This is a genomic window from Streptomyces sp. NPDC056296 (genome assembly GCF_042268605.1).
Lineage (GTDB): Bacteria > Actinomycetota > Actinomycetes > Streptomycetales > Streptomycetaceae > Streptomyces.
Window position 1 is genome coordinate 111322 of the sequence record NZ_JBHJRX010000011.1, and the last position, 54854, is coordinate 166175.

At 71.7% G+C, this 54854-nt stretch carries 53 protein-coding genes and 4 pseudogenes (1 of these 57 running past the window's edge); 31 read left to right on the plus strand and 26 right to left on the minus strand.

The features are described 5' to 3' along the window. Positions 1-3: 3 nt before the first annotated feature. Together ACFCZF_RS10730 and ACFCZF_RS10735 are read right to left on the minus strand one after the other, a co-directional pair. Positions 4-351, minus strand: coding sequence for a MazG-like family protein (locus ACFCZF_RS10730; RefSeq protein WP_375918955.1), 348 nt, complete (start codon positions 349-351; stop codon positions 4-6). A gap of 45 nt (positions 352-396) precedes the next feature. Then, complete coding sequence (locus tag ACFCZF_RS10735; RefSeq protein WP_376671359.1) at positions 397-939, minus strand: DoxX family protein; 543 nt, start codon at positions 937-939, stop codon at positions 397-399. Positions 940-1059: 120 nt separating this feature from the next. On the opposite strand from ACFCZF_RS10735, the gene ACFCZF_RS10740 reads away from it, so the two are divergent. Continuing rightward, positions 1060-1386: a nuclear transport factor 2 family protein gene (locus ACFCZF_RS10740; RefSeq protein ID WP_375918950.1), complete on the plus strand. Its 327-nt coding sequence runs from the start codon at positions 1060-1062 to the stop codon at positions 1384-1386. A gap of 134 nt (positions 1387-1520) precedes the next feature. Here ACFCZF_RS10740 and ACFCZF_RS10745 read toward each other — a convergent pair whose 3' ends face one another. Next, on the minus strand, positions 1521-2312 hold the full coding sequence (locus tag ACFCZF_RS10745) for an SDR family oxidoreductase (protein WP_376671360.1): 792 nt from the start codon (positions 2310-2312) through the stop codon (positions 1521-1523). A gap of 132 nt (positions 2313-2444) precedes the next feature. On the opposite strand from ACFCZF_RS10745, the gene ACFCZF_RS10750 reads away from it, so the two are divergent. Beyond that, a complete protein-coding gene (locus tag ACFCZF_RS10750) occupies positions 2445-4097 on the plus strand; it encodes an alkaline phosphatase D family protein (RefSeq protein ID WP_376671361.1) in 1653 nt (550 codons plus the stop codon). On the opposite strand, the gene ACFCZF_RS10755 is transcribed toward ACFCZF_RS10750, so the two are convergent. Next, positions 4084-5115, minus strand: a complete 1032-nt coding sequence (locus ACFCZF_RS10755) for a Gfo/Idh/MocA family protein (RefSeq protein WP_376671362.1) — start codon at positions 5113-5115, stop codon at positions 4084-4086. The two genes, ACFCZF_RS10750 and ACFCZF_RS10755, sit on opposite strands and share 14 nt — an antisense overlap. Before the next feature lie 105 nt (positions 5116-5220). Here ACFCZF_RS10755 and ACFCZF_RS10760 point away from each other — a divergent pair, with 105 nt between their 5' ends. From ACFCZF_RS10760 to ACFCZF_RS10770, 3 genes are all read left to right on the plus strand, one after another. Continuing rightward, positions 5221-6558 carry a multidrug effflux MFS transporter gene (locus ACFCZF_RS10760; RefSeq protein WP_376671363.1) on the plus strand — a complete coding sequence of 446 codons (1338 nt, stop codon included), beginning with the start codon at positions 5221-5223 and terminating at the stop codon, positions 6556-6558. Beyond that, positions 6510-7685, plus strand: coding sequence for a serine hydrolase domain-containing protein (locus ACFCZF_RS10765; RefSeq protein WP_376671364.1), 1176 nt, complete (start codon positions 6510-6512; stop codon positions 7683-7685). Before ACFCZF_RS10760 ends, ACFCZF_RS10765 begins: the two co-directional genes overlap by 49 nt. 632 nt (positions 7686-8317) lie before the next feature. Further along, a complete protein-coding gene (locus tag ACFCZF_RS10770; protein ID WP_376671365.1) occupies positions 8318-9328 on the plus strand; it encodes a small ribosomal subunit Rsm22 family protein in 1011 nt (336 codons plus the stop codon). Positions 9329-9364: 36 nt separating this feature from the next. Here ACFCZF_RS10770 and ACFCZF_RS10775 read toward each other — a convergent pair whose 3' ends face one another. After that, positions 9365-9574 (minus strand): DUF6243 family protein, encoded by a 210-nt coding sequence (locus ACFCZF_RS10775; protein ID WP_376671366.1) that lies wholly within the window; start codon positions 9572-9574, stop codon positions 9365-9367. A gap of 99 nt (positions 9575-9673) precedes the next feature. On the opposite strand from ACFCZF_RS10775, the gene ACFCZF_RS10780 reads away from it, so the two are divergent. Together ACFCZF_RS10780 and ACFCZF_RS10785 are read left to right on the plus strand one after the other, a co-directional pair. Continuing rightward, positions 9674-10324, plus strand: a complete 651-nt coding sequence (locus ACFCZF_RS10780; protein WP_376671367.1) for a TetR/AcrR family transcriptional regulator — start codon at positions 9674-9676, stop codon at positions 10322-10324. A gap of 161 nt (positions 10325-10485) precedes the next feature. Beyond that, positions 10486-11217 carry a bifunctional DNA primase/polymerase gene (locus ACFCZF_RS10785; RefSeq protein WP_376671368.1) on the plus strand — a complete coding sequence of 244 codons (732 nt, stop codon included), beginning with the start codon at positions 10486-10488 and terminating at the stop codon, positions 11215-11217. Between the two features lie 22 nt (positions 11218-11239). Here ACFCZF_RS10785 and ACFCZF_RS10790 read toward each other — a convergent pair whose 3' ends face one another. From ACFCZF_RS10790 to ACFCZF_RS10800, 3 genes and pseudogenes are all read right to left on the minus strand, one after another. After that, entirely contained in the window at positions 11240-12241 is a 1002-nt protein-coding gene (locus tag ACFCZF_RS10790) for a hypothetical protein (RefSeq protein WP_376671369.1), read from the minus strand. After that, positions 12201-12338 (minus strand): annotated as a pseudogene (locus ACFCZF_RS10795) (iron transporter); the annotation flags it as partial. The gene ACFCZF_RS10790 and the pseudogene ACFCZF_RS10795, both read right to left, overlap by 41 nt. A 3-nt stretch (positions 12339-12341) precedes the next feature. After that, the gene (locus ACFCZF_RS10800) at positions 12342-13118 is read right to left on the minus strand and encodes an ATP-binding cassette domain-containing protein (protein ID WP_376671370.1); all 777 of its coding nucleotides are present in this window, start codon (positions 13116-13118) and stop codon (positions 12342-12344) included. Between the two features lie 184 nt (positions 13119-13302). Between ACFCZF_RS10800 and ACFCZF_RS10805 the strand changes: the two genes are divergently transcribed. After that, on the plus strand, positions 13303-13986 hold the full coding sequence (locus ACFCZF_RS10805; protein WP_376671371.1) for a PhzF family phenazine biosynthesis protein: 684 nt from the start codon (positions 13303-13305) through the stop codon (positions 13984-13986). A 90-nt stretch (positions 13987-14076) separates the two neighbouring features. Next, entirely contained in the window at positions 14077-14289 is a 213-nt protein-coding gene (locus ACFCZF_RS10810; protein WP_210958736.1) for a hypothetical protein, read from the plus strand. 78 nt (positions 14290-14367) lie between these two features. On the opposite strand, the pseudogene ACFCZF_RS10815 reads toward ACFCZF_RS10810, so the two are convergent. Beyond that, a pseudogene (locus ACFCZF_RS10815) lies at positions 14368-15014 on the minus strand (heme oxygenase (biliverdin-producing)). A 138-nt stretch (positions 15015-15152) separates the two neighbouring features. Then, entirely contained in the window at positions 15153-16010 is an 858-nt protein-coding gene (map, locus tag ACFCZF_RS10820; RefSeq protein ID WP_376671372.1) for a type I methionyl aminopeptidase, read from the minus strand. 58 nt (positions 16011-16068) lie between these two features. Between map and ACFCZF_RS10825 the strand changes: the two genes are divergently transcribed. Beyond that, positions 16069-16302: a hypothetical protein gene (locus ACFCZF_RS10825; RefSeq protein WP_375918896.1), complete on the plus strand. Its 234-nt coding sequence runs from the start codon at positions 16069-16071 to the stop codon at positions 16300-16302. Between the two features lie 74 nt (positions 16303-16376). Here ACFCZF_RS10825 and ACFCZF_RS10830 read toward each other — a convergent pair whose 3' ends face one another. Then, a complete protein-coding gene (locus tag ACFCZF_RS10830) occupies positions 16377-16979 on the minus strand; it encodes a hypothetical protein (RefSeq protein ID WP_375918894.1) in 603 nt (200 codons plus the stop codon). 142 nt (positions 16980-17121) lie between these two features. On the opposite strand from ACFCZF_RS10830, the gene npdG reads away from it, so the two are divergent. Together npdG and ACFCZF_RS10840 are read left to right on the plus strand one after the other, a co-directional pair. Then, positions 17122-17841 carry an NADPH-dependent F420 reductase gene (npdG, locus tag ACFCZF_RS10835; protein ID WP_376671373.1) on the plus strand — a complete coding sequence of 240 codons (720 nt, stop codon included), beginning with the start codon at positions 17122-17124 and terminating at the stop codon, positions 17839-17841. 94 nt (positions 17842-17935) lie between these two features. Next, positions 17936-18127 (plus strand): hypothetical protein, encoded by a 192-nt coding sequence (locus ACFCZF_RS10840; RefSeq protein WP_375918888.1) that lies wholly within the window; start codon positions 17936-17938, stop codon positions 18125-18127. Here ACFCZF_RS10840 and ACFCZF_RS10845 read toward each other — a convergent pair. Further along, positions 18117-18914 (minus strand): site-2 protease family protein, encoded by a 798-nt coding sequence (locus ACFCZF_RS10845; protein ID WP_375918885.1) that lies wholly within the window; start codon positions 18912-18914, stop codon positions 18117-18119. The genes ACFCZF_RS10840 and ACFCZF_RS10845 overlap by 11 nt on opposite strands. Before the next feature lie 173 nt (positions 18915-19087). Here ACFCZF_RS10845 and ACFCZF_RS10850 point away from each other — a divergent pair. Continuing rightward, positions 19088-20284 (plus strand): annotated as a pseudogene (locus ACFCZF_RS10850) (BTAD domain-containing putative transcriptional regulator); the annotation flags it as partial. Beyond that, a complete protein-coding gene (locus ACFCZF_RS10855; RefSeq protein ID WP_376671374.1) occupies positions 20190-20930 on the plus strand; it encodes a hypothetical protein in 741 nt (246 codons plus the stop codon). The pseudogene ACFCZF_RS10850 and the gene ACFCZF_RS10855, both read left to right, overlap by 95 nt. 11 nt (positions 20931-20941) lie before the next feature. On the opposite strand, the gene ACFCZF_RS10860 is transcribed toward ACFCZF_RS10855, so the two are convergent. The 3 genes from ACFCZF_RS10860 to panB all read right to left on the minus strand — a co-directional run bounded on the left by ACFCZF_RS10860 (position 20942) and on the right by panB (position 23801). Next, positions 20942-21748, minus strand: coding sequence for an ABC transporter permease (locus tag ACFCZF_RS10860; RefSeq protein WP_375918879.1), 807 nt, complete (start codon positions 21746-21748; stop codon positions 20942-20944). After that, positions 21745-22770, minus strand: a complete 1026-nt coding sequence (locus ACFCZF_RS10865; protein WP_375918876.1) for an ATP-binding cassette domain-containing protein — start codon at positions 22768-22770, stop codon at positions 21745-21747. The genes ACFCZF_RS10860 and ACFCZF_RS10865 overlap by 4 nt, the downstream gene beginning before the upstream one ends. Positions 22771-22928: 158 nt before the next feature. Further along, entirely contained in the window at positions 22929-23801 is an 873-nt protein-coding gene (panB, locus tag ACFCZF_RS10870; protein WP_376671375.1) for a 3-methyl-2-oxobutanoate hydroxymethyltransferase, read from the minus strand. Between the two features lie 313 nt (positions 23802-24114). Between panB and ACFCZF_RS10875 the strand changes: the two genes are divergently transcribed. The 4 genes from ACFCZF_RS10875 to ACFCZF_RS10890 all read left to right on the plus strand — a co-directional run bounded on the left by ACFCZF_RS10875 (position 24115) and on the right by ACFCZF_RS10890 (position 27711). Beyond that, a complete protein-coding gene (locus tag ACFCZF_RS10875) occupies positions 24115-25167 on the plus strand; it encodes an endonuclease/exonuclease/phosphatase family protein (RefSeq protein WP_376671376.1) in 1053 nt (350 codons plus the stop codon). Between the two features lie 145 nt (positions 25168-25312). Then, a complete protein-coding gene (locus ACFCZF_RS10880) occupies positions 25313-26539 on the plus strand; it encodes an MFS transporter (RefSeq protein ID WP_376671377.1) in 1227 nt (408 codons plus the stop codon). 111 nt (positions 26540-26650) lie between these two features. After that, the gene (locus ACFCZF_RS10885) at positions 26651-27505 is read left to right on the plus strand and encodes a helix-turn-helix domain-containing protein (RefSeq protein ID WP_376671378.1); all 855 of its coding nucleotides are present in this window, start codon (positions 26651-26653) and stop codon (positions 27503-27505) included. Then, positions 27502-27711, plus strand: a complete 210-nt coding sequence (locus ACFCZF_RS10890; RefSeq protein WP_376671379.1) for a DUF397 domain-containing protein — start codon at positions 27502-27504, stop codon at positions 27709-27711. The genes ACFCZF_RS10885 and ACFCZF_RS10890 overlap by 4 nt, the downstream gene beginning before the upstream one ends. 37 nt (positions 27712-27748) lie before the next feature. On the opposite strand, the gene ACFCZF_RS10895 is transcribed toward ACFCZF_RS10890, so the two are convergent. Both ACFCZF_RS10895 and ACFCZF_RS10900 read right to left on the minus strand, forming a co-directional pair. Then, a complete protein-coding gene (locus tag ACFCZF_RS10895) occupies positions 27749-27982 on the minus strand; it encodes a hypothetical protein (protein WP_375918859.1) in 234 nt (77 codons plus the stop codon). A 485-nt stretch (positions 27983-28467) separates the two neighbouring features. After that, a complete protein-coding gene (locus tag ACFCZF_RS10900; protein ID WP_376671380.1) occupies positions 28468-29472 on the minus strand; it encodes an AraC family transcriptional regulator in 1005 nt (334 codons plus the stop codon). 104 nt (positions 29473-29576) lie between these two features. Between ACFCZF_RS10900 and ACFCZF_RS10905 the strand changes: the two genes are divergently transcribed. Then, positions 29577-30410 carry an NmrA family transcriptional regulator gene (locus ACFCZF_RS10905; protein WP_375925164.1) on the plus strand — a complete coding sequence of 278 codons (834 nt, stop codon included), beginning with the start codon at positions 29577-29579 and terminating at the stop codon, positions 30408-30410. A 112-nt stretch (positions 30411-30522) separates the two neighbouring features. After that, positions 30523-31038, plus strand: coding sequence for a DUF1772 domain-containing protein (locus ACFCZF_RS10910; RefSeq protein WP_376671381.1), 516 nt, complete (start codon positions 30523-30525; stop codon positions 31036-31038). A gap of 76 nt (positions 31039-31114) precedes the next feature. On the opposite strand, the gene glnA is transcribed toward ACFCZF_RS10910, so the two are convergent. Then, complete coding sequence (gene glnA / locus ACFCZF_RS10915) at positions 31115-32476, minus strand: type I glutamate--ammonia ligase (RefSeq protein ID WP_310873682.1); 1362 nt, start codon at positions 32474-32476, stop codon at positions 31115-31117. Between the two features lie 276 nt (positions 32477-32752). Here glnA and ACFCZF_RS10920 point away from each other — a divergent pair, with 276 nt between their 5' ends. From ACFCZF_RS10920 to ACFCZF_RS10930, 3 genes and pseudogenes are all read left to right on the plus strand, one after another. Further along, positions 32753-33421, plus strand: coding sequence for a DUF3105 domain-containing protein (locus tag ACFCZF_RS10920; protein ID WP_376671382.1), 669 nt, complete (start codon positions 32753-32755; stop codon positions 33419-33421). After that, entirely contained in the window at positions 33418-34044 is a 627-nt protein-coding gene (locus ACFCZF_RS10925; protein ID WP_376671383.1) for a DUF305 domain-containing protein, read from the plus strand. The genes ACFCZF_RS10920 and ACFCZF_RS10925 overlap by 4 nt, the downstream gene beginning before the upstream one ends. Positions 34045-34076: 32 nt before the next feature. Beyond that, a pseudogene (locus tag ACFCZF_RS10930) lies at positions 34077-34364 on the plus strand (NAD+ synthase); the annotation flags it as partial. 14 nt (positions 34365-34378) lie between these two features. Here ACFCZF_RS10930 and ACFCZF_RS10935 read toward each other — a convergent pair. The 3 genes from ACFCZF_RS10935 to ACFCZF_RS10945 all read right to left on the minus strand — a co-directional run bounded on the left by ACFCZF_RS10935 (position 34379) and on the right by ACFCZF_RS10945 (position 35411). Then, a complete protein-coding gene (locus ACFCZF_RS10935; protein ID WP_375910933.1) occupies positions 34379-34825 on the minus strand; it encodes a VOC family protein in 447 nt (148 codons plus the stop codon). Between the two features lie 71 nt (positions 34826-34896). Then, positions 34897-35151 carry a Txe/YoeB family addiction module toxin gene (locus ACFCZF_RS10940; RefSeq protein ID WP_310873687.1) on the minus strand — a complete coding sequence of 85 codons (255 nt, stop codon included), beginning with the start codon at positions 35149-35151 and terminating at the stop codon, positions 34897-34899. Then, positions 35148-35411 carry a type II toxin-antitoxin system Phd/YefM family antitoxin gene (locus ACFCZF_RS10945; RefSeq protein ID WP_376671384.1) on the minus strand — a complete coding sequence of 88 codons (264 nt, stop codon included), beginning with the start codon at positions 35409-35411 and terminating at the stop codon, positions 35148-35150. The genes ACFCZF_RS10940 and ACFCZF_RS10945 overlap by 4 nt, the downstream gene beginning before the upstream one ends. Before the next feature lie 195 nt (positions 35412-35606). On the opposite strand from ACFCZF_RS10945, the gene ACFCZF_RS10950 reads away from it, so the two are divergent. Continuing rightward, complete coding sequence (locus tag ACFCZF_RS10950; protein ID WP_376671418.1) at positions 35607-38603, plus strand: bifunctional [glutamine synthetase] adenylyltransferase/[glutamine synthetase]-adenylyl-L-tyrosine phosphorylase; 2997 nt, start codon at positions 35607-35609, stop codon at positions 38601-38603. Positions 38604-38625: 22 nt separating this feature from the next. Here ACFCZF_RS10950 and ACFCZF_RS10955 read toward each other — a convergent pair whose 3' ends face one another. Beyond that, positions 38626-39519 (minus strand): NADP-dependent oxidoreductase, encoded by an 894-nt coding sequence (locus ACFCZF_RS10955; protein ID WP_376671385.1) that lies wholly within the window; start codon positions 39517-39519, stop codon positions 38626-38628. An 82-nt stretch (positions 39520-39601) separates the two neighbouring features. Between ACFCZF_RS10955 and ACFCZF_RS10960 the strand changes: the two genes are divergently transcribed. Then, the gene (locus tag ACFCZF_RS10960; RefSeq protein WP_376671386.1) at positions 39602-40189 is read left to right on the plus strand and encodes a TetR/AcrR family transcriptional regulator; all 588 of its coding nucleotides are present in this window, start codon (positions 39602-39604) and stop codon (positions 40187-40189) included. Positions 40190-40270: 81 nt separating this feature from the next. Here ACFCZF_RS10960 and ACFCZF_RS10965 read toward each other — a convergent pair whose 3' ends face one another. Then, positions 40271-41125 (minus strand): phosphatase PAP2 family protein, encoded by an 855-nt coding sequence (locus ACFCZF_RS10965; RefSeq protein ID WP_376671387.1) that lies wholly within the window; start codon positions 41123-41125, stop codon positions 40271-40273. Between the two features lie 86 nt (positions 41126-41211). After that, positions 41212-42246 (minus strand): LacI family DNA-binding transcriptional regulator, encoded by a 1035-nt coding sequence (locus tag ACFCZF_RS10970; RefSeq protein ID WP_375910911.1) that lies wholly within the window; start codon positions 42244-42246, stop codon positions 41212-41214. A 378-nt stretch (positions 42247-42624) separates the two neighbouring features. Between ACFCZF_RS10970 and ACFCZF_RS10975 the strand changes: the two genes are divergently transcribed. The 6 genes from ACFCZF_RS10975 (at position 42625) to ACFCZF_RS11000 (ending at position 53805) form a co-directional block, all read left to right on the plus strand. After that, positions 42625-43896 carry an extracellular solute-binding protein gene (locus tag ACFCZF_RS10975; protein WP_376671388.1) on the plus strand — a complete coding sequence of 424 codons (1272 nt, stop codon included), beginning with the start codon at positions 42625-42627 and terminating at the stop codon, positions 43894-43896. A 113-nt stretch (positions 43897-44009) separates the two neighbouring features. After that, entirely contained in the window at positions 44010-45014 is a 1005-nt protein-coding gene (locus tag ACFCZF_RS10980; protein ID WP_376671389.1) for a carbohydrate ABC transporter permease, read from the plus strand. Positions 45015-45027: 13 nt separating this feature from the next. Continuing rightward, the gene (locus ACFCZF_RS10985) at positions 45028-45939 is read left to right on the plus strand and encodes a sugar ABC transporter permease (RefSeq protein WP_376671390.1); all 912 of its coding nucleotides are present in this window, start codon (positions 45028-45030) and stop codon (positions 45937-45939) included. Between the two features lie 121 nt (positions 45940-46060). Next, positions 46061-47743, plus strand: a complete 1683-nt coding sequence (locus ACFCZF_RS10990) for a glycoside hydrolase family 13 protein (protein WP_376671391.1) — start codon at positions 46061-46063, stop codon at positions 47741-47743. A gap of 211 nt (positions 47744-47954) precedes the next feature. After that, positions 47955-53372, plus strand: coding sequence for a pullulanase-type alpha-1,6-glucosidase (pulA, locus tag ACFCZF_RS10995; RefSeq protein ID WP_376671392.1), 5418 nt, complete (start codon positions 47955-47957; stop codon positions 53370-53372). A 76-nt stretch (positions 53373-53448) separates the two neighbouring features. Beyond that, a complete protein-coding gene (locus tag ACFCZF_RS11000; RefSeq protein ID WP_376671393.1) occupies positions 53449-53805 on the plus strand; it encodes a 5-carboxymethyl-2-hydroxymuconate Delta-isomerase in 357 nt (118 codons plus the stop codon). Positions 53806-54019: 214 nt separating this feature from the next. On the opposite strand, the gene ACFCZF_RS11005 is transcribed toward ACFCZF_RS11000, so the two are convergent. Then, complete coding sequence (locus ACFCZF_RS11005) at positions 54020-54685, minus strand: TetR/AcrR family transcriptional regulator (protein ID WP_376671419.1); 666 nt, start codon at positions 54683-54685, stop codon at positions 54020-54022. Positions 54686-54766: 81 nt separating this feature from the next. Further along, positions 54767-54854: the end of a PDR/VanB family oxidoreductase gene (locus ACFCZF_RS11010; RefSeq protein WP_376671394.1), read on the minus strand. It continues 974 nt past the right edge of the window; 88 of the gene's 1062 nt are visible here — the last part of the coding sequence; its start codon lies off the right edge, out of view — the gene reads right to left on this strand; it ends in the stop codon at positions 54767-54769.

A 54854-nucleotide genomic window follows, 5' to 3' on the forward strand; every position in this document is an offset into this window, starting at 1 on the left:
CCGTCACGTCTCCGACGGCAGCGACCGCCCCGCCACCCGCGCCAGATGCCGCGCGAACACCTCCCGCGCCTGGGGCGTCAGCGTCCGCAGTACCACCAGCGCCGTGATCACGACGTCGCACAGCTCCGCCTCGACGTCGTCCCACGTGTGGGTGACGCCCTTGCGGGGGTTCTGGCCGGTCGCGCCGATCACCGCCTCGGACACCTCGCCGACCTCCTCGGACAGCTTCAGCATGCGCAGCAGGAGGCCCTCCCTGCCGCTGACGGCCTCGTCGGCCTCCAGCCACTTCCACAGGTCGTCGACGGTGTTCCAGAGGTCGGGGGGCGTGCCGTCGCGGTCGTCGTCGCTCATGCGGGGCAGCCTGCCACGGTGGGCGGGGCGGTCGGGACCGGTTCGTCAGTCGAACAGGGGTTCCTGCTCTCCCTCCGCCGCCTTCCGTACCCGCTTGTTCCGTGCCCCCACGACGACCGCCGTGGCCGCCGCCGTCGCCGCCAGGGCGGCCGGGACCATCCAGTTCCGGTTGACCGCGTGGCCCAGCGCGTGGTCCAGCGAGAGTCGGCCGGGGCCCGTGACCGCGAGGCCGGTGGCGGTCAGGCCGAGGGACACCGCGTACTCGTAGCCGCCGGCCTGGGCGAAGAAGCCGTTCGGGGCGTGCACCGCCGCGGCGCCCACCATCGCGCCGGCCGCCGCCGCGCCCGCGGCCGGAGTGGCCAGGCCCAGCGCCAGCAGCGTTCCGCCGCCCGCCTCCGCGAGGCCGGCCGCGGTGGCGCTGGCCCGGCCCGGCGAGTAGCCCATGGCCTCCATGGCCTGGCCGGTGCCCTCGATGCCGCCGCCGCCGAACCAGCCGAGCAGCTTCTGCGCGCCGTGCGCGGCCAGGACGCCGCCGGCACCCAGGCGGAGCAGCAGCAGCCCGAGATCGCGCCGGTCATAGCAGTTCACGTCGACTCCCTCGCGGACGGTGGTGGCTCACCTCCCCACCGTCGCCCGCCCGCGCCGCGCGGGCCCGCCGCGGGCGCCGTTCGGGTGGCGGGGGTGCGGAGCCGGTGTGACGCTGCCGCCATGACGATTCAGACCACGCGACTCAGCGACCCGGCCGTCCGCGCCTTCGTCGCCGCCGTCAACGCCCACGACCGTGAGGCCTTCCTCTCGCTGCTCGCCCCGGACGCCACCATGGCCGACGACGGGGACGACCGGGACCTCGGCCAGTGGATCGACCAGGAGATCTTCTCCTCCCACGGCCACATGGAGGTCGACAAGGAGTCGAACGCCGGTCGCGCCCTCATCGCCCGCTACAGCAACGACACCTGGGGAGAGATGCGTACGCGGTGGGACTTCACCGTGGACGAGGAGGGCCGGATCGCGCGGTTCGAGACCGGGCAGGCGTAGCGCGCGCTCGCGTGATCTGCGCGGCAGCCGTTCCGCCCACCGGTGTGGATCCCCAGCCGGTGCGGCGGGACGGCTGCCGCCTCCCCCCTCGGTATGGCCTGCGGATCGCTCTGAGCGTCACGGAAGGCCAACGCTCAGCCGCGTCCCACGTACGGCATCGCCGTCGCCATGACCGTCGCGAACTGCACGTTCGCCTCCAACGGCAGCTCCGCCATGTGCCGCACCGTGCGCGCCACGTCGGCCACGTCCATCACGGGCTCGGGTGCCGTCTCCCCGTTGGCCTGGAGCGCGCCCGTCTGCATGCCGGCCGTCATGTCGGTCGCCGCGTTGCCGATGTCGATCTGGCCGACCGCGATGCCGTAGGGGCGGCCGTCCAGCGACAGTGACTTGGTCAGTCCCGTCAGCGCGTGCTTGGTCGCCGTGTACGCCACCGAGTGCGGGCGCGGCGTGTGGGCCGAGATCGAGCCGTTGTTGATGATCCGCCCGCCCTGCGGGCGCTGCTCCTTCATCTGCCGGTACGCCGCCTGCGCGCACAGGAACGCCCCGTTGAGGTTGGTGTCCACCACGTGCCGCCACGCCTCGTAGGGCAGCTCCTCGACCGGCACGCCGCCCGGACCGAACGTCCCGGCGTTGTTGAACAGCAGGTCCAGCCGCCCGAAGCGGTCGCGTACGGCGTCGAACAGGGCCGCCACGTCCTCGGGGCGTGACACGTCGGCACGGACGGGGAGTGCCGTCCCACCACCCTCGGGGGCCTGTGAGGCCGTCTCCTCCAGGGTCTCGACGCGCCGGCCGGCGAGGGTCACCGACCAGCCTGCCGCCAGCAGTTCGACGGCGACCGCCCGGCCGATGCCGGAGCCGGCGCCCGTGACGACGGCCACTTTCTGTGCGCCGACGTTTTCCTCGTCAGCGGTTCTCACGGTGTTCATGAGTCGGCAGCGTACGCGTGGCGGATCATGCGGAACTCATCCATCCGACATGGGATCGCCATGTCCGCACCAAGCCAGGGTCTTCCCCGGCCATTCGAATGCCCCGTGCAACCACTGCATGGGGAGGAACGGATGACACCCGCGAACCACCAGGCCCAGTCCCAGCCCTCGCACGCGCCCGAACTCCGCGCCGCCGCCCGCCACCTGGGCCGCCGTCGCTTCCTGACCGTCACCGGCGCCGCCGCCGCGCTCGCCTTCTCCGTGAACCTGCCGGCCGCCGGCACCGCGAGCGCCGCCGAACTCGACGCGGCACGGCTCACCGACGACCCCTTCACGCTCGGCGTCGCCTCCGGCGACCCGCAGTCCGACTCCGTCCTGCTGTGGACGCGCCTGGCCCCCGCCCCGTACCAGGCCGACAGCGGCCTGCCCGCCAAACGCGTCGACGTGGGCTGGGAACTCGCCCTCGACGAACGGTTCCGCCGCGTCGTCAGACGGGGCAAGGCCACCGCCCACCCCGAGTTCCACCACACCGTGCACGTCGAGGTGGACCACCTCGCGCCCGGCCACGTCTACTACTACCGCTTCCGCGCCGGCCGCTGGGTCAGCCCGGCCGGCCGCACCCGCACCGCGCCCGCGCAGCGCAGCCGGGTCTCCGACCTCACCTTCGGCGTGGTCTCCTGCCAGAAGTACGACGAGGGCTACTACACGGCGTACAAGCACCTGGCCCAGGAGGACGTGGACGTCGTCTTCCACCTCGGCGACTACCTCTACGAGTACGCCGTCGACGACGTCGCCGGCCGGCGCGCCTACCCGGCCGGCACCCTGCCCTCCCTGTTCAAGCGCGAGACGGTGACCCTAGAGGACTACCGCCTGCGGTACGCCCTCTACAAGTCGGACCCCGACCTGCGGGCCGCGCACGCCGCGCACCCGTTCGTCGTCACCTGGGACGACCACGAGACCGAGAACAACTACGCCGACGAGACGCCGGAGAACAGCGTCCCGCCGGAGGAGTTCCTCATCCGTCGGGCCGCCGCCTACCGGGCCTACTGGGAGAACATGCCGCTGCGCCGCCCGCAGCTGCCCGACGGAGCCGACCTGAAGCTCTACCGCCGCCTGCACTGGGGCCGGCTGGCCCAGTTCGACGTGCTCGACACCCGCCAGTACCGCTCCAACCAGGCCTACGGCGACGGCTGGCAGTTCCCCGGCCCCGAGTCCGAGGACCCGAGCCGCACGCTGACCGGCGACGCCCAGGAACGCTGGCTGATCAACGGCTGGCACCGGTCGAACGCCCTGTGGAACGTGGTGCCCCAGCAGGTCACCTTCTCGCGGCGGTACAACATGACCACCACGCCGTCCAAGGTCTCCATGGACTCCTGGGACGGCTACCCGGCCTCCCGCGAGCGGGTGCTGGCCGGCGCGCAGGCCGCCGGCATCGAGAACCTCATGGTCCTCACCGGCGACGTGCACGTCTCCTACGGCTTCGACATCAAGCGCGACTTCGACGACCCCGGCTCCCGGACCCTGGGCACCGAGATCGTCACCACCTCCGTCACCAGCGGGCGCGACGGCTCGGAGAAGCCGTCCAACTGGGACACGCTCATGGCCGCCAACCCGCACCTGAAGTTCTTCAACGGGCGGCGCGGCTACGCGACCGTGTCACTCGGCCGGAAGTCCGCGCGCGCCGACTTCAAGACGGTGTCCCACGTGACCACGCAGGGCGCGCCGCTGACGACCGCCGGGTCCTTCGTGACGGAGGTGGGGGAGCAGGGGCTCAAGCCGGCGTGACGACCGGCTCGCTCGTCTCTCCTGTCTCTCCCGGGTAGCGGGCGCCGACGCGGTCCCGGATCGCGTCGAGCGTCCGCATCACGGCCAGGGTGCCGTCGAGCGGGACCAGCGGGGACTCGGTCTCACCGGCGCGCAGGGCGCGCATCACCTCCCGGGCCTCGTGCTTGAGGCTCGCCCGGGGGCCGTCTCCCGGGTCGGCCCGGAACTCCTGCGGGTCCTGGCCGTCCCGGTGCAGGACGAAATGGTCCGGGAAGAAGAAGCCGCACGGGACGTCGATGCGGCCCTTGGAGCCGGTGACCGAGGCGGAGTTGGGCGTACCGCCGGTGATGGAGCAGTGCACCGAAGCGAGAGCGCCGCTCTCGTAGGAGAGCAGTGCACCCGTCTGGAGATCGACGCCCTCGTCGGAGAGCACCGCTCGCGCCGCGATGTCCGACGGCTCACCGAGCAGCAGCTGGGCGAACGACACCGGGTACACCCCCAGGTCGAGCAGCGCGCCGCCACCCTGCGCGGGGTCGCGGAGACGGTGCGCGGGCGGGAAGGGACCCGCCAGCCCGAAGTCCGCCTGGACGCTGCGGATCTCGCCGATCGCGCCTTCGTCGACCAGTGACTTCAGTCGCCGTACCAGCGGGTTGCAGTACATCCACATCGCTTCCATCAGGAAGCCGCCGCCCTGCCGGGCGAGCGCGACCAGCTCCGCCGCCTCGCGCGCGTTCAGCGTGAACGGCTTCTCGCACAGCACGTTCCGCCCCGCCTCCAGGCACAGGCCGGCGGCCGTCCGGTGCGCCGAGTGCGGAGTGGCGACGTACACCACGTCGACGTCCTCGTCCCGCGCCAGCGTCTCCCAGTCGCCGTACGCCCGCGGTATCCCGAACCGCTCCGCGAACGCCTTCGCCGACGCCTCCGTCCGCGAGGCCACCGCCACGACCTCCGCGTCCGGCAGATCGACCAGATCCGCCGTGAACGTCGCCGCCATCCCGCCGGTCGCCAGAATCCCCCAGCGCACCTTCTGCCCGGTCACCGCTGACACCCTGCCCCACCCTCGCTCAGGTTGTTCGAGTCTGTTCGTTCAAGTCCGTACGAGCTGAGAGCATAGGTGGCGGATCTGTCGAAGAGGGAGGGGCACATGCCCGAGCGCGGGCCGTCCATACCGCACACGCCACCGGACACCACACTGAAGACCTCGAAGCCTGCGCAGGCGGCCGGACCGGAAACGGGACCGGCCGCCCGCTCGCTGCGCGCCACCCGCCGTACCGGCCTGCTCGTCACACTCATCCTCGGCGGCCTGACCGCCACGCCGCCGCTGGCGATGGACATGTACCTCCCAGCGCTCCCGGAGGTCACCCGGTCCCTCCACGCGCCCGCCGCGACCGTCCAGCTCACGCTCACCGCCTGCCTGGCCGGCATGGCGCTCGGCCAGCTCGTGGTCGGACCGATGAGCGACAAGTGGGGCCGCCGCCGCCCGCTCCTGGCCGGTCTCGCGATCTACGTCGTCGCCACCGTCCTGTGCGCGTTCGCGCCCACCGTCGAACTCCTCGTCGCCTTCCGGCTGGCGCAGGGACTCGCGGGCGCCGCCGGGATCGTCATCGCCCGCGCCGTCGTCCGGGACCTGTACGACGGCGTGGCCATGGCCCGCTTCTTCTCCACCCTCATGCTGATCTCCGGAGTCGCGCCGATCGTCGCGCCGCTCATCGGCGGGCAGATCCTGCGGGTGACGGACTGGCGGGGCGTGTTCGTCGTGCTCACCGTGGTCGGGGTGGTGCTGGGCGTCGTCGTGTGGGCCAAGCTGCCCGAGACGCTCCCGGAGGAGGAACGGCACGGGGGCGGGGTCGGCGACACCCTGCGCGCGATGCGCGAGCTGCTCGCCGACCGCGCCTTCACCGGGTACATGCTCGCGGGCGGCTTCACCTTCGCCGCGCTGTTCGCCTACGTCTCGGCGTCCCCGTTCGTCATCCAGGAGATCTACGGGGCCTCCCCGCAGACGTTCAGCCTGCTGTTCGGCCTCAACTCGATCGGCCTGATCATCGTGGGGCAGATCAACGGCAAGGTCCTGGTCGGACGGGTCCGGCTGGACCGGGTGCTGGGCCTCGGCCTCCTGATCGTCATCGCCGCCGCGACCGCCCTGCTGCTGATGACCCTGGGCGTCTTCGGCGAGGTCGGCCTGGTGCCGGTCGCCGCCGCGCTGTTCGTGCTGATGTCCGCGATGGGCATCAGCATGCCCAACACCCAGGCGCTCGCCCTGATGCGGGTCAGGAAGTCCGCCGGCTCCGCCTCGGCGCTGCTCGGCACGTCCTCCTTCCTCATCGGCGCCATCGCCTCCCCGCTCGTCGGGATCGCGGGGGAGGACACCGCCCTGCCGATGGCCGTGGTCCAGCTGGCGGCGGCGCTGGTGGCACTCGCCTTCCTGGTGGGGATGTGTCGTCCTGGCACGGGACGGACGACGGGCGAGGGAGAAGACAGCTGAGCGCTCCGAGACTGCGCAGCGGCACCCCGGAGCGGGCCGGACTCGACCCCGGGCAGCTCCGCCGTGTCGTCGAGGAGGTGCACGGCCTCACCACCGGCGAGCGCCCCTGGACGGCGGGTGCCGTGGTGGCCGTCGGACGCGGACCCGTGCTCGCCGTCGAGGAGGCGGCGGGCTGGGCCGTGCGCTATGCCTCCTACGACCCGCGCACCGACACGGGCGTGGAACTGCCCGCCCGCTCCCGGGTGCCGATGACCGTCGGCACGCCCTTCGACCTGGCGTCCCTCACGAAGGTGTTCACGGCGGTCGCCGCCGTGCAGCAGATCGAACGGGGCACGCTCGGCATCGACGCCAAGGTCGGGGCGTATCTGCCGGACTTCCGGGCCGCTGCCGCGCACGGCGTCACGGTGCGGCAGCTGCTCACCCACACCTCGGGGCTGCGGCCCGAACTCCCGCTGTACGACTGCGCCGACGACGAGGAACGACTGCGGCGGCTGCGGGCGGAGCCGCCGGTGGGGGTGCCCGGCACGTACTGCTACTCGGACCTGAACATGCTGCTCCTCCAGCAGGTCCTGGAACGCGTCACCGGCCGCGGCCTCGACGTCCTCGTCCACGACGGGATCACCCGGCCGCTGGGCATGACGGCGACACACTTCGGGCCGTGCCCGGGGGCGGCGGCGACGGAGGACCAGCGCAGGCCGTGGGCCAAGGCGGACCGGGGGATGCTGCGGGGCGTCGTCCACGACGAGAACGCGTGGGCGCTGGGCGGGGTGGCCGGTCACGCGGGACTCTTCTCGACGGGGCGGGACCTGGCCGTCTTCTGCCGTGCGCTGCTGGCGGGCGGCTCGTACGGGCCGGCGCGGATCCTCGGCTCCGATTTCGTGGAGCTGCTCCTGACCGAGCCGGGGCTCGGGTTCGCCCTGGACCAGCCGTGGTTCATGGGCGAGCTGGCGGGGCGCGGGGCGGCCGGGCACACCGGGTTCACGGGCACGATGCTGGTCCTCGACCGGGGTACGGACACTTTCGCGGTCTTCCTCGCCAACACGGTCCATCCGCGCCGCCGGGCGCCGGACAACGGGCCTCGGGCTGCGTTGGGGACGCGGGTGGCGCGGGCTGTGCGGGAGATTTGAGCGGGGCGCGGAGTGCCTGCGGCGGCCTGCGCGGGTTCGGTGGGGGTGCGGGTAGCGCGGTGCGTTGTGTTGTGGGTCGGGCCGCGCCGGGGGGTGTCCGTCCTCGGAACGGCGCGGAATCGGTCGGCCACGGAAGTGCCGTCAGTTGACGCGCCAACCACTGCGGGCGAACACCCCCCGACACGTCCCTTCTCGCCGTACGCGGCTTCCCGCCCGTCCCACCCCGCCCCGCCCCGCGCAGCTGCGGGCAGTCGTGCCGCTGGGGCGGCACGGGTGGGCGCAGCGGCACCCCGCCAGCGCCGGGCCGCGCGACCCACCCCCGGCCCGCACCCACGCCGGGCGCCCCGGTAGCGCCGGACCGCGCGACTCACCCCCGGCCCACACCTACGCCGGGCGCCCCGGCAGCGCCGGGCCGCGCGACCCACCCCCGGCCCGCACCTACGCCGGGCGCCCCGGTAGCGCCGGGCCGCGCGACCCACCCCCGGCCCGCACCTACGCCGGGCGCCCCGCCAGCGCCGGGCCGCGCGACCCACCCCCGGCCCGCACCCACGCCGGGCACCCCGGCAGCGCCGGGCCGCGCGCCCGCACACCGTCACCCCGCCCCGCCCCGCCCCGCCCCGTAGAATCGCCGGGTGAACGACCCCGCCGCCCCCGCCGACACCCTGCGCGTCGCCCTCGCCGACCTCGTCGACGGGCTGCCGCCCCGGCAGGCCGCGCAGGCCGTGGAGCGGCTGATCGCCAACTACCGCGGGGCCACCCCGACCGACGCCCCGATCCTGCGGGACCGCGCGGACGTCGTCGCCTACGCCGCGTACCGCATGCCGGCGACCTTCGCGGCGGTGCGGTCGGCGTTGGCGGCGTTCGCGGACGCCGTGCCCGGGTGGGTGCCCGGGAGCCATGTCGACGTCGGCGGCGGGACCGGCGCGGCCACCTGGGCCGCCAGCGCCACCTGGGGCGGCGTTCGTCCGGTGACCGTGCTCGACTGGGCCGAGCCCGCGCTGGCCCTCGGCCGGGAGATCGCCGCCGCCCACCCGGCCCTGCGCGACGTACGTTGGCAGCGCTCTCGGATCGGAGCGGCGCTCACCGTCGAGAGCACTGATCTCGTCACCGTCTCCTACGTGCTCAACGAGCTGACCCCCGCAGACCGCGCCGCCCTCGTCGACGTCGCCGCCTCCGCCGCGCAGGCCGTCGTGATCGTGGAGGCCGGCACCCCGGACGGGTACGCCCGTGTCATCGAGGCCCGCGACCGGCTGATCTCCGCCGGGTTCCAGGTCGCCGCCCCCTGCCCGCACAGCGCCGCCTGCCCCATCGTCCCCGGCACGGACTGGTGCCACTTCGCGGCGCGGGTCAGCCGTTCCTCCCTGCACCGCCAGGTCAAGGGCGGCTCCCTCGCCTACGAGGACGAGAAGTTCAGCTATGTCGCCGCCACCCGGCTCCCGGTCGACCCCGCCCCCTCCCGCGTGGTCCGGCGTCCGCAGATCCGCAAGGGTCAGGTACTGCTCGACCTGTGCGAGCCCGACGAGCAGCTTCGCCGCCGGACGGTCACCAAGCGGCACGGCGACCTGTACAAGGCCGCCCGGGACGCGGACTGGGGGGATCCCTGGCCCCCACCGGAGCTGGAGGCCAACGCCCATACGCGGTAGGGGCGTTGGCCGAGGGGGCGGGGGCGTGCAACCCGCTCACGATGCCTCGTCGCTCGCGGGCTCGCCTTCCTGTGTCTGCTGCCGCTGCCGTTCCTGGAGCTTGCGCAGCAGTTCCCGTTTCTGGCTCTGCGGGTCCAGTCCGCCGCCGATCCTGCCGTTGCGGTCGCTGCCGCGCAGGGCGTTGCGGCCGAGCTTCCGGCGCGTGCCGCCGACGCCCAGCATGTTTCCGGCTCCACCTCGGGACATGGGCTTCTCCTCTCGTGGGACGAGACGTTGCGTCTCGTTCTTCATGGGTCCCACTGTCCGGCGAGACGTACCGTCTTGTCAACCTGATAAATTCGAGACATGGCCGCTCAGAAACCAGCCCACGTCCCGACTCCCGCGCCCGTCAGGCCGCACCCCGACGCCACCCGTCGCAGCCAACGGTCCCGTCAGTCCATCTACGATGCCGCTCTCGCCCTCGTCGCGGAGGTCGGCTACCCCAAGACCACCATCGAGGGCATCGCCGCCCGCGCCGGTGTCGGCAAGCAGACGATCTACCGCTGGTGGGCCTCGAAGGGCGACGTCCTGCTGGAGGCCTTCCTCGACCTGGGCGAGCGGGCCGTGCAGGCCGCCGGCGAGGAGGCGTACGCCATCCCGGACACCGGTGACGTCGCCGCCGACCTCAAGGCCGTGCTGCGCGCCACCGTCGACGAACTGCGGGATCCCAAGTTCGAGGCCCCCTACCGCGCCCTGGCCGCGGAGGGCGTCGTCAACGAACAGCTCGGCCGTGAGTTCGTCGCCAGGCTCCTGGAGCCGTCGCTCCAGCTCCACGCCGACCGGCTGCGCGCCGCCCAGGACGCCGGGCAGGTGCGACCGGAGATCGACCCGCGCATCGGACTGGAACTCTTCGTCTCCCCGCTCGCCCAGCGCTGGCTCCAGCACACCGGGCCCATCTCCCACGCCTACACCGACACACTCGTCGACTACGCGCTCCACGGGCTCGCCCCGCGCTGACCGAAGAAGCCCGACCAAGAAGCCTGACCGAAAAAGCCCGACCGACAAAGCCCGACCGAAGTAGCCTGACCAGGGAAGTTTGTCCCTTCCCGACCCCGAAGCGCCGAATGGTGCGACCATAGGGCATGCTGGTGCGCACGACGGCGAGGCGAAGGGGATAGATGAGCGCGGAGTTCGGCGGTCGGAGCGGTCTGCAGGGCAAACTCTCCCGATGGCTGCGCGGACGCCGGCCCAAGGAGGCCGCCGGTGACGGTGGCCGGGAGGACCTGCTGCTCGCCGCCGCCGGTGCGGGCCTGCCCCTGGCGCCCGCCGCGCACCCGGCCGGATACCGCTGCTCGTGCGACCGCGTCGGCTGTCCCACCCCCGCCCGGCACCCGGTGTCGTTCGCCTGGCAGACGCAGTCCACCACCGACCGCGCGCAGATCGAGCGCTGGGCCCGCCACCAGCCCGAGGCCAACTTCATCACCGCGACCGGCATGGTGCACGACGTCCTCGACGTCCCGCTCCAGGCCGGTCGCGAGGCGCTTCGGCGCCTGCTCGACGCCGGTATCGAGGTCGGCCCGGTCGCCGAGAGCGACGACGGCCGCATGCTGCTGTTCACCCTCACCCGCGGCACCCCCGAGTCCGAGGACGAGTGGTGGCCCTGCGAGCTGGACTGCCACCCCGAGACGATGGACGAGCATCCGGGCCTGCGCTGGCACTGCCGCGGCTCCTACGTCCTCGTACCGCCCGCCCGCCTGCCCGGCGAGGACCGGACGGTGCACTGGGTACGCGGCCCGGAGCACCCGCTGCCGGACCCGTTGACCCTGCTGGAGATCCTCACCGACGCCGGTGCCCGGCACGCCGGCGAGGAGAGCGACCACGCCGGCACGGCCTGGCCGCTGCGCCGCTGAGCGAGCGCGGCGCCACCCGCCGCTACTCGCCCTTCGCCGACGTCAGACCCTGGACCCGCCCCAGGACCGACACCTGCCCGTTCCCCGAGCCCTCCGCCGGGTCGAGCGCGATCTCGTTGGAGACGAACTCCATCGTCAGCGACTGCTTGATCTCGCCGTCCGTCAGCGCCAGTACGTCCTTGTTCGGCGTCGGCACCGACGCGCCTCGCGCCGAGGTCTGCTTCTCGAAGTGCCGTGTGGTGAAGAACACCAGCGCCCCGCCGTCCTCCGTGCGCAGCGCCAGCGGCGCGTAGTCGCCGTTTGTCAGCGGCTCGTCGATGTACTGCGTGACCAGGCCGGGGCGGGTCGACCGCTTCTCGCGCAACTCCCGCCAGGAACTGGTGTGGGCGCCGTCCGCGAAGGTCTTCCCGCCGTTCCGCAGATACGTCGTGTAGTCCTTGCTCAGGTCGGCCGGCGGAACGGCCAGGTCGGTGGAGTTCGCGGGGACGGCCTCGGCCCAGCCGTCCCGGTCGGTCTTGAACTCGGGCACCTTGTCGGGCGCGACCAGCGTCAGGTAGGCCGCCTGCCAGGTCTCCTCCAGGCCGTGGCGGGTGAAGACCAGCAGCCAGCGGGCGTCGCCGCCCTTGTTGGCCTTGGTGTCCGCGACGAACCAGCGCGGCCAGCCCGCCTTCTTCGGGATCGTGAACTTCGCGTCCGTCAGCTCCAGCGGCGTGTGCGACGGGTTGCCGTCCGGGTTGTTGGCCCGGCCCGCCTCCAGCCGCGCCGAGTCGATGGCGGCGAGAGCGCCGGTGGTGTGCTCGGCGTCCAGCGAGGGGTCGTAGGCCTTGTCGGCCGCGTTGTAGGCGGAGGTGAACTGTTGGAGCGCCTTCGCCGCCTCGGCCCGGGTGGCCGACGGGAGCACCTCGCGCTCGCCGTGCACCACCACACATCCGCTTGCCGTCAACGACAAAGCGGTCGCCGAGGCCGCTATCAGCGCGCTCCGGTCAAGCCTGCGGGGCCAACGAGGGCCGCGATCCCTGCTCATCAGGTTCCTTCACCTTCCCCTTCCCGGAGGCGAACCCTACCGGGACGAGGTGGCGCGCGAGCGCCGGGACCGGGTACAGCGGCCACACCGTGACCTCACGTCACGGCTCGCGCCTCGGGACGACCAGCGGCGCCCCCGTGCGCGGGTGCGGCAGTACCTCCACCGGCTGGTCGTAGACCTCGGAGAGGAGCCCCTCGGAGAGGACCTCCGTCGGCGGCCCGTCGGCCGCGACGCGGCCCGCGCGCAGGATCACGACCCGGTCCGCGTACGCCGCCGCCAGTGACAGGTCGTGCAGTACGACGGCCACCGCGTCCCCGGCCCGCGCCCGTTCCCGGCACAGCCGCAGCACCAGCTCCTGGTGGCGCAGGTCCAGTGCCGCGGTCGGCTCGTCGAGCAGCAGCAGGGGAGCGCGCTGCGCGAGTACGCGGGCGAGCGCCACCCGGGCCCGCTCGCCGCCGCTGAGCGCGGAGAACGGCCGCCCGGCGAAGCCGGTCACCTCCGTGCGCGCCATCGCCTCGGCCACGGCCGCGTCGTCCTCGTCCGCCAGGTCACTCCCCGCCCAGGGCGCCCGGCCCATCCGGACCACCTCCGCCACCGGGAACGGGAAGGACAGCGACGCCGACTGGGGCAGCACGGCCCGGCGCAGCGCCAGTTCCGGCGCGGACCACTCCGTCACCGGGCGGCCGTGGACGCGTACGACCCCCTCGGCGACCGGAGGCACCGGATCCACCACCGGCGGCACCGGCACGACCACGGGCGGCGCGATCGGCGGCGGCAGCCTGGCCTCCACCGGCGCGGACCTCCCGGGCCCGGCCCTGGGCGCCGCGGCCGGCGTCGCGGTCGCGACCGGCGCGGGGGCGGTCTTCGCCGCGCGCAAGCGGCGGACGCGGCGGTAACCCGTCGGGGCCGTCGCGGGCCGGGGCGGCCCGCCCCGGCGGCCCGGACACCGAACGCCGGCACGCCGCCCTGGCGCGGGCGTACGCGGAGACACTCGGCACCCCGCCGTTCGACGAGACCCCCACGCCGATCCGGCCGTCGGCGAGCGATGCTTGAATGCCCCGGTGACTGACTACGACGTACTGCGCGTCTTCTGCGCGCCGAACGGCGGATACGGCAAAGAGCTCGGCGTCGTCCGGGACGGCTCCGTGCTGCCGGATCCCGCCGAGCGGCAGGAGTTCGCCGCGAAGCTCGGCTTCAGCGAGACCGTGTTCGTCGACGATCCCGAGCGCGGCGTCGTCGACATCTACACGCCCACCCTGCGCCTGCCGTTCGCCGGCCACCCCTGCGTCGGTACGGCCTGGCTGCTCGACGTGCCCGAGCTCGTCACCCCGGCCGGAGTGGTGGGCACCCGCCTGGACGGCGAGTTCAGCTGGATCGAGGCCCGCCCCGAGTGGGCCCCGCCGCGCACCCTGCGCCAGTACGCCACCGTCGCCGAGGTCGACGACCTGCCGGTGCCGCCGCCGGGCGAGCGAAGCGAGATGGGGGTCCCCCCGGACGAAGTCTGGGGGAGGGTGTACGCCTGGGCGTGGGAGGACGAGCCGGCGGGGCGGGTCCGGGCCCGCGCCTTCCGGGGCCGCGACGACGGCATCGACGAGGACGAGGCGACGGGCGCCGCGGCGCTGCTGCTGACCGAGCGGCTGGGCCGGGCCCTCAACATCACACAGGGGGCCGGCTCACAGATCCTGACGGCGCCGCAACCCGAGGGGTGGGTCGAGATCGGCGGACGGGTGCGCCTGGAACGGTGACAGGAGCCGCCGTACGGGTGGAACCGCGTGTGCGCGCGGACGCGAGGGGTTACCTCTGGCCTGACCGTTCCCTCACGTGAGAGGCACCCCATGCGCATCCGCTCCGCCCTCGCCACCGTCCTGCTGACCGCCGCCATGACGGCCGGCGGCGCCGCGACCGCCACCGCGTTCGACGGCCCGCTGCACGGTGACGAGGACGCCACCTGCAGCCCGTACTTCGGCGCCATCACCACGCCCAGCACCGGCGACCTGTACTTCGGCGGCATCAACTGCCGCAGCGACGACTACGACATCGACAACTGAGTCGGTCGACCGTTCGCTCCGGGTCCCCCTCGGCCACGGTGGCCGAGGGGGACCCGTTCGTCTCCGGGGCGGGCGCGCTCACGCGGACAGCGGGAACTCCTCGGCGAGTGCCTGGAAGACCGCCGTGTTCAGGACGAACGCCCGCTTGCACTCGGCGACGACCCGCTGCTTCTCCAACTCGTCCGCGCGGATGCCGTCCAGCAGCCCGCGGTACTCGCGCTTGAACGCGGCCGGGTTGGTGACCTCCTCGAAGACGTAGAAGCGGACCCCGTCGCCCTTCTTGGCGAAGCCCCAGGTCCGCTCCGCCTTGTCACGGACCACCTGGCCGCCGGCGAGGTCGCCGAGGTAGCGGGTGTAGTGATGGGCGACGTAACCGGCCGGCCAGGTCTCGGCGCACTCGCGTACCCGGTCCGCGTAGGCCAGCGTGTCGGCAGCGCGCTGAGGGACGCCCGCCACCCGGGGCCCCGCAGATGGTCCAGGTCCCGCTCCAGCGACGCCAGCCGCATCAGCTCGGGACGGACGAAGGGGCCCGCCACCGGGTCCGACGTCAGTCGTTCCGCTCCGGACTCCAGGGCCTCGTACACGAACCACAGCTGTTCGGTGTACCGGGCGAAGGCGTCCACTCCCAGCCTGCCGCCCAGCAGGTCGGTCATGAACGACGACGTGTTCGCCTCCTCGTGGTGCTCGCGAGTGGCGGTGCGGAGGAGCGTCGAGAAGCTGTCCATGAGACCGATCCTCCATGGTTAGGCTTACCTAAGTCAATGACCTTGCCGACGTTCTGTCGGTAAAGCGTATCCGGACATGGAAAGGCCCGCCCTCGGACGAGAGCGGGCCTGTGGCGAGTGGGTGGCGGAGGGGCGGGGCTACGGAAGGGTCAGGATCTCGGCCCCGGAGTCGGTCACCACGAGCGTGTGCTCGAACTGCGCCGTCCGCCTGCGGTCCTTCGTCACGACCGTCCAGCCGTCGTCCCACATGTCGTACTCGTGCGTCCCGAGCGTCAGCATCGGCTCGATCGTGAAGGTCATCCCGGGCTGGATGACGGTCGTCGCGTGCGGGCTGTCGTAGTGCGGGACGACGAGCCCCGAGTGGAACGCCGAGTTGATCCCGTGGCCGGTGAAGTCCCGCACCACCCCGTACCCGAACCGCTTCGCGTACGACTCGATGACCCGGCCGATGATGTTGATCTGCCGGCCCGGCCGGACCGCCTTGATCGCGCGGGCCAGCGACTCCCGGGTCCGCTCGACCAGCAGCCGGCTCTCCTCGTCCACGTCGCCGACCAGGTACGTCGCGTTGTTGTCGCCGTGCACGCCGCCGATGTACGCCGTCACGTCGAGGTTGACGATGTCACCGTCGCGCAGCACCGTGGAGTCGGGGATGCCGTGGCAGATGACCTCGTTGACCGAGCTGCACAGGGACTTGGGGAAACCGCGGTAGCCCAGCGTCGAGGGGTAGGCGCCGTGGTCGCACATGTACGCGTGCGCCACCCGGTCCAGCTCGTCCGTCGTCACGCCGGGCGCGATGAGCTTCGCGGCCTCCTCCATCGCCCGCGCCGCGATCCGCCCGGCCACGCGCATCGCCTCGATCGTCTCGGGCGTCTGCACCTCCGGTCCGGTGTACGGCGTCGGCGCGGGTTTGCCCACGTATTCGGGTCGGCGGATGTTTCCGGGTACGGAACGGGTGGGAGACAGCTCCCCTGGTACGAGCAGCGACTGGCCAGACATGTCAGCGAGTCTAACCAGCGGGCATACGAGAGCATGTCCCTGGCGAAAGGAGCCGGTCATGGCCCTGTTCAAGAAGCGCACGGTCGGAAAACCGGGTGAGTGGTACTACTGCCTGGAGCACCAGAAGGTCGAGGAGGGCCCGGACTGCCCGGGAAAGGACCGCTTCGGACCGTACGCCTCCCGCACGGAGGCCGAGCACGCGATGCGGACCGCCCGCGAACGCAACCTCGAGTGGGAGAACGACCCCAAGTGGCACGACTCCTCCTCCGCGGGGCGCGCCGAAGAGGACTGAGTCGAAGAGGACTGAGCCGAAGAGGACTGAGTCGAAGAGGACTGAGTCGAAGGAACCGGATCCGGAGGCGGGGGCTACCAGCCGGTCGGCGGCGGGGCCGTCAAATGGTCGGCCAGGCGGGACAGGCGGTCCCGGAAGCGGCGGCGGCCCCGGGGCGGCGGCACCGCGTTCTCCCCGGCCGCCGCGCTGACCAGGTGCTGCACCGTGTCCAGGTCCAGCTCGGCGCCGTCCGGCACGGTCAGCGTCTCGTGCGCCATCGCCGTCAGCTCCCGCTCGCCGGTGCCCAGCGCCAGCACCGTCGCGCCGGCCCGGCGGGCGTCGTGCACCCGTTCCAGCAGCGGGGCACCGGGGTCGTCGGGCGTCACCACGAGCAGCGTCTCCCCGCGCCGGGCAGCCGCCAGCCGCCCCGGCCCCACCGCGAGATGCGCCGGGTCCGAAGGGCGCGCGTCGTGCCGTACGAGCGTGGGGGCCAGCTCCGGCGTCCCCGACCAGGCGGCCTCGTCCACCAGATGCGCCGCCAGATGCCAGGGCTCGTACTCCGCGGTGCCCACGAGCAGCAGCCCGCCCCCATGCGGGACCACGGAGCCCCGCAGCGCCCCCGCGAACCTCCGGGTGGCCCCCAGCCACTCGGTCCCGGCGAGCACTTCGCGCAGCAGCGCGACCCGTACGGCGTCCATGGGCCCGCATCCTGCCGCAACCCGGCCCGCGCGGCCCGGGATTCACCCCGGATTCGCCCGACCCGGGGACGGCCCGGGAACGACCCGGCACTGGGCGGGACCTGAACCCGTCCGGCGGTCGGGACGGACGTAGGGTCGGCCCATGACCTCTACCGACAGTGCTGCACAGAAGGCCCCCGCCAAGGCTCCGGCCAAGGACCCCTGGGACCTGCCCGACGTATCCGGGCTGGTCGTCGGCGTGCTCGGCGGCACCGGCCCCCAGGGCAAGGGCCTGGCACACCGCCTCGCCAAGGCCGGCCAGAAGGTGATCGTCGGCTCCCGCGCCGCCGAGCGCGCCGAGGCCGCCGCCGAGGAGATCGGGCACGGCGTCGAGGGTGCCGACAACGCCGAGACCGCCCGCCGCAGCGACGTCGTGATCGTCGCCGTGCCCTGGGACGGCCACGGCAAGACCCTCGAATCCCTGCGCGGGGAACTGTCCGGCAAGCTCGTCGTCGACTGCGTCAACCCGCTCGGCTTCGACAAGAAGGGCGCCTACGCGCTCAAGCCCGAGGAGGGCAGCGCCGCCGAGCAGGCCGCCGCCCTGCTCCCGGACAGCCGGGTCACCGCCGCCTTCCACCACCTGTCCGCCGTCCTCCTCCAGGACCCGGAGATCGACGAGATCGACACCGACGTCATGGTGCTGGGCGAGGAGCGGGCCGACGTGGAGATCGTCCAGGCCCTCGCCGGGCGCATCCCCGGCATGCGCGGCGTCTTCGCCGGGCGGCTGCGCAATGCCCACCAGGTCGAGTCGCTGGTCGCCAACCTGATCTCCGTCAACCGCCGCTACAAGGCACACGCCGGGCTCCGCGTCACGGACGTGTGAGGCGATGGGGGACACTGGTGGGTGCCAGCCAGACCGCGACACGGCACCCGCATACCCGCAGTACCCGCCGTGTCCCCCGACAGGAGCCCGCACCATGCCCCGCCTCGCCCTCTACGCCCTGGTCGTCTGCGTACTCGCCGTGGCCGCCGCCGTCGTCTCCTTCGTGCAGGGCAGCGTGCTGATCGGCGTCGTGTGGGTGCTGCTGTCGGGGCTGTCGTCCAACATGTGCTGGTACTACGTCAAGCGCGGCAGGGACGCCCGCCGCGCCACGTCCGTCACGGGCTGACCGAGCACAGCTCGTCCGTCTGCCAGAAGCGGTACAGCTCGAAGCCGCAGTACGTGTCGATCTCGCCGATGCCGAGACCGCGCAGGATCGCGTCGATCGCGTCGAAGAACACGCCGTTGACGGCCGGGATCCACAGCAGCGCGAACACGATCAGCAGCCCGAACGGCGCGAGCGGCTCCACCTGCCGCCGCACGTTGTACGACAGCCACGGCTCGATCACCCCGTAGCCGTCCAGGCCCGGCACCGGCAGGAAGTTCAGGATCGCCGCCGTGACCTGGAGCAGCGCGAGGAAGGCCAGCGCGATCCGGAAGTCGCGCGGCACGCCGTCCAGCGCGTCCAGCCAGAACGGCGCCGTGCACACCACGGCGAACAGGACGTTCGTCAGCGGACCCGCCGCCGAGATCAGGCTGTGCCGCCAGCGACCCCGGATCCGCCCGCGCTCGATGAAGACGGCACCACCCGGCAGACCGATCCCGCCCATGATCACGAACAGCACCGGGAGCACGATGCTCAGCAGGGCGTGCGTGTACTTCACCGGGTTCAGCGTGAGATAGCCCTTCGCGCCGACCGAGATGTCGCCGCTGTGCAGGGCGGTGCGCGCGTGCGCGTACTCGTGCAGGCACAGCGACACGACCCACGCGGCCGTCACGAACAGGAACACGGCCAGGCCCGGCTGCTCGGCGAACCCGGTCCAGGTGGCCCAGCCCGTGACCGCGGCGACGGCGACGATCCCGAGGAACACCGGACTGATCCGCCGGTCACTGGGGCGGGCGGTGGCGGTGGTCATGGGACTCCCTGGACTCTTGAGGATCGCGGCGGGACCTGCGGGGGACTGCCCGACCGTACCGGGCGCACCGGGAAAACGTCTCGCGGGCGGCGGGAGGTTCCGAGGGGCTTCGGGCGGGGTCCGGGCGCCGCGCCGACAAAACCCCGTGACCGGCTTCGACGACAGCGGGGACAATGGACCCCGTGCGCTATCGCATCCTCGGCACCACACAGGTTCTCCGCCCCGACGGCACGGCCGTCCCGGTCGGCGGGGCGCGGCTGCGCGCGCTGCTGACCGTCCTCGCGCTCAGGCCCGGCCGCACCGTGCCCGCGGGCCTGCTGGTGCAGGAGGTGTGGGACGGCGACCCGCCCGCCGACGCGCCGGGCGCCCTGCAAGCCCTGGTCGGGCGGCTGCGCCGGACGCTCGGCGCGGGCGCGGTCGCCTCGGCCGACGGCGGTTACCGGCTCGCCGCCGGCCCCGACGACGTCGACCTGCACCGCTTCGACCGGCTGGCCGGCGAGGGCGCCCGCGCCCTGGCCGACGGCGACCCCGCCAAGGCGGCCGTCGCGCTCGACGACGCCCTCACCCTGTGGCGCGGCCCCGCCCTCGTCGACCTGCCCGACCGCACCGCCGAGGCGGCCCGCTGGGAGACGCGGCACCTGGACGTCCTGCGCGCCCGCCACACCGCCGCCCTCGACCTCGGACAGGCCGAGCACTCCCTGCCCGAGCTGACCGCCCTGTGCGACGGCCACCCCCTGGACGAGTCCCTCCAGACCCTGCGGCTGCGCGCCCTGCGCGACACCGGCCGCACCGCCGAGGCACTGGCCGCCTACGACGCCGTACGCCGGCTGCTCGCGGCCCGACTCGGCACCGACCCGGGCCCCGAACTACGGGCCCTGCACGGGGAACTGCTCAATCCGTCGACGCCCGCGACGCCCGCGACGCCCGCGACGCCCGCGACGCCCGCGACGCCCGCGAAGCGCCTGGCGCCCGGGACGTCCGCGAATCTCCCGGCGTCCGGGGCGTCTGCGGCGCCCGGGACCCCGGCGTCGGGGACGTCCGCGAATCCCCCGGCGCTCGGGACGACCGCGGCGCCCGGGGCCCCGGTGTCCGGGACGTCCGCGGCGTCCGCCGCGCCCGGGACGTCCACGATGCCCGGGACCCCGGCGCCCGGGACACCCGGGACACCCGCGACGCCCGGGACGCCCGCGACGTCCGCCGCACCCCCCGCACCCGCGGCGACCGCGGCGACCGAGGGCCGAGACGCCCCGGTCGCTCCGGCCGCCGCCCGCCCCCGTGGCAACCTCCGCGCCCGGCTCACCTCCTTCGTCGGCCGGGACGCCGACATCGAGGCGCTGCGCGCCGACCTGGCGACCACCCGTCTCCGAACGGCTCGGCGCGCACGCCCAGGTGGACGTCCTGGAGGCCCGCCTCGGCAGCGTGCTGCTGGAGGCGGGCGACGGCGAGGAGGGCGAGCGCATCCTGTGCGCCGTGATCGACCGGACCGAGGGGACCGGGCACAACGGCGCCATGCCGGCCGCCCGGCTCTTTCTGGCCGGCTGGCTCGGCATGACCGACCGGACCGCCGAGGCGCGGGTGCAGCTGCGGCTGCTGCGGGAGGATTTCGCCATCTCCCACTTCATCGTCTTCGACGCCTTCATCCTCGCCGCGGAGGCCTGGATCGCCACCCTGGAGGACCGGCACGAGGAGTGCCTGGACAAGGTCCGCAAGTCGCTGGTGCGGGCCGAGGACCCGCTGTCCGCGGCCATCGCCCCGCACATGCGCTCCGGGTACCTGACCATTGCCGCGATGGCGCTGGCCCGCGTGGACGGCGGGCGCCGCGCCGCGGACGCCGCACGCTGCATCGGCGCCGCCGACGCGATGCTGCCGCCGGACCACGTCTCGATGGGCCTGGAGCGGGACGCGCGCGCCCGGGCCACCGCGCGGGTCCGCGAGGCGATCGGCGGCGAGGCGTACGAGGCCGCGTACGCCGAGGGCGCCGGCCTCTCCGTCGAGGAGGCCGTCGCCCTCGTCTGACCCGGGCCGGGTCAGGTCTTCGTACGGAACTTGTGGATGGCGACCGGCGCCATCACCGCCGTGATCGCCACCGACCAGCCGAGCGTGATCCACAGGTCGTGCGCGACCGGGCCGCCCACCATCAGACCGCGCGCCGCGTCGGCGAGCGTGGAGAGCGGGTTGTAGTCGGTGAAGGCCTGCAACCAGCCCGGCATCGACTGCGTCGGCGCGAAGATCGAGGAACCGAACTGCAGCGGGAACAGCACCATGAATCCCATCGCCTGCACGGACTGCGCGTTCTTCAGGATCACGCCCAGGGTGAGGAACACCCACATGATCGACGAGGCGAAAACCGCGGACAGGCCCACCGCCGCGAACAGACCGGGCCAGCTCTGGATGTCGAAGCCGACCAGGACGGCGACGATCATCAGCACGGCGGTCGCGAACAGCATCCGCAGCATCTCCACCGCGATCTTCGCGAAGAGCACCGAGCCGCGCCCGATGGGCAGGGACCGGAAGCGGTCCATGACACCGGAGTTGAAGTCCTGGCTGAACCCGGTGCCGACGCCCTGGGACAGCGTCATGCTCATCATCGCGATCATGCCGGGGATCACGTACTGCACATAGCCGTCCTGCCCGCCGCCCAGGGCCTGGCCGATCGACCCGCCGAAGACGTACACGAACAGCAGGGTGAAGACGACCGGCATCAGCAGGGCGTCGAACATCGACTCCGGGTCCTGCCGGATCCACAGCAGGTTGCGGCGGACCAGGGCGCCGGTGTGCCGCAGATGCCCGCGCGGGGTGATCCGGGCGTCGGGACTGACGGTGGTGGCGCTCATACGGCGACCTCCTCGCGGGCTTCGGCGGGCGCGGCGTCCTGCGGGGCACTGGCGCGGTGGCCGGTGAGGGACAGGAAGACCTCGTCCAGGCTGGGCAGTTCGGTGGTGATGGAGGCGATCGTGACGCCGCGCGCGGTGACCGCGCCGACCACGGCGGTCAGCTGCTCGTCGCTGAGGATCGGTACCAGGACGGCACCGCGCTGCGCGTCCACGGTGGAGCTGGCGAGCCCGGTGATGCCCAGCTCGTCCAGGTAGGAGGCGAGCGGGCGGAGCTGGAGCGGGTCGGCCGGACGGATACGCAGGGTGCGGCCGCCGACCTTGGCCTTCAGCTCCTCGATGCCGCCGTTCGCGATGACCTTGCCGCGGTCGACGACGGTCAGCTCGGAGGCGAGCTGCTCGGCCTCCTCCATGTACTGGGTGGTGAGCAGCACGGTGACACCGTCGCCGACCATGCGCTTGACCTCGTCCCACACCTCGTTGCGGGTGCGCGGGTCCAGGCCGGTGGTGGGCTCGTCCAGGTACAGCACCGCCGGGTGCCCGATCATGGAGGCCGCCAGGTCCAGCCGTCGCCGCATGCCGCCCGAGTACGTGGCCGCGGGACGCTTGCCGGCCTCGGTGAGCGAGAACCGCTCCAGCAGTTCGTCGGCCCGTGCGCGGGCGTCCCTGCGGGGCAGGTCGAGCAGCCGGCCGATCATGTAGAGGTTCTCCCAGCCGGGGAGCTTCTCGTCCACGGACGCGTACTGCCCGGTGAGTCCTATCACCCGCCGCAGCTGCCGCGGCTGCCGTACGACGTCGTAGCCGGCGACGTGCGCCTGGCCGGCGTCGGGTGTGATGAGGGTGGACAGGATGCGGACGAGGGTGGTCTTGCCGGCGCCGTTCGGCCCGAGCACGCCCATCACGGTGCCCTCGCGCACATCCAGGTCGACGCCGTCCAGCGCCTTGGTCTCGCCGTAGTGCTTGACCAGCCCCCGCACGGTGACCGCGCTGCCCGCGGCCGGAGGGTTCTTGTCGATTCGCTTCATACCCCAGACGATGTCAGGGGCCGCCGATATATCACCGACAGCCCACCGACATCACGACCGGCGGCACCGACACCCCACCGACAAGCACCGCAACCATTAATTGAGGAACCACGACGGCGAGCAACCAGCTCCGCGAGAGCGGCGCCGGCTTAGGCGCATCAGAACGCGTGTTCCTCCTGCGGGAACGTTCCGCCGACGACGTCCTCGGCGAACGCCTTCGCCGCGTCGCCCATGACCTGGCGCAGGTCGGCGTACTGCTTGACGAACTTCGGCATCCGGCCGCCGGTCAGTCCGAGCATGTCGGTCCACACCAGCACCTGCGCGTCCGTGTCCGGACCCGCGCCGATACCGACCGTCGGGATGTGCAGTGTCCGCGTCACCTCGGCGGCCAGCTCGGCCGGCACCAGCTCCAGGACGACCGCGAAGGCGCCCGCGTCCTGCACCGCCTTGGCGTCGCGCAGCAGCTGCTGGGCCGCCTCCTCGCCGCGGCCCTGCACCCGGTAGCCCATGGCGTTGACGGACTGCGGGGTGAGGCCGATGTGCGCCATCACGGGGATGCCGGACTCGACGAGCAGCCGGATCTGCTCGTGCGACCGCTCACCGCCCTCCAGCTTCACGGCCCCCACGCCCGCCTCCTTCACCAGCCGGGTCGCCGAGCGCAGCGCCTGCACCGGGCCCTCCTGGTAGGAGCCGAACGGGAGGTCGCCGACGATCAGGGCGCGGGAGGTGCCCCGCACGACCGCGGCCGAGAGCATGGTCATCTCGTCCAGCGTGACGGGCACGGTGGTCTCGTAGCCGAGGTGGCAGTTGCCCGCGGAGTCGCCGACGAGCATGACCGGGATGCCGGCCTCGTCGAAGACGGACGCGGTCATCGCGTCGTAGGCGGTGAGCATGGGCCACTTCTCGCCGCGCTCCTTGGCGGTGGTGATGTCCCGGACGGTGATACGACGGTTGCTCTTGCCCCCGTACAGCGCCTTGCTCCCGTCGGCGGGCCGGCTCTGAGGCGTCGGGGCAGCCGAAAGCTGCGTCATGGCAACGGCTCCTTCATGTCATCTCGAGGCACCCTGACGGTGTCCCCGGATCCCTTCCATGGTGGCACCTCGTGCGTCCCGGCGGCTAGTGGACCCTCGACACGGCTGCCTCGCGGGGGAGAAGGAGGGGGCGAATGTGCTCGTTGTGTCACAGAGCGGCCCGTGTCGCCGCTGTTCGGAACTCCGGAAGCCGACTCGTACGTCCTCGTGCCAGTACGGCCGTCACGGGACGGCGGGTTCGGAACCGATCATCCCCTAGGGTGCTGAGTCACAGGGGGCGACGGTGTTGCACGGCAGGTTGTGAGGCGACGGTATGGCGCAGCAGGCGTACATGACGGAGACGGACAGCGGCGGCTCGGGGCCCGAGCGCCGGGAACCCCGGCTTCGGCGCCTGTTCGACCGGGCGGTCACCGGTTGGCGCGGTGACCCGCGGATCTGGCGCCGGGGCCTGGTCACCGCCGCGGTGGCCGTCGTTCTGGCCGTCGTCATGGCGGGCCACTCACACATCCCGAACGCCATCGGCAACCTCGGCAGCCTCACGGAGACATTCCTGCCGTGGTTCGGCCTGCTGGTGCCGGTGCTCCTGGTGATCGCCCTCGCCCGCAAGTCGGCGACGGCGCTGATCGCGCTCCTGCTGCCGGTGGCCGTGTGGTTCAACCTCTTCGGCGGCCTGCTCTTCGACAAGACGGGTACCGGCGGCGATCTCACGGTGGCCACGCACAACGTCAACGCCGACAACGCCGACCCGGCCGGCACCGCCCGCGCCGTGGCCGCCGCGGGTGCGGACGTGATGGCCCTGGAGGAACTGAAGGCGTCCGCCGTACCGACGTACGAGAAGGCGCTCGCGGCGAAGTACCCGCATCACGCGGTCGTCGGCACCGTCGGGCTGTGGAGCAAGTACCCGCTCAGCGGCGTGAAGGCGGTCGACATCGAACTGGGCTGGAAGCGGGCGATGCGCGCCACCGTCGCCACCCCGTCCGGGCCGGTCGCGGTGTACGTCGCCCACCTGCCCTCCGTACGGGTGAAGCTGGAGGCCGGTTTCACCGCCCGGCAGCGGGACAAGAGCGCCGAGGCCCTCGGTGAGGCCATCGCCGACGAGAAGCTGCCCCGCAAGATCCTGCTCGGCGACCTCAACGGCACCATGAACGACCGCGCGCTCACCGCGATCACCTCCCAGATGCGCTCCCCGCAGGGCGCCGTGGGTGACGGTTTCGGGTTCAGCTGGCCGGCGTCCTTCCCGATGGCCCGCATCGACCAGATCCTGGTCTCCGGCGTCGAACCGACGACGAGCTGGACTCTCCCGGCGACCGGCAGCGACCACCTGCCGATCGCCGCGCGTGTGAAGGTCGACACAACGGCTTCCTGAAAGTCCCTGCTCAGCCCCGTATGGGCGGCTGTCGGAAACCCGCCCGTCACCTGACGGAGTACTCCGCCTGAGAGACTTTGTTCCGTACGGGAACATAGCGAAGAACTCCCGTACGCACCTCCGCTCTCGAAAGGCGAGATCCTTCATGCCCCTGGCCCTGCTCGCCCTTGCCGTGGGCGCCTTCGGCATCGGTACCACCGAGTTCGTGATGATGGGCCTGCTGCCCGAAGTCGCGGACGACCTGAACATCTCGATCCCCAGCGCCGGCCACCTGGTCTCGGCGTACGCGCTCGGCGTCGTCATCGGTGCCCCGCTGCTCGCCGCGGCGACCGCGCGGATGTCCCGCCGCACGGTCCTCATCGCCCTGATGGCGTTGTTCGTGATCGGCAACGCCCTGTCGGCGTTCGCCCCCGGCGAGGTCTCCCTCCTCGCCGCCCGTTTCGTCAGCGGCCTGCCGCACGGTGCCTTCTTCGGCGTCGGCGCGGTGGTCGCCACCGGCATGGTCGCGCCGGAACGCAAGGCCCGCTCGGTCTCCCTGATGTTCCTGGGCCTGACGGTCGCCAACATCGTCGGCGTCCCCGCCGCCACCGCCATGGGTCAGCAGCTCGGCTGGCGTGCGACCTTCCTCGGCGTGAGCGTGATCGGCGTCGCGGCGATAGCGGCGCTGGCCGCCCTGATCCCCCGCGACCACGCCCCCGCCCCCACCACGGGCCTGCGCGGCGAACTGGCCGCCCTGCGCTCCGTCCCCGTCTGGCTGGCCCTCGGCACGACGGTCGCGGGCTTCGGCGCGCTCTTCGCCGCCTACAGCTACATCACGCCGATGCTCACGGACACCGCCGGTTTCGCCGAGGCCGGCGTGACGCTGCTGCTGGCCCTCTTCGGAGTCGGCGCCACCGCGGGCAACCTGCTGGGCGGCCGCCTGGCCGACCACTCCCTCCGGGGCACCCTCTTCGGCGGCCTCGCCTCCCTGGTCGTGGTCCTCGCCCTGTTCCCGCTCCTGATGCGCACGGAGGTCAGCGCGGCCGTGGCGGTGGCCCTGCTCGGCATGGCCGCCTTCATCACCGGCTCCCCCCTCCAGCTGATGGTCATGGAGAAGGCCGCCGCGGCCCCCTCCCTGGCCTCCTCGGCCAACCAGGCCGCCTTCAACCTCGCCAACGCCGGCGGCGCCTGGATCGGCGGCCTCGCCCTCGCGGCCGGCTTCGGCGCCACGTCCCCGGCGACGGCGGGCGCGGGGCTGGCGGTGCTCGGCGTGGGCGTCGCGGGCGCGGCCTACGCCGTGGACCGGCGCCGGGCCGCCGCCGCTCCGGTCACCGGGCGGGAACGTGTGGTCGCCGGGCACGTGCCGGAGACCGTGGAGACGGCGCGCCGCTGAGGACCGCGCCCCACGTCGGGGTGACGGGGGCCGCATCCCGCCACCGTGGCGCCGATCGTCCGTCTACCGTGACGCGCGTCGCGATACGACGCGTAGGGCGGAGGGGTGCGGATGTCGGTGGACGGTGGGGCGGACGAGCCGGGCTGGGAGGTCGACCCGGACGACGAGTGGGGCGTTGCGGTCATCGCCACCGTGGGACGGCAGCTGAAGCTGCGGCGCGAGGCGGTGGGGATGCGGGCGGGCGACTTCGGAACGGCAGTGGGGTACGGCGAGGACTTGGTCTACAAGGTCGAGGGCGGGAAGCGGATTCCGCGGCGGGAGTATCTGGAGAAGGCGGACCAGGTGTTGGGGGCGGATGGGCTCATTGCCGCGACCTGGGAGGACGTGAAGAAGGTCCGGTACCCGAAGCACGTGCGGGACCTGGCGAAGATGGAGTCGCGCGCGGTCGAGTCGCTTTCGTACGGCAGCCACAACCTGCACGGCCTCGTCCAGACCGAGGAGTACGCCCGCGCCCTGCTGAGGACGCGGCGGCCGGCGCTGACGGAGGAGGAGTTGGAGAGAGCGGTCGCCGCGCGGATGGCCCGCAAGGCGATTTTCGATCGGGTCCCCGTTCCGGAACTCAGCTTTGTCCAGGAAGAGGTGACTCTGAGGCGTCCCGTCGGAGGCAAGATGGTGCTGCGCAGGCAGCTCGAACATCTGCTGGAGGTGGCGCGGTTGCGGCACGTCGAGATCCAGGTGATGCCGACGTCTCGCGGCGACCATCCGGGAACGGGGGGACGGATTCAGGTGCTCAAGTTCGGCGACGGCACGGCGGTCGGCCGGGCCGACGACGAGTTCGACAACCGTCCGGTCACCGACCCACGACTGCTGCGAATCCTCGAACTGCGCTATGGCATTATCCGGGCCGAGGCACTGACCGCCCGGGAATCACTGGCTTTCATCGAACAACTGGTGGGGGAGACATGAGCCGCAAGGACGCGTCCGGAGACGTCGCCGACCTGACCTGGTTCAAGAGCAGCTACAGCGACAGCAGCAACCCCAACGACTGCGTAGAGGTCGCGATAACCCCCGCCACCATCCACGTCCGCGACTCCAAGCGCCCCGACGGCCTCCGCCTCGCCGTGGCCCCGGCCATGTGGGCGGCGTTCGTGGCGGGCACCGGCAAGGGGTGAGCCCCGGACACGGTGGTCCGGGGCTCGGCCGTGCGGCTCAGACCATGGTCGTGTGCGCCTGGCCCTGCACCGAGGTGCCGGCGACGGCCGCCGAGGCGCCGAGGCCGGCGGTGACGGAGAACGGGCCGGCCTCCGCGTGGAAGCCGGTGCCGAGCGCACCACCGGCGGTGATGACGGCCGCGCCGGCGTCGATGCCGAGGATGCCACCGGACACCTGGTCCAGGTCCGCGTCGGAGAGGTGAGCCGTTTCGACCTGGGGAACGAGGTTCATGGCAGCTTCTGCCTTTCGTGCGAAGGGGATCGGAGCGGTGCGGCACGCCCGGCATGCGGAGTTGGGGGAGTCCGGAGCCGGTCGTCGGCGTGCCGCGCACTGATCCAAGCATGGTGCCGAACGACCGGCCCACCATGCGCCCTTGAGCGTCCGCTGCCATGTCCATCAGTGTGTGCGTGCCGTCGACGAAAGAGCCCGCGTCTTCACGCTACCCACCGGTAACGACTCTTCTCCGGGGTCGCGGAGGCGCGCACACGGTCCGCGCGCCTCCGCGACGCCCCCTCGGTGCGACCGCCCGATGAACGGTGTGCAGGTCCGAGGAATGTTCGGCGACCACGGCAGGATCGCCTGCGACCGGTACTCCTCCCACTCCTGCCGCTCGTCGCGCGGGAAGCGGCGTCGGACCGGAGCCCTGGCAACCGACGACAACGCGGCAGATGTGCGTGCCACGCCCCGCGACGCCGGCATGATCCAAACGACAGGTCCTAGGTCCGGGCCGGCGCACCGGCCGGCGCACCGGCCGTCGCGGCGGTCGGCGCACCGGTCGGCGCGCTCACCGCGCCGGCGCTGCGGTGCTCCTGCGGGCTGATGCCGTAGACCCGCTTGAACGCCGAGCTCAGCGCGAAGCCGCTGCCGTAACCGACCTGCCGGGCGACGGTGGTCAGCGTGGCGTCCGACTGGCGCAGCAGATCCGCGGCCAGGGCCAGCCGCCACTCGGTCAGATACGTCATCGGCGGTGTGCCGACGGCCTTGCGGAACGTGTCGGCCAACGTCGCCCGGGACACGCCGACTTCGGCCGCGATCCGCTCCAGCGTCCAGTCCTTCGCCGGATCCTCGTGGAGCAGCCGCAGCGCCTCGCCGACCACTGGGTGGGTGTGCGCCCGGTACCAGGCCGGGGCCTCGGTCTCCGGCCGGTCGAACCACACCCGCAGCACCGAGATGAGCAGCAGGTCCAGCAGCCGGTCGAGGATCACACCCTGCGCCGGACCCTGTTTGGCGCCCTCGCGGGCCAGCACCGGCAGCAGCGTCGAATCCCAGCTGTCGTCGGACACGACCAGCAGCGGCGGCAGCACGTCGAGCAGCCGCTGGCCGACGGCCCCCACCTCCTCGTACACGCCGAGCAGCATCTGTACGGGGCCGTCGGGGTTGCTGCCCCACGTGCGCACCCCCAGCGACATGCGCTCACGCAGCTCGACGCCCTCGGGGGTGACACACTGCTGGCCGGGGTGCACGATGACCTGGGGCGCGGAGGACGTACCGTCGCTCAGCATGTACGGGTCGGGGCCGCGGACGATGGCGACATCTCCCGGGCGCAGCCGGACCGGTTCACCGGCGTCGGGCTCGACGTACGCCTCGCCGCTGAGCATGACGGCGAGACACAGGGGCGACCGGTCCTGGACCCGGATCGACCACGGGGGCTCCATCACGATGCGGAGGACGAAGGCGCCGCTTGCCCTCGGCCCCTCGAGTAATCCTGCGAGTGCGTCCATCTCCTCAGAATAGACGCCGGAATGGACGCCGGAATAGACGACTGGTTATGCATTCCGGCATCTCGGCCATGGAGCATCCAGCTGCGGGCCGCCACGATTGAAGCATGACAACAAACGAGCACACGACGCTGGTCCTCGGTGGTACTGGTCGCGTCGGCCGCCGGGTGACGAAGAGGCTGGTCGAGCGAGGCGTGAAGGTGCGGGTGGGATCCCGCGGCGGAAAGCCCCCGTTCGACTGGGAAGACCCCTCGACCTGGGCCGGTGTTTTCACCGGCGTCAAGTCGGCCTACCTGATGTACTACCCCGAGGTCGAGTGGCCCGGTGCCGGTGACGCCATCGGCACCGTGGCCCGGCTGGCGGTCGACGCCGGTGTCGAGCGCCTGGTCCTCCTCTCCGCCCGTAACCAGGACGAGGCCGTCCGGTGCGAGGAGGCCGTGACGAGCCTCCCCGTCGAGTGGACCATCGTCGCCCCCGCCTCCTTCAACCAGAACTTCGACGAGGGAGTGTTCCTGGAGCCGCTGCGCCAGGGCGTGCTGCCGCTGCCCGCCGGTGACAACGCCGACCCGTTCGTCGACGCCGACGACATCGCCGACGTCGTCGTGGCGGCCCTCACCGAGGACGGCCACGCCGGTCAGCGCTACGAGCTGACGGGCCCGCGGCTGTGGACCTTCGCCGAGGGCGTCGCCGAGATCGCCCGGGCGACGGGACGCGACCTGAAGTACGTGCCGATCACCCGGCAGGAGTTCGCCGACGGCATCGTGGCCGACGGTGCCCCGCGCGACTTCGCCGAGCCGCTGGCCACGCTCATCTCCGAGTTCTTCGACGGTCGCAACAGCTCGCTCGCCGACGGCGTCGAGCGGGCCCTGCACCGCAAGCCCCGCGACTTCGCGGACTGGGTGGCAGAGATCGCTCCGACCGGGGTGTGGGACCCCGCGTAGGACGCACCTTGCGGTGACGTTGCGGGGGCGCCCGCACGATGCCGTTGATGAGAAAACATACGCGGCTCTGAAAATCCTTACGCGCGCACCGCTGTGCAGACGGGAATGAGCAATGACTGACATCCGCACGGCCGCACTGATCGCGGCGACCCTGACCACGGGACTCAGCGCGGGCCTGTTCTTCGTCTTCGCGTACGTGGTGATGCCCGCCCTGGGCCGGTCGGACGACAAGGCCTATGTGCAGGTGATGCAGCACGTCAACGTCGTCATCCTGAACGGCTGGTTCGCGCTCACGGTCGTGGGCGCGCTCGTCTTCACCGTCCTGGCGGGCGTACTGCTGCTGCGCGCGGGCGGCGAGGTTCGCTCGGCGGTGCTGCCGTGGGTCGCCACGGCGTTGGCGTTCTACCTGGTGACGGTGGTGGTGACCATCGTTGTCCACGTCCCGCTCAACATCGACCTGGACGCGGCCGGCCCGGTCGACGAGATCGCCGACATCGCGGCGGTACGGGAGCGGTTCGAGGGCAGGTGGGAGCGCTGGAACGTCGTCCGCGCCGCCGCGGACGTGGCGGCCTTCGGCGCCCTGGCCTGGGCCCTGCTGCAGTACGGCCGGGTCACGAACAAGGGGTGAGCACGAGACGGGGCCGACGGTCCTCGACCGTCGGCCCCGTCCGTTGCACCAGCGGGGTATGTCCTCCGACCAGCCCTCAAAGCACCGGCAGCGACTTCCGCAGCTCGAACGCCGTCACCTGCGACCGGTACTCCTCCCACTCCTGCCGCTTGTTGCGGAGGAAGAAGTCGAAGACGTGCTCGCCGAGGGTCTCGGCGACCAGGTCGCTGCGTTCCATCAGGGCGAGGGCCTCGCCGAGGTTCTGGGGGAGGGGCTCGATGCCCAGCGCGCGGCGTTCCGAGTCGGACAGGGCCCACACGTCGTCCTCGGCGCCCGGCGGGAGTTCGTAGCCCTCCTCGATGCCCTTGAGGCCGGCGGCGAGGAGGACGGCGTAGGTCAGGTACGGGTTGGCGCCGGAGTCGATGGAGCGGACCTCGACGCGGGCCGAGCCGGTCTTGCCGGGCTTGTACATGGGGACGCGGACCAGGGCCGAGCGGTTGTTGTGGCCCCAGCAGATGTAGGAGGGGGCCTCGCCGCCGGCGCCGGCCGTGCGCTCGGAGCCGCCCCAGATGCGCTTGTAGCTGTTCACCCACTGGTTGGTGACCGCCGAGATCTCCGCCGCGTGCCGCAGCAGGCCCGCGATGAAGGAGCGGCCGACCTTGGAGAGCTGGTACTCCGCGCCGGACTCGTAGAAGGCGTTGCGGTCGCCCTCGAAGAGCGAGAGGTGCGAGTGCATGCCCGAGCCGGGGAACTCCGAGAACGGCTTCGGCATGAAGGTGGCCTGGAGGCCCTGCTCCAGCGCGACCTGCTTCATGACCAGGCGGAACGTCATGATGTTGTCGGCCGTGGAGAGCGCGTCGGCGTAGCGCAGGTCGATCTCCTGCTGGCCGGGGGCGCCCTCGTGGTGGGAGAACTCGACCGAGATGCCCATCGACTCCAGCATGGTGATCGCCTGGCGGCGGAAGTCCATGCCGATGTTCTGCGGGGTGTGGTCGAAGTAGCCGGAGTTGTCGGCGGGGGTGGGGACCGTGCCGTCGACGGGCTTGTCCTTCAGCAGGAAGAACTCGATCTCCGGGTGGGTGTAGAAGGTGAAGCCCAGGTCGGAGGTGCGGGCCAGGGCGCGCTTGAGGACGTAGCGCGGGTCGGCGAAGGAGGGGGAGCCGTCCGGCATGAGGATGTCGCAGAACATGCGGGCCGTACCGGGGGCCTCCGCGCGCCAGGGCAGGACCTGGAAGGTCGACGGGTCCGGCTTGGCGATCATGTCGGACTCGTAGACCCGGGCGAAGCCCTCGATCGCGGAGCCGTCGAAGCCGATGCCCTCGTCGAAGGCCTGCTCCAGCTCGGCCGGGGCCACGGCGACGGACTTGAGGAAGCCCAGTACGTCCGTGAACCACAGGCGTACGAACCGGATGTCGCGCTCCTCCAGCGTCCGGATCACGAACTCCTGCTGCTTGTCCATCTTCCGCTTCCCCATCCTTGCTGGTCAGGCCGCCTGTCTCCGGTACGGCGGGAGGCGGTCGGGCACCCGAGCATCACACCACAGCACGGTTTCGTACGCGTTGCGGGCCTCGATCGGACCACCGGCCCTCCCCGCAGCGTAGAGGCCACCTGTTCGATCGGGCCATTCCTGGGGTTCCACGGCGACGGATCCTGTGATCTCCCTACGATTCGGCCCTCCTTCGCCATTACGATCAGCGGACTCCACCGCCTCCCTTTTCCCAGAAGGGCACACCCCATGGGTTCCGCCAAGAAGAGCAGCAACACGGCGCGACAGACACGCATAGCCGAGATGCGGCGCGCCGAGGAGGCCCGCGACCGCCGGAACCGGATCCTCACCATCGCGGTCAGTGCCGTGGTCGTCGCGGGTCTCGTCGTCGGCGGGGTCGTCCTCGTCCGGTCGCAGTCCGGCGACTCCGACGACGCCACGGCCTCGGACGGCAAGACCTCCGGCAAGTTCGTCGCCGGGGCGGACGGGGTGCGGACCTGGAAGGGGGACCTGTCCCGCAACCACGTCACCAAGAAGGTGTCCTACCCGGCCGAGCCCCCGGTCGGCGGCGACCACAACCAGGTCTGGATGAACTGCAACGGCGACGTCTACACCAAGCCGCTGGAGAACGAGAACGCCGTGCACTCGCTGGAACACGGTGCCGTCTGGGTGACGTACACCGACAAGGCGCCCAAGGCCGACGTGGAGAAGCTGGCGGCGAAGGTGAAGAGGACGCCGTACTCGCTGATGAGCCCGGACGACGAGCAGAAGGACCCGATCATGCTCACCGCCTGGGGCCACCAGCGCACGGTGACGGGCGCCGACGACCCGAACGTGGACAAGTTCTTCGAGAAGTTCGTGCAGGGCGAGCAGACCCCGGAGCCGGGCGCCGCCTGCACGAACGGCCTGTCGCAGTGACACCGAAACGGGCCGGCTGGATCGCGGGGGCGGCCGCCGCCGCCCTCGTCCTGGCCGGCGGGATCACCTACGCCGTCGCCGGGGACGACGGCGCGGGCCGCGTCCCGTCCGCCGACTCGGCGGACGCCGGTTTCGCGCGGGACATGTCGGTGCACCACCAGCAGGCCGTGGAGATGTCGTACATCGTGCGCGACCGCACCGAGGACGAGGAGGTGCGGCGCCTCGCGTACGACATCGCGCAGACCCAGGCCAACCAGCGGGGCATGATGATCGGCTGGCTCGACCTGTGGGGGCTGCCGAAGGTGTCGTCCGATCCGCCGATGTCCTGGATGGGGATGGGCGAGATGCCCTCCGCCGGCGAGGGCTCGCTGATGCCGGGGATGGCCACCGACGCCGAGATGGAGAAACTGGCCACGCTCGACGGGAAGCAGGCGGAGGTCTACTACCTCCAGCTCATGACCGTGCATCACCGGGGCGGCGTCCACATGGCCCAGGGGTGCGCGGACAAGTGCACGGTCGGCGTGGAGAAGCGGCTGGCGCAGGGGATGGTGGAGTCGCAGGAGTCGGAGATCCGGCTGATGGCGGACCTGCTGGCGGAGCGGGGCGCGAAGCCGCGGACATGAGGCGGGGGTTCCGCTGCTTCGTGCCCGACGACACCAAGTCGCCCAGCGCCGAGCTGCGCCCGGGGCAGGTCGACACGGACTCGCTGCCGGACTACCCGGTGCTGGACGCGATCCTGGAGCTGTACGTCGACCGGGACCGGGGCGCCGACGAGATCGTGGCCGCCGGGTACGACCGGGAGCTGGTGACGAAGACGCTGCGCATGGTCGACACCGCGGAGTACAAGCGGCGCCAGTACCCGCCGGGCACCAAGATCTCGCCGAAGGGCTTCGGCAGGGACCGCCGGCTCCCGATCACCAACCGGTGGCGGGAGACCGGCTGATCCGAACGACCCTCCTAGCCCTGCCGCTTCTGGTCCGCCAGCAGCTGGTGCAGCGGCTCCGTCGCCCGGCGGCGGTACTCCTGGACGGCCCAGCCGTTGCCGTCCGGGTCCGTGAAGTACATGAACGTGGCGCCGTCGTCCGGCGCGTACTGCACCGGCTCGGAGACCTCCAGGCCGCGCCCCACCAGCTCCGCGTGGGCGGCCTTGATGTCGGTGACGCACAGCTGAAGGCCCTGGTACGAGCCGGGGGCCGGCGTGGTCTGGCCCTGCGCCATGTCCCAGATGGCCTCGCCGAGGGCGATCGAGCAGCCCGAGCCGGGCGGCGTCAGCTGGACGATGCGCATCCCCGGCATGACCTCCTGGTCGATGTCGACGTGGAAGCCGACCTTGTCCCGGTAGAAGTCCCGGGCCCGGTCGATGTCGGTCACGGGCAGCGGGATCACTTCGAGCGTGAAGTCCATGGCATGGCTCCTTCGACGTCCTTGTCGAGCACGATGTCGTGATGTCGTGATGTCGGTTCTGTCGGTATCTGTCAGTAGTGGTACCGGGCCTGCACGATGACCAGCACGCCATCGGCGGGCTTGTACACCAGACGGTGAGTGTCGTCGATGCGTCGTGACCAGTAGCCCGACAGGTCGCCCTTCAGCGGCTCCGGCTTGCCGATGCCCTTGAACGGGTCACGTGTGATGTCGGTGATCAGTTTGTTGATCCGCTTGGTCACCTTCCGGTCGCTCTCGGCCCAGTGGACGTAGTCCTCCCAGCCGTGCGACGTGAAAGTGATCTTCACGTGCGCTCCGCGTCCGGATTGATCAGCTCGCGCCGCCGCGCACCGCCGGACTCGGCCTCGGCGATGGAGTCGAGCAGGCGGCGGGCGTTCTTGGGGGAACGCAGGAGATGCACCGTCTCCGTCCAGGCCGTGAAGTCCTCCTCGGACATGAGCACGGCATTTCCCTTGCGGGAGGTGATGTGCACCGGGGCATGGTCCTCGTTGACCTGCTCTATCAGCGGGAACAGGTTCTGACGGGCTTCGCTTGCGGTAATGGACATACCGGTGCCTCCCTTCGCGGCTCGTACAAGATATCGTACGAGTGCGGAGCGGGCCACCGGAAGTGGTGAGCGGGAAGTGGTGAGCGGTACGCTCCGGCGCCCGCGCGCGCCTCCCCGGTTACGCTCAGCCGTACGACCTTGATCCCACGGGTGCATCCCATGGGCGCATCCCACGGGTCCGAACAGGAGGCCGAGATGACGGCGCCGGGGCGCAGGAGCAGTACCTTCACGCGGCTGCTGCGGCACGGCTTCACCGATCCCTCGGCCGCCGAGCGGCTGCTGGACGGCGTGGAGCTGGCACCGGTCCGCAGCGACCCGGTCCTGCTGGAGGCGCTGGGCGCCACCGCCGACCCGGACCTCGCCCTGCACGGACTGGTCCGGCTCCTGGAGGCGCAGCCCGACCCCACCGCCCGCCGGGAGCTGCTGGACACCCTGATAGCCGCCAAGCCGCTGCGCGACCGTCTCCTCGGTGTGCTCGGCGCCTCCGAGGCGCTCGCCGACCACCTCGCCCGGCACGCCGGCGACTGGCAGGCTCTGGTCACCTACGAGCCGCGGGACCTGCACCGCGGGGTGGCGGAGTTCGAGCGCGGCCTCGCCGAGGCCACCGACCCCGTCTCCCTGCGCGTCGCCTACCGGCGCTGCCTGCTGTCCATCGCCGCCCGCGACGTGTGCGGCACCATCGACGTCGCCGAGACCGCCGCCGAGCTGGCCGACCTCGCCACCGCCACGCTGCGCGCGGCCCTCGCCCTCGCCGAGGCCGCCGCGCCCGAGGAGGCGGCGCTGTGCCGGCTCGCGGTGATCGCGATGGGCAAGTGCGGCGGACACGAGCTGAACTACGTCTCCGACGTGGACGTCATTTTCGTGGGTGAGCCCGCGGAGGGGGTGGCCGACGAGGCCAGGGCGATGCGGGCCGCGACCGCGCTCGCCTCGCACCTGATGCGGATCTGCTCCGAGACCACCGTCGAGGGCTCCATCTGGCCCGTCGACGCCAACCTCCGCCCGGAGGGCCGCAACGGCCCGCTGGTGCGCACCCTCAGCAGCCACCTCGCCTACTACCAGCGCTGGGCCAAGACCTGGGAGTTCCAGGCGCTGCTCAAGGCCCGTCCGGTGGCCGGCGACCCCGGGCTCGGCGCCGAGTACGTGGCCGCCCTCCAGCCCCTGGTGTGGCAGGCCGCCGACCGTGAGAACTTCGTCCCGGACGTGCAGAAGATGCGCCGTCGGGTGGTGGAGACCATCCCCGTCGCCGAGGTCGACCGGCAGCTGAAACTGGGTCCGGGCGGGCTCAGGGACGTCGAGTTCGCCGTCCAGCTGCTCCAGCTGGTGCACGGACGCTCCGACACGTCCTTGCACAGCGGTACGACGCTGGACGCGCTGGAGTCCCTCGCCGCGGGCGGGTACGTGGGCCGGGCGGACGCCGCCCAGCTCGACGACGCGTACCGCTTCCTGCGTTCCATGGAGCACCGCATCCAGCTGCACCGGCTGCGGCGCACCCACCTCGTCCCCGAGGACGAGGCCGACCTGCGGCGCCTCGGCCGCTCCCTCGGGCTGCGTACCGACCCGGTCACCGGGCTGCTGCGCGCGTGGAAGCGGCACGCGTCCGTCGTACGCCGGCTGCACGAGAAGCTGTTCTACCGGCCGCTGCTCGACGCCGTCGCCCAGCTGGCGCCCGGCGAGGCCCGGCTGAGCCCCGAGGCCGCGCGGGAGCGGATGGTCGCCCTCGGGTACGCCGATCCGGCGGCCGCGCTCCGGCACCTGGAGGCGCTGGCGTCCGGTGTCACCCGCAAGGCGGCCATCCAGCGGACCCTGCTGCCCGTGCTGCTCGGCTGGTTCGCCGACTCGGCCGACCCGGACACCGGCCTGCTCAACTTCCGCAAGGTCTCCGACGCGCTCGGCACGACGCCCTGGTACCTGCGGCTGCTGCGGGACGAGGGCGCCGCGGCCGAGAACCTCGCCCGCGTGCTCTCCGCCGGTCGGCTCGCCCCCGACCTGCTGATGCGGGCGCCCGAGGCCGTCGCACTGCTCGGGGACGGCAACGCCGGCGGGCTGGCGCCGCGCGGGCGGCTCCAGCTGGAGCAGGAGACACTCGCCGCGGTCCGCCGCGCCGACGGCGCGGTGCAGGCGGTCACCGCGGCGCGCGGGGTCCGGCGCCGGGAGCTGTTCCGTACGGCCGCCGCGGACATCGTCGGTTCCTACGGCACCGAGACGCAGCCCGTCGAGGCCGACCAGGGCGCCCTGGTGGACCTGGTCGGCGGCGCCGTCTCCGACCTGACGGCGGCGACACTGGCGGGCACGCTGCGGGCCGTCGTACGGGAGGGCTGGGGCGACACGCTGCCCACCCGGTTCGCGATCATCGGCATGGGCCGGTTCGGCGGGCACGAGCTGGGCTACGGCTCGGACGCGGACGTGCTGTTCGTGCACGAGCCGCAGGACGGGGTCGACGAGCGGGAGGCGTCGGACGCGGCGAACAAGGTCGTCTCCGAGATGCGCCGCCTGCTCCAGGTCCCCAGCGCCGACCCGCCCCTCCTCGTCGACGCCGACCTGCGTCCCGAGGGCAAGTCCGGCCCGCTGGTGCGGACCCTGAAGTCGTACGAGGCCTACTACCGGCGCTGGTCGCTGGTGTGGGAGCGGCACGCGCTGCTGCGGGCCGAGTTCGTCGCCGGCGACGCGGAGTTGGGGCGCCGGTTCATCGAGCTGGTCGATCCGCTGCGGTACCCGGCGGACGGGCTCGGGGAGGACGCCGTACGGGAGATCCGGCGGCTCAAGGCCCGGATGGAGTCCGAGCGGCTGCCGCGCGGCGCGGACCCCAAGCTGCACGCCAAGCTGGGGCCGGGCGGGCTGTCCGACGTGGAGTGGACCGTGCAGCTGCTCCAGCTGCGGCACGGGCACGCCGAGCGGGGGCTGCGGACCACCAGGACGCGCCAGGCCCTGTCCGCCGCCGGCGACGCCGGGCTCATCTCGGCGGAGAACGCCGGGACCCTCGACGAGGCGTGGGTGCTGGCGACGCGCGTCCGCAACGCGGTGATGCTGGTGCGCGGCCGGGCCGCCGACACCTTCCCGACCGACCCCCGCGAGTTGGCGGCGGTGGGCCGCTACCTGGGCCACGGCCCGGGCCACGCGGGCGACATGCTCGACGAGTACCGTCGTACGGCCCGCCGGGCCCGGGCGGTGGTGGAGGACCTGTTCTACGCCTAGCGGGCGTCGTTCGGATCGGGGCTCAGACGATCACCACCCGCCGCCCGCGCGAGTGACCGGCCTGGCTGTCGATGTGCGCCGCCGCGGCCTCGGCGAGCGCGTAGGACTTCTCGACCGGGATGTGAAGCCTTCCCCGTGAGATGAGGCCGACGGCCTCGGCGAGCGCGTCCGGCACGCTCCCGGCCACGCCGGAGAACCGGACACCGGACTCCGGCGCACCGAGGTCGGCGATGGACACCACCCTGCCCGGATCACCCGTCAGCTCGACCAGCTCGCGGATCACGCCCGAGCCGGCCAGATCGAGAGCCGCGTCGACGTGGCCGAGCCGCCGCACCCGCTCGACCCAGCCCTCGCCGTACGTCGTGGCGTGGGCGCCCAGGCTCCGCAGATAGTCCTGGTTCGCGGCCCCGGCCGTGCCGATCACCGTGATGCCGCGGTCGCGGGCGATCTGCAGCACCGCCGACCCGACACCCCCGGACGCACCGCTGACCAGCAGCGTCTGCCCGGGCCGAACCCCGACCTCGCGGATGACGCGTAGCGCGGTCTCCACCACGGAGGGGTATCCGGCCGCCTCTTCGAACGTCAGCCCCTCGGGCATCCGGGCCCAGGCACCCAGCACGGCGAACTCGGCATAGGTGCTCGAACCTTCGCCGAACACGTGGTCGCCGACCTCGACGTCTTCGACGCCCTCGCCGACCTCGTCCACCACACCCGAAGCGTCCAGCCCGACTCCGGCGGGCAGCTCGATCGGATGGGCCTTCAGCATCTGGCCCTCACGGACCCGCCAGTCGACGGGGTTGACGCCCGCCGCCCGCACGGCGATGCGTATCCGGCCGGGGCCCGCGTGGGGCTCCTCGGCGTCCACGAGGTGCAGGACGTCCGGACCGCCGAACTCGGCGAAGCTCACTTTTCTCATGCCGGCGACCGTAGCACTAACGGTTATGTTTTCGAAGCGGTTACACAAACGGTTACACCTTTGGATTTGGTAGTGTCAGGGTATGACCGTGCCGACCGGGCGCCGGGAACGCAAGAAGGCCGCGACCCGCCAGAAGATCGCCGACGCCGCCCTGCGGCTCTTCCTGGAACACGGCTACGACGCGGTGGGCATCCGGGACGTGGCCGCCGAGGCCGACGTGGCCGTCACCACGCTCTTCTCCCACTTCGCCTCGAAAGAGGCCCTGGTGTTCGAGCAGGACCACGACTTCGAGCTACGCCTCGCGCGGGCGGTCACCGACCGGGGCCCGGACGAGCCGCTCATCCCTGCGCTGCGCCGCGAGGTCCTCGCCCTGGTGCGGCACTGCACGGCGGACGGCGCCGCCCCGATCCGGCGCCTGGTCGACGGAACACCCGCCCTGCGGGAGTACGAGGAGTCGATGAGGCTGCGCCACGCGGAGTCGCTGGCGACGGCCATCGCCGCCGATCCCGGCCTGGCGCAGAGCACGACGGCCTGCCGGACGATCGCGAGGTTCGCGGTCGACGCCTATTCGCTGGCCCGCGAGGCGCCCGATCCGGAGGCCGCGCTGGACGAGATCTTCCGGATGGTCGAGGCGGCCTGGGAGGTCACCTGCCCTCCTCGGCCCACCTGAGGAGCCGTCCCGCCACGCGGGCGGGAGCCCGGACAGGAGCCGTCCCGCCACGCGGCAGAGCCCGCCCCGAAACGGCCGGCCCTACGCCCGCTTGGGCGACCACGCCCGCCACCGCGCCGCCACCGTCCGCGGCAACGCGTACGGCAGGCGCCCGTACCAGGCCGCCGCCACCGCGTACCCGAACCCCAGACACAGCACCCCGCCCACCGCGTCCAGCCAGAAGTGGTTGGCGGTGGCGACGATCACGACCAGGGTCAGCGCCGGATACACCAGCCCCAGCACCCGCACCCACGGCACGGAAGCCAGCGCGAAGATGGTCAGCCCGCACCACACCGACCACCCGATGTGCATCGACGGCATCGCCGCGTACTGGTTCGACATGTTTTTCAGGTCGCCGGACGCCATCGAACCCCAGGTCTCATGGACCATCACCGTGTCGATGAAGTGCCCGCCGTTCATCAGACGGGGCGGGGCGAGCGGATACAGGTAGTAACCGACCAGGGCGACGCCCGTCGTCGCGAACAGCACCAGCCGGGTCGCCGCGTACCGCCCGGGGTGGCCGCGGTAGAGCCACACCAGCACACCCAGGGTCACCACGAAGTGCAGCGTGGCGTAGTAGTAGTTCATGCCGACGACCAGCCAAGTCACCGAGTTCACGGCATGGTTGACGGACTGCTCGACGGCGACGCCGAGCTGCTGCTCGACGCGCCAGATCCAGTCGGCGTTGCGCAGCGCCTGCGTCCGCTGCTCCGGTACCGCGTTCCGGACGAGCGAGTACGTCCAGTAACTGACGGCGATCAGCAGGATCTCGAACCACAGCCGGGGTCGGCGCGGTGCGCGGAGACGGCGCAGCGGCCCCCGCCCCGTCTCCTCCGTGACGGGGTGCGGAACGGCCTCATCGAGGCGTTCCGGAGTCCTCACGGTCGCGTCACCCATAGGCATGAAGTCTGCCAGAAAAGCCTTCTCCCACCGATCATCCCCCAGGCGGATCCTGGCCGCATCCGGCCATCCCGGGGCAGGGATCAGGACCGGTTGCGCTCACCCGGCGCCGACGCCGTCGAGCCGCGCACCACCAGCTCCGGCATGAACACGAACTCACTGTGCGGCGCGGGCGTTCCGCCGATCTCCTCCAGCAGCGTGCGCACCGCCGCCTGCCCCATCGCCGGGACCGGCTTGCGGACGGTCGTCAGCGGCGGGTCGGTGAAGGCGATCAGCGGCGAGTCGTCGAAGCCGACGACCGAGAAGTCCTTGGGCACGTCCAGGCCCCGCTGCCGGGCCGCCCGTATCGCGCCGAGCGCCATCATGTCGCTGGCGCAGACCACCGCCGTGCAGTTCCGCTCGATGAGAGCGGTGGCCGCCGCCTGGCCGCCCTCCAGGGTGTAGAGGGAGTGCTGGACGAGGTCCGTCTCCACGGTCTCGGCGCTCAGATCCAGTTGGTCCTGGATCGTGCGGACGAAGCCCTCGATCTTGCGCTGCACCGGCACGAACCGCTTCGGCCCGAGGGCCAGCCCGATGCGGGTGTGACCGAGCGAGACGAGGTGCGTGACCGCGAGGCTCATCGCGGCGCGGTCGTCGGGGGAGATGAACGGCGCCTGCACCTTCGACGAGAAACCGTCGACGAGGACGAAGGGCACGCCCTGTGCGCGCAGCCGTTCGTAGCGCTGCATGTCGGCGGTGGTGTCGGCGTGCAGCCCCGAGACGTAGATGATGCCGGCGACCCCGCGGTCGACCAGCATCTCCGTCAGCTCGTCCTCCGTGGAACCGCCCGGGGTCTGGGTGGCGAGGACCGGCGTGTAGCCCTGACGGGTCAGCGCCTGGCCGATGACCTGGGCCAGCGCCGGGAATATCGGGTTCTCCAGCTCCGGCGTGATCAGGCCGACCAGGCCCTCGCTGCGCTGCCGCAGCCGCACGGGGCGTTCGTAGCCCAGCACGTCGAGGGCGGCGAGTACGGACTGTCGGGTGGTGGCGGCGACGCCCGGCTTCCCGTTGAGGACGCGGCTGACCGTCGCTTCGCTCACCCCCGCCTGGGCGGCGATGTCGGCAAGCCGTGTGGTCACAGGGGTGGACTGTACCTGTCGGCCGCCGCCTTGCACACCGATCGGGCGCCGTGGGCGGCCTGTTGGACGGCCCGGCGCGGGCTGCTGCGTCATCGCGCTCCCTCGAGAAAGTGGCGGCAAGAGCTTGCAGAGTCTTGCACAACCGGCCCGATACCGCTCGGTCCCTGTAAACAAGCGTCTCATGACGGTCGCCAGGAGGTCACGCACGGATAACTTCGGAGATCTCTTGCACTTTTTTGCTGCAAGACCTTTCGCGCCGCTTACAACGCTGTTACGTTCACGTCGCCCGACGGCGGCAAGGACGCGGTCGGTGTCGGCAGGAGCGGCGGACGGGCCCGCACCCTGCACCACACGGGCTTTCACCCTCAAGGAGAACTCATGCGGCGTGGCATAGCGGCCACCGCTCTGGTGGCGTCCCTCGCCCTCGCGGCGACGGCCTGCGGCGGGGACGGCGGCAGCGACAGCGAGTCGGGCGGACCGGTCACCATCACGTACTGGGACACCTCGAACGCGACCAACGAGGCGCCGACCTACCAGGCCCTGGTCAAGGAGTTCGAGGCCGCCAACAAGGACGTCAAGGTCAACTACGTCAACGTCCCCTTCGACCAGGCGCAGAACAAGTTCGACACCGCCGCCGGTTCCAAGGGCGCCCCCGACGTGCTGCGCGCCGAGGTCGGCTGGACCCCCGCCTTCGCCAAGAAGGGCTTCTTCCTGCCGCTGGACGGCACCGAGGCCCTCGCCGAGCAGGACAAGTTCCAGCCCAACCTGATCGAGCAGGCCAAGTACGAGGGCAAGACCTACGGCGTCCCGCTGGTCACCGACACCCTCGCCTTCGTCTACAACAAGGAACTCTTCAAGAAGGCCGGCGTCGAGGCACCCAAGACCTGGGACGACCTGAAGAAGGCCGCCGCCACCATCAAGGACAAGACCGGCGCCGACGGCTACTGGGCCTCCACGGCCGGCTACTACGCGCAGCCGTTCCTGTACGGCGAGGGCACCGACACGGTCGACGCCGAGGGCAAGAAGATCACCGTCAACTCGCCCGAGGCGAAGAAGGCGTACGGCACCTGGCTGAGCCTCTTCAACGGCAAGGGCCTGCACAAGGCCGACGTCACCGCCGACGCCTACGCCCACATCCAGGAGGCGTTCGTCAGCGGCAAGGTCGCCTCGATCATCCAGGGCCCGTGGGAGATCACCAACTTCTACAAGGGCTCCGCCTTCAAGGACAAGAACAACCTCGGCATCGCCACCGTCCCGGCCGGCTCCACCGGCAAGGCGGGCGCCCCGACCGGCGGCCACAACCTGTCGGTGTACGCCGGCTCGGACAAGGCCCACCAGGAGGCGTCGCTGAAGTTCGTGAAGTTCATGACCTCGGCGAAGTCCCAGGAGACCGTCGCCCTGAAGAACTCCACGCTGCCGACCCGCGACGACGCCTACACCGACAAGGTCAAGGCCGACCCGGGCATCGCCGGCTTCCAGACGGTCCTGCCCGCCGCCCAGCCGCGCCCGGCCTTGCCGGAGTACAGCTCCCTGTGGACCCCGCTCGATGAGCAGCTGCCCCAGATCGCCGGCGGCAAGAAGTCCCTGGACGAGGGGCTGAGCGACGCCGAGACCGCGATCGCCAAGCTGGTGCCGGACTTCAGCAAGTGAGTCCGGGTGGCCGCCGGGTCCCCTACCGGAGGGGAGGGACCCGGCGGCCACCGCACCGAGCGCCGTACCCCCTGACGTTCCGCTCGTCCTGATGCTCCCGAAGGTGTCGAACCATGACAGTCGCCATCGACCGCGCGACCGGCAAGCGCCGCGGTGACCGCACCCCGCGGCCCGGCCTTGGCCGGCGTCTGAAAGACGGATACCAGAAGCACTGGTACGCCTACGCCATGATCGCGCCGGTGGCCGTCGTGATCGGCGTCCTCGTGCTGTACCCGCTGGGGTACGGCCTCTACCTCACCCTCACCGACGCCAACAGCCTCAACACCGGGCGCACGATCGGCGTCAACGAGATCGAGGCCACCTACAAGTTCGTCGGCCTGGACAACTACGCCGACATCCTGTGGGGTCCGACCGCCTACGACCGCTTCTGGTCGCACTTCATCTGGACCATCGTGTGGACGGCGGTCTGCGTCGGCCTGCACTTCTTCATCGGCCTCGGTCTCGCCCTGCTGCTCAACCAGAAGCTGCGCGGCCGCACCTTCTACCGGCTGATCCTGGTCCTGCCGTGGGCCGTGCCCACCTTCGTCACCGTCTTCGGCTGGCGCTTCATGCTCGCCGACGCCGGCATCGTCAACTCGGCCCTGGACTGGCTGCACCTGCCCACGCCCGCATGGCTGGAGGACACCTTCTGGCAGCGGTTCTCCGCGATCATGGTCAACACCTGGTGCGGTGTGCCGTTCATGATGGTCTCGCTCCTCGGCGGCCTGCAGTCCATCGACAACACCCTGTACGAGGCCTCCGAGATGGACGGCGCGAACGCCTGGCAGCGGTTCCGCTACGTCACCCTGCCCGGCCTCAGGTCCGTCAGCTCCACCGTCGTCCTGCTCGGCATCATCTGGACCTTCAACCAGTTCGCCGTGATCTTCCTGCTGTTCGGCAACACCGCCCCCGACGCGCAGATCCTCGTCACCTGGGCGTACCACCTCGGCTTCGGACAGCAGCCACGCGACTTCGCGCAGTCCGCGGCCTACGGCATGCTGCTGCTGGCCATCCTGATCGTCTTCACCTCCTTCTACCGCCGCTGGCTGAACCGCAATGAGCAGCAGCTCGCGAACTGAGGCAGGAGCCGCCATGAGTACTACCACCATGCCGACCAAGGCCCCGGCGGAAAAGGACACCGCGTCCACCGAGCGGCCGCGCCGGGTGCGTGGTCGCGGCGAACGCAGCCGCGCCGCGTCCGTCGCCTCCCACGGCGCCCTGACCGTCGCGAGCCTCATCGCGCTCTTCCCCGTCGCCTGGCTGGTCTACCTCTCCCTCGGCCCGGACAAGAACGACTACCTGCACCCCGAGCGCATCTGGTCGAAGATGACCTTCGACAACTACGTGTTCGTGCTCCAGGAGACCAACTTCTTCGACTGGCTGAAGAGTTCGCTGATCGTCTCGCTGGGCACCACGGTCATCGGCGTCATGGTCGCCGCCACCACCGGCTACGCGGTCTCGCGGATGCGCTTCCCCGGCTACCGCAAGCTCATGTGGGTGCTGCTGGTCACCCAGATGTTCCCCATCGCCGTACTGATCGTGCCGATGTACCAGATCCTGTCCGAGCTGCAGCTCGTCGACAGCTACCTCGGCCTGATCCTCGTCTACTGCTCGACCGCGGTGCCGTACTGCGCGTGGCTGCTCAAGGGCTACTTCGACACCATCCCGTTCGAGATCGACGAGGCCGGACGCGTCGACGGACTGAGCCCCTTCGGCACCTTCTTCCGGCTGATCCTGCCGCTCGCCCGGCCGGGCCTCGCGGTGGCCGGCTTCTACAGCTTCATCACCGCCTTCGGCGAGGTCGCCTTCGCCTCGACGTTGATGCTGAGCGACACGAAGTACACCTTCGCGGTCGGCCTGCAGAGCTTCGTCAGCGAGCACGACGCGCAGCGCCATCTGATGGCGGCCACCGCCGTACTCGTCGCGATACCCGTCTCCGCGTTCTTCTACCTGGTGCAGAAGAACCTGGTGACCGGCCTCACCGCCGGCGGCACCAAGGGCTGACGCCCCGCCGGGAAAACGTCCGGCCGCGGTGCCCATCCGACCCCGCTGCACCGCGGCCGGCCGCCTCTTCCCCCCACCCATGCCTCCATGACCAGAACTCCGTCACGTTATCAAGGACGCCATGAGCCAGCAGCACTCCGCCGCACCGGCCCCCACCTCCGCCGTCGCCACCGTCGCAGGGCGCCATGACTGGTGGCGGGACGCGGTCATCTACCAGGTGTATCCGCGCAGCTTCGCCGACAGCAACGGCGACGGCATGGGCGACCTGGAGGGTGTCCGCACCCGCCTGCCGTACCTGCGCGACCTCGGCGTGGACGCCGTGTGGCTCAGCCCCTTCTACGCCTCGCCGCAGGCCGACGCCGGCTACGACGTCGCCGACTACCGGGCCGTCGACCCCATGTTCGGCTCCCTGCTGGACGCCGACGCGCTGATCCGCGACGCCCACGCGCTGGACCTGCGCATCATCGTCGACCTGGTCCCCAACCACTCCTCCGACCAGTACGAGTGGTTCAAACGCGCCCTCGCCGAGGGCCCCGGCTCGCCCTCGCGCGACCGCTACCACTTCCGCCCCGGCAAGGGCGCGAACGGCGAACTGCCGCCCAACGACTGGGAGTCCATCTTCGGCGGCCCCGCCTGGACCCGGGTCACCGAGCCCGACGGCACGCCGGGGGAGTGGTACCTGCACCTGTTCGCCCCCGAGCAGCCCGACTTCAACTGGGAGCACCCGGCCGTCGGTGACGAGTTCCGCTCCATCCTGCGCTTCTGGCTGGACATGGGCGTCGACGGCTTCCGGATCGACGTCGCGCACGGCATGGTGAAGGCCGAGGGGCTGCCCGACCTTGGATCACACGAGCAGCTGAAGCTGCTGGGCAACGATGTCATGCCGTTCTTCGACCAGGACGGCGTCCACGACATCTACCGCCAGTGGCGGCTGATCCTGGACGAGTACTCCGGTGAGCGGATCTTCGTCGCCGAGGCGTGGACCCCGACCGTCGAGCGCACCGCGAACTACGTCCGCCCCGACGAGCTGCACCAGGCGTTCAACTTCCAGTACCTGGGCACCCACTGGGACGCCGAGGAGCTGCGCACGGTCATCGACCGCACCCTGGACGCCATGCGCCCGGTCGGCGCCCCCGCCACCTGGGTCCTCTCCAACCACGACGTCACCCGGCACGCCACCCGCTTCGCCAACCCGCCCGGCCTCGGCACCCAGATCCGCCTGGCCGGCGACCGCGAACTGGGCCTGCGCAGGGCGCGCGCGGCGACCCTGCTGATGCTGGCGCTGCCCGGCTCGGCCTACGTCTACCAGGGTGAGGAGCTGGGCCTGCCGGACGTCGTCGACCTGCCGGACGAGGTGCGCCAGGACCCGGCCTACTTCCGGGGCGCGGGCCAGGACGGCTTCCGCGACGGCTGCCGGGTGCCGATCCCCTGGACGCGCACGGGGTCGTCGTACGGCTTCGGCGACGGCGGCAGCTGGCTGCCGCAGCCGGCGGGCTGGGGCGAGCTGAGCGTCGAGGCGCAGACCGGCGAGCCCGGCTCGACCCTGGAGCTGTACCGCGCCGCGCTCGCCACCCGCCGCGAGCAGGCCGACCTGGGCGCGGGCGACGCCGTCGAGTGGCTGCGCGCGCCCGAGGGCGTCGTCGCCTTCCGGCGCGGCGAGTTCGTGTGCGTCGCCAACACCACCGGCGAGTCGGTGCCGATGCCCGCGTACGGGCGGTTGCTGCTGGCCAGCGGCGAGGTCACCGAGGCGGCCGGCGAGGCGAAGGTGCCGGCGGACACGACGGTGTGGTGGACCCGGGACTGACCCCCGGCAACGCCCGAGCCGTACAAGGCCCGTCGCCCCCACACGGGGAGCGGCGGGCCTTGCGCGTGGGCCCAGCCGGAACCCACTTGGGGCAAGTGCTGTGAAAATCCTTTCCGTTACTTGCGCAAGCCTTGCTGCAAGCCTTGCGGCAGCGCTACGGTCTCGCCGGGGTCGGACCCGATCGAGCCGTCAGCACAAGGAGTTCACGCCCGTGATACCGAGATGGCCGGTGCCTGTCGCGCGCCGCACCGCACGAGCGAGAAGGGTCGCGGCCGTCACCGTGACCGCGCTCGCCGCAGCCCTCCTCCCGCCCCTCGCCGCACGGGCCGACTCCCCGCCCGCGCCCCCGTCGGACGCCAAGCTCGCGAAGGCCGACGCCCGGCACGACCTCACCCGCGAGCAGTTCTACTTCGTCCTGCCGGACCGCTTCGCCAACGGCGACGCCCGCAACGACAAGGGCGGCCTGACCGGCACCCGGCTCGCCACCGGCTACGACCCCACCGACAAGGGCTTCTACCAGGGCGGCGACCTCAAGGGCCTGACCGAGAAGCTCGACTACATCAAAGGCCTGGGCACCACCTCCCTCTGGATGGCGCCCATCTTCAAGAACCAGCCCGTGCAGGGCACGGGGGAGAACGCCTCCGCCGGCTACCACGGCTACTGGATCACCGACTTTACCCAGGTCGACCCGCACTTCGGCACGAACCAGGACCTCAAGAACCTCATCTCCAAGGCGCACGCCAAGGGCATGAAGGTCTTCTTCGACGTCATCACCAACCACACCGCCGACGTCGTCGACTACGAGGAGAAGTCCTACGACTACCTCGCCAAGGGCGCCTTCCCGTACCTGACCAAGGACGGCGAGCCCTTCGACGACGCCGACTACGCGAAGGGCGACCGCCGGTTCCCGCGCGCGGACGCCGGCTCCTTCCCGCGCACGCCGGTCGTCCCCGCCGCCAAGAAGGACCTCAAGGTCCCGAGGTGGCTCAACGACCCGGCGATGTACCACAACCGCGGCGACTCCATCTGGGCCGGCGAGTCCGCCACCTACGGCGACTTCTCCGGCCTCGACGACCTGTGGACCGAACGGCCCGAGGTCGTCAGCGGCATGGAGAAGATCTACCAGCGGTGGGTCAAGGACTTCGCCATCGACGGCTTCCGCATCGACACCGTGAAGCACGTCAACATGGAGTTCTGGACGCAGTGGGCGACCGCGCTGGACGCGTACGCGGCGAAGAAGGGCCGGGACGACTTCTTCATGTTCGGCGAGGTCTACTCCGCCGACACCTCCGTCACCTCTCCGTACGTCACCCAGGGCCGCTTGGACTCCACGCTGGACTTCCCCTTCCAGGACGCGGCCCGCGCGTACGCCTCCCAGGGCGGCAGCGCCAAGAAACTCGCGGCCGTCTTCGGCGACGACTGGAAGTACACGACCGACAAGGCCAACGCCTACGAGCAGGTCACCTTCCTCGGCAACCACGACATGGGCCGCTTCGGCACCTTCCTCAAGCAGGACAACCCGAAGGCCACCGACGCCGAGCTGCTGAAGAAGGACCGGCTCGCCAACGAGCTGATGTTCCTCAGCCGGGGCAACCCGGTGATCTACTACGGCGACGAGCAGGGCTTCACCGGCGCGGGCGGCGACAAGGACGCCCGCCAGCCGATGTTCGCCTCCCGCACCGCCGACTACCTGGACGACGATCAGCTCGGCACCGACCGCACCCACGCCGACGCCGCCTACGACGCGCGAGCACCGCTCTACAAGCAGATCAGCGCTCTCGCGAAGCTCCGCAAGGCCCACCCCGCCCTCGCCGACGGCGTCCAGACCGAGCGCTACGCGGCCGCCGGCGCCGGCGTCTACGCGTTCTCCCGCACCGACGCCGAACGCGGCACCGAGTACGTCGTCGCCTTCAACAACGCCGACGAGGCGAAGACGGCCACCTTCGCGACCGGCTCGGCGGACATGACCTTCCGGGGCGTCTACGGAACCGACGCGGACGTGCGGTCCGGCGCCGACAAGAAGGTCACGGTCACCGTCCCGGCCGGTTCGGCGATCGTCCTCAAGGCCGCGGGCCGGCTCGCCGAGCCCGCCACGAAGCCGTCCGTCACCCTCACCGCCCCCGCCCCCGGCGCCACCGGCACCGTCGAGTTGACGGCGGACGTCACCGGCGGACAGCTCAACCGCGTCGTCTTCGCCGCCCAGACCGGCAACGGCAAGTGGCGCACCCTCGGCTCCGCCGACCATGCCCCCTACAAGGTCACCCACACCATCGGCGAGGACACCCCGGCCGGCACCGCCCTGCGCTACAAGGCGATCGTCGTCGACTCGGCGGGCCGCACCGCGAGTACCACGGCCGCCTCGACGACCGGCACCCCGCCCGTCGAGCAGCCGCCCACCGCCGCCTCCCGCGACTACGCGATCGTCCACTACAAGCGGGAGGACGGAAACTACAAGGACTGGGGCCTGTACGCCTGGGGCGACCTCGCCGACGGCGAGACGACCACCTGGCCCGACAGCCACCCCTTCACCGGCCGCGACGCCTACGGCGCCTTCGCCTACGTCAAGCTCAAGCCCGGCGCGAGTGACGTCAGCTTCCTCGTCATCGACAAGGACGGCAACAAGGACGTCGCCACCGACCGCACCATCGACGTCACCCGGACCGGCGAGGTGTGGATCGAGCAGGGCAAGGAGCAGGTCGCCACGGAGCGGCCCGACTACCCCGCCCAGGACACCACCAAGGCCGTCCTCCACTACCACCGCGCCGACGGGAACTACGACGGCTGGGGACTGCACGTCTGGGGCGGCGCCGCGAACCCCACCGACTGGTCGAAGCCCCTGACGCCGGTGAAGACCGACTCCTATGGCGCGGTCTTCGAGGTACCGCTCACCGAGGGTGCCGGCAGTCTCGGCTACATCGTCCACAAGGGCGACGAGAAGGACCTGCCCACCGACCAGGCCCTGGACCTCAAGGCCGACGGCCACGAGGTGTGGCTGGTGAGCGGCGAGGAGAAGTACCTGCTGCCGCAGCCGGCCGGCTCGGCGGCGGCCGTCGACCTCACCACCGCCAAGGCGGTCTGGATCGACCGGAACACCCTCGCCTGGAACGGCTCCGAGGGCGCCGCCTCCACCCAGCTGCTCGCCTCCCGCACGGGCACCATCAAGGCCGAGAACGGCACCCTGACCGGCGACGACGACACCACCTGGCTCCGCCTCGCCAAGACCGCCCTCACCGACGCCCAGAAGGCCAAGTTCCCGCACCTGGGGGACCACACCGCCTGGTCCGTCGACCCGCGCGACCGCGACCGGGTGCGCGAGGCCCTGCGCGGCCAGGTCGTCGCCTCGCAGCGCGCCGCCAACGGGGCGGTGCTCGCGGCGACGGGCGTGCAGATCGGCGGCGTCCTGGACGACCTGTACGCGGCCGACGCGACCAAGGCCGACCTCGGCCCGACCTTCCGCCACGGCAGACCCACGCTCTCCGTGTGGGCGCCGACCGCACAGGACGTGCGGCTGGAGATCGGCGACCGCACGGTCCGCATGCGGCGCGACGACGACACCGGCGTCTGGTCCGTCCGCGGCCCGCGCTCCTGGAAGGGCAAGTCCTACCGCTACGTCGTCGAGGTGTGGGCACCCGACGCCGGCAAGGTCGTCACCAACAAGGTCACCGACCCCTACTCGCTCGCCCTGACCACCGACTCCGAGCGCAGCCTCGTCGTCGACCTGGGCGACCGCTCCCTCGCCCCGCGCGGCTGGCACAGCTACGACAAGCCCAAGGCGGTGCCGCTCAGGGACGCCCAGATCCAGGAGCTGCACATCCGCGACTTCTCCGTCGCGGACCGGACGGCGGACCCGGACCACAAGGGCACCTACCTCGCCTTCACCGACAAGGACAGCGACGGCTCCGAGCACCTGCGCGAGCTCGCGGAGTCGGGCACGTCGTACGTCCACCTCCTCCCGGCCTTCGACATCGCCACCATCCCCGAGAAGAAGTCCGACCAGGCCACCGCCGACTGCGACCTCGCCGCGCTCCCGGCCGACTCCGACAAGCAGCAGGAGTGCGTGGCGAAGGCGGCGGCGAAGGACGCCTACAACTGGGGCTACGACCCGTACCACTACACGGTCCCCGAGGGCTCCTACGCCACCGACCCGGACGGCACCGCCCGCACGGTCGAGTTCCGCGAGATGGTCAAGGCGCTGAACGAGGACGGCCTGCGGGTCGTCATGGACGTCGTCTACAACCACACCGCGGCGAGCGGCCAGGCGAAGACCAGCGTCCTCGACCGGATCGTCCCCGGCTACTACCAGCGGCTCCTCGCCGACGGTTCGGTGGCGAACAGCACCTGCTGCGCGGGCACCGCCACCGAGAACGCCATGATGGGCAAACTGGTCGTCGACTCGATCGTCACCTGGGCCAAGGAGTACAAGGTCGACGGCTTCCGCTTCGACCTCATGGGCCACCACCCGAAGGCCAACATCCTCGCCGTCCGCGAGGCCCTCGACGCGCTGACCCTCAAGAAGGACGGCGTCGACGGCAAGAAGATCATCCTGTACGGCGAGGGCTGGAACTTCGGCGAGGTCGCCGACGACGCCCGCTTCACGCAGGCCAGCCAGAAGAACATGGCCGGCACCGGCATCGCCACCTTCTCCGACCGCGCCCGCGACGCCGTGCGCGGCGGCGGCCCCTTCGACGAGGACCCCGGCGTCCAGGGCTTCGCCTCGGGCCTGTTCACCGAGCCCAACGGCTCGAAGGCCAACGGCACCGAGGCCGAGCAGAGGGCCCGCCTCCTGCACTACCAGGACCTGATCAAGGTCGGCCTGACCGGCAACCTCGCCGACTACACCTTCACGGACACCGACGGCAAGGAGGTCAAGGGCTCCGAGGTCGACTACAACGGCGCCCCCGCCGGATACGCCGAGGCCCCGGGCGACGCGCTCGCCTACGCCGACGCCCACGACAACGAGTCCCTGTTCGACGCGCTCGCCTTCAAGCTGCCCGCGACCGTGAGCGCCGACGACCGGGCCCGCATGCAGGTCCTCGCCATGGCGACCGCCTCCCTCTCGCAGGGACCGGCGCTCTCCCAGGCCGGCACCGACCTGCTGCGCTCCAAGTCGCTGGACCGCAACTCCTACGACAGCGGCGACTGGTTCAACGCCATCCACTGGAACTGCGCCGACGGCAACGGCTTCGGCCGCGGCCTGCCCCCGGCCGCCGACAACCAGGACAAGTGGCCCTACGCCAAGCCCCTGCTCGGCACGGTCGAGGTCGGCTGCCCGCAGATCACCGGCGCCTCGGCGGCGTACCGGGACCTGCTGAAGATCCGTACGACCGAGCAGGACTTCTCCCTCACCACGGCGGGGCAGGTGCAGTCCCGGCTCTCCTTCCCGCTCTCCGGGAAGGAGGAGACGCCCGGCGTGATCACCATGCTCCTCGGTGACCTCGTGGTCGTCTTCAACGCCACCCCGCAACAGCGGGAGCAGCGGATCGAGGCGGCGGCCGGCACCGGCCACCGGCTGCACCCGGTGCAGGCGGCGGGCGCGGACCCGGTGGTGAAGAAGTCCGCGTACGCGGCCAGGACCGGCACGTTCACCGTCCCGGGCCGTACGGTCGCCGTCTTCGAGCGCACCGGCTGACGGCCGTAGGACGGCGGTAGGACGGCGGTGGTCTGCGGTTAGGGTGAGCCCTGCTGTTCATGCCACGGGAGGGCTCATGCCGCAGATCACCGTCGACTACTCCGCCCGGCTCGCGGACGACTTCGACCGGCCCGCGTTCGCGCGGGCGCTGCACACCGCCGTCGTCGAGATCGCGGCCGCCAAGCCGCCGGCGTGCAAGACGCAGTTCCGCCGCGGCGAGGACACCACGGTCGGCCCCGACATTGAGGGGCACGCCGTCGTGCACGTCACCCTGGGGCTGCTCGCGGGCCGCACCGAAGAGACCAAGGCCCGTCTCACCGAGGCCGTCCTGGAACTGCTGCGGCAGCACGTGAAGCCGGGCGACGGCCTCGCCCTGCACGCCTCCGCCGAGGTCCGCGACCTGGACCCGTCGTACCGGAAGTTCGAGAGCTAGGGGGTGTCGTTTGGATCAGGCCGGCTCCAGGTAACGGTGCCTTGCGATTGACCCGAGCGGGGTCTGGTGCGTGCAGCTGCAAGGCGGAGGAGGGCGCCAGGGCGGAGCCCTGGCAACCGACGACAACGCCGCTGGGGGCACCTCCCACGCCTTTAAGGCAGTGGGGGAGTGCGTGCCAGGCCCCGCGATGCCGGCAAGATCCACACGACACCCCCTAACCCGCGAGACCCACGAGCCGGCCGACCAGGTCCCCGAAGGGGCCGTCGGCCGGTTCGTCGTCGATGACGCGGCGCAGCAGGGCGCCCATCTCCTCGTCGTAGGCGGCGCTCACCGCCACCAGCGCGGCGAAGTCGTGCACGAGCTGAGCCTCCAGCTCGGCGCGCGGGATGCGGCGCCCGTCCAGCCAGATCAGCGCCGTCGACTCGGCGAGCGAGATCCAGGACCGGACGATCAGTTCCAGACGCGCGGGCGGATCGGTGACGCCCAAGTGCGAAAGGATCTGGACATACGCGGCCTGGCGTACGGAGTCCACGAGCGCGTTGGTCGTGGAGGAGCCGACCGCCGGGCCGCCGCGCATCAGGGCCGAGAAACCCGGCCCGTGCTCGTCGACGAAGTCGAAGTAGCGGCCCATCACCCGCAGCAGCCGCGCGCCCAGCGGGCCCTCGTGCGGCTCCACGAACCGGGCCGCCAGATCGTCCGAGGCACGCTGCAACGCGGCCTCGTACAGGCTGAGTTTGCCGGGGAAGTAGTGGTAGACCAACGGGCGCGAGATGCCCGCCGCCGACGCTATCTCGTCGATGGAGACCTCGTCGGGCGAGCGGCGGCTGAACAGATCGAGCGCGACGCCGATCAACTGCTGCCGCCGCTCCTCGACGCCCATTCTGCGGCGTACCCCGGTAGTCATACGAACACCTTACCGATCGAATCCGGCCTTCGAACGGGCCGGACCGGGCGCAGGTGTTCACATGTCCAGCACGAGCCGTGTCCCACGGGCGCGGGACACGCAGATGAGCATCGAGTCGCCGCGCTCCGAGTCGGTCAGCAGCTCG

Excerpts from the sequence above, each read along its gene's own strand:
- ACFCZF_RS10880 (WP_376671377.1), top strand. The coding sequence starts at position 25,313 with ATGCCCCTGGCCCTGCTCGCCCTTGCCGTGGGCGCCTTCGGCATCGGT.
- ACFCZF_RS10790 (WP_376671369.1), bottom strand. The coding sequence starts at position 12,241 with ATGAGCAGGGATCGCGGCCCTCGTTGGCCCCGCAGGCTTGACCGGAGC.
- ACFCZF_RS10760 (WP_376671363.1), top strand. The coding sequence starts at position 5,221 with ATGCCCGAGCGCGGGCCGTCCATACCGCACACGCCACCGGACACCACA.
- npdG (WP_376671373.1), top strand. The coding sequence starts at position 17,122 with ATGACCTCTACCGACAGTGCTGCACAGAAGGCCCCCGCCAAGGCTCCG.
- ACFCZF_RS10875 (WP_376671376.1), top strand. The coding sequence starts at position 24,115 with ATGGCGCAGCAGGCGTACATGACGGAGACGGACAGCGGCGGCTCGGGG.
- ACFCZF_RS10945 (WP_376671384.1), bottom strand. The coding sequence starts at position 35,411 with ATGTCCATTACCGCAAGCGAAGCCCGTCAGAACCTGTTCCCGCTGATA.
- ACFCZF_RS10980 (WP_376671389.1), top strand. The coding sequence starts at position 44,010 with ATGACAGTCGCCATCGACCGCGCGACCGGCAAGCGCCGCGGTGACCGC.
- ACFCZF_RS10785 (WP_376671368.1), top strand. The coding sequence starts at position 10,486 with ATGAGCGCGGAGTTCGGCGGTCGGAGCGGTCTGCAGGGCAAACTCTCC.
- ACFCZF_RS10860 (WP_375918879.1), bottom strand. The coding sequence starts at position 21,748 with ATGAGCGCCACCACCGTCAGTCCCGACGCCCGGATCACCCCGCGCGGG.
- ACFCZF_RS10910 (WP_376671381.1), top strand. The coding sequence starts at position 30,523 with ATGACTGACATCCGCACGGCCGCACTGATCGCGGCGACCCTGACCACG.
- ACFCZF_RS10830 (WP_375918894.1), bottom strand. The coding sequence starts at position 16,979 with ATGGACGCCGTACGGGTCGCGCTGCTGCGCGAAGTGCTCGCCGGGACC.
- ACFCZF_RS10730 (WP_375918955.1), bottom strand. The coding sequence starts at position 351 with ATGAGCGACGACGACCGCGACGGCACGCCCCCCGACCTCTGGAACACC.
- ACFCZF_RS10810 (WP_210958736.1), top strand. The coding sequence starts at position 14,077 with ATGCGCATCCGCTCCGCCCTCGCCACCGTCCTGCTGACCGCCGCCATG.
- ACFCZF_RS10865 (WP_375918876.1), bottom strand. The coding sequence starts at position 22,770 with ATGAAGCGAATCGACAAGAACCCTCCGGCCGCGGGCAGCGCGGTCACC.
- ACFCZF_RS11005 (WP_376671419.1), bottom strand. The coding sequence starts at position 54,685 with ATGGGCGTCGAGGAGCGGCGGCAGCAGTTGATCGGCGTCGCGCTCGAT.
- ACFCZF_RS10960 (WP_376671386.1), top strand. The coding sequence starts at position 39,602 with ATGACCGTGCCGACCGGGCGCCGGGAACGCAAGAAGGCCGCGACCCGC.
- map (WP_376671372.1), bottom strand. The coding sequence starts at position 16,010 with ATGTCTGGCCAGTCGCTGCTCGTACCAGGGGAGCTGTCTCCCACCCGT.
- ACFCZF_RS10775 (WP_376671366.1), bottom strand. The coding sequence starts at position 9,574 with ATGTCCCGAGGTGGAGCCGGAAACATGCTGGGCGTCGGCGGCACGCGC.
- ACFCZF_RS10975 (WP_376671388.1), top strand. The coding sequence starts at position 42,625 with ATGCGGCGTGGCATAGCGGCCACCGCTCTGGTGGCGTCCCTCGCCCTC.
- ACFCZF_RS10750 (WP_376671361.1), top strand. The coding sequence starts at position 2,445 with ATGACACCCGCGAACCACCAGGCCCAGTCCCAGCCCTCGCACGCGCCC.
- ACFCZF_RS10740 (WP_375918950.1), top strand. The coding sequence starts at position 1,060 with ATGACGATTCAGACCACGCGACTCAGCGACCCGGCCGTCCGCGCCTTC.
- ACFCZF_RS10905 (WP_375925164.1), top strand. The coding sequence starts at position 29,577 with ATGACAACAAACGAGCACACGACGCTGGTCCTCGGTGGTACTGGTCGC.
- ACFCZF_RS10965 (WP_376671387.1), bottom strand. The coding sequence starts at position 41,125 with ATGGGTGACGCGACCGTGAGGACTCCGGAACGCCTCGATGAGGCCGTT.
- panB (WP_376671375.1), bottom strand. The coding sequence starts at position 23,801 with ATGACGCAGCTTTCGGCTGCCCCGACGCCTCAGAGCCGGCCCGCCGAC.
- ACFCZF_RS10985 (WP_376671390.1), top strand. The coding sequence starts at position 45,028 with ATGAGTACTACCACCATGCCGACCAAGGCCCCGGCGGAAAAGGACACC.
- ACFCZF_RS10840 (WP_375918888.1), top strand. The coding sequence starts at position 17,936 with ATGCCCCGCCTCGCCCTCTACGCCCTGGTCGTCTGCGTACTCGCCGTG.
- ACFCZF_RS10990 (WP_376671391.1), top strand. The coding sequence starts at position 46,061 with ATGAGCCAGCAGCACTCCGCCGCACCGGCCCCCACCTCCGCCGTCGCC.
- glnA (WP_310873682.1), bottom strand. The coding sequence starts at position 32,476 with ATGGACAAGCAGCAGGAGTTCGTGATCCGGACGCTGGAGGAGCGCGAC.
- ACFCZF_RS10825 (WP_375918896.1), top strand. The coding sequence starts at position 16,069 with ATGGCCCTGTTCAAGAAGCGCACGGTCGGAAAACCGGGTGAGTGGTAC.
- ACFCZF_RS11000 (WP_376671393.1), top strand. The coding sequence starts at position 53,449 with ATGCCGCAGATCACCGTCGACTACTCCGCCCGGCTCGCGGACGACTTC.
- ACFCZF_RS10920 (WP_376671382.1), top strand. The coding sequence starts at position 32,753 with ATGGGTTCCGCCAAGAAGAGCAGCAACACGGCGCGACAGACACGCATA.
- ACFCZF_RS10890 (WP_376671379.1), top strand. The coding sequence starts at position 27,502 with ATGAGCCGCAAGGACGCGTCCGGAGACGTCGCCGACCTGACCTGGTTC.
- ACFCZF_RS10900 (WP_376671380.1), bottom strand. The coding sequence starts at position 29,472 with ATGGACGCACTCGCAGGATTACTCGAGGGGCCGAGGGCAAGCGGCGCC.
- ACFCZF_RS10895 (WP_375918859.1), bottom strand. The coding sequence starts at position 27,982 with ATGAACCTCGTTCCCCAGGTCGAAACGGCTCACCTCTCCGACGCGGAC.
- ACFCZF_RS10955 (WP_376671385.1), bottom strand. The coding sequence starts at position 39,519 with ATGAGAAAAGTGAGCTTCGCCGAGTTCGGCGGTCCGGACGTCCTGCAC.
- ACFCZF_RS10845 (WP_375918885.1), bottom strand. The coding sequence starts at position 18,914 with ATGACCACCGCCACCGCCCGCCCCAGTGACCGGCGGATCAGTCCGGTG.
- ACFCZF_RS10780 (WP_376671367.1), top strand. The coding sequence starts at position 9,674 with ATGGCCGCTCAGAAACCAGCCCACGTCCCGACTCCCGCGCCCGTCAGG.
- ACFCZF_RS10935 (WP_375910933.1), bottom strand. The coding sequence starts at position 34,825 with ATGGACTTCACGCTCGAAGTGATCCCGCTGCCCGTGACCGACATCGAC.
- ACFCZF_RS10885 (WP_376671378.1), top strand. The coding sequence starts at position 26,651 with ATGTCGGTGGACGGTGGGGCGGACGAGCCGGGCTGGGAGGTCGACCCG.
- ACFCZF_RS10950 (WP_376671418.1), top strand. The coding sequence starts at position 35,607 with ATGACGGCGCCGGGGCGCAGGAGCAGTACCTTCACGCGGCTGCTGCGG.
- ACFCZF_RS10745 (WP_376671360.1), bottom strand. The coding sequence starts at position 2,312 with ATGAACACCGTGAGAACCGCTGACGAGGAAAACGTCGGCGCACAGAAA.